General features: G+C 74.0%; 50 protein-coding genes and 1 pseudogene (2 of these 51 only partly in view). 22 read left to right on the top strand and 29 right to left on the bottom strand.

Annotation, left to right across the window (positions count from 1 at the left end; genetic code table 11):
• Nucleotides 1-2,122: the 3' portion of an MMPL family transporter gene (locus AQJ30_RS01550; protein WP_067227844.1), read on the top strand. Its footprint begins 50 nt before the window's first position; 2,122 of the gene's 2,172 nt are visible here — the last part of the coding sequence; the start codon falls outside the window, past its left edge; it ends in the stop codon at nucleotides 2,120-2,122.
• Nucleotides 2,123-2,291: 169 nt separating this feature from the next.
• Here AQJ30_RS01550 and AQJ30_RS01545 read toward each other — a convergent pair whose 3' ends face one another.
• Together AQJ30_RS01545 and dhaK are read right to left on the bottom strand one after the other, a co-directional pair.
• The gene (locus tag AQJ30_RS01545; RefSeq protein ID WP_079083830.1) at nucleotides 2,292-3,878 is read right to left on the bottom strand and encodes an MFS transporter; all 1,587 of its coding nucleotides are present in this window, start codon (nucleotides 3,876-3,878) and stop codon (nucleotides 2,292-2,294) included.
• 159 nt (nucleotides 3,879-4,037) lie between these two features.
• Complete coding sequence (dhaK, locus tag AQJ30_RS01540) at nucleotides 4,038-5,042, bottom strand: dihydroxyacetone kinase subunit DhaK (protein ID WP_067227841.1); 1,005 nt, start codon at nucleotides 5,040-5,042, stop codon at nucleotides 4,038-4,040.
• A gap of 295 nt (nucleotides 5,043-5,337) precedes the next feature.
• On the opposite strand from dhaK, the gene AQJ30_RS01535 reads away from it, so the two are divergent.
• From AQJ30_RS01535 to AQJ30_RS01520, 4 genes are all read left to right on the top strand, one after another.
• A complete protein-coding gene (locus tag AQJ30_RS01535) occupies nucleotides 5,338-6,186 on the top strand; it encodes an MIP/aquaporin family protein (protein WP_067227839.1) in 849 nt (282 codons plus the stop codon).
• Nucleotides 6,187-6,248: 62 nt separating this feature from the next.
• Nucleotides 6,249-7,766 (top strand): glycerol kinase GlpK, encoded by a 1,518-nt coding sequence (gene glpK, locus AQJ30_RS01530; protein WP_067227838.1) that lies wholly within the window; start codon nucleotides 6,249-6,251, stop codon nucleotides 7,764-7,766.
• A 69-nt stretch (nucleotides 7,767-7,835) separates the two neighbouring features.
• Nucleotides 7,836-9,548, top strand: a complete 1,713-nt coding sequence (locus AQJ30_RS01525) for a glycerol-3-phosphate dehydrogenase/oxidase (RefSeq protein WP_067227836.1) — start codon at nucleotides 7,836-7,838, stop codon at nucleotides 9,546-9,548.
• Nucleotides 9,549-9,731: 183 nt separating this feature from the next.
• Complete coding sequence (locus tag AQJ30_RS01520) at nucleotides 9,732-11,147, top strand: MFS transporter (protein ID WP_067227834.1); 1,416 nt, start codon at nucleotides 9,732-9,734, stop codon at nucleotides 11,145-11,147.
• 100 nt (nucleotides 11,148-11,247) lie between these two features.
• On the opposite strand, the gene AQJ30_RS01515 is transcribed toward AQJ30_RS01520, so the two are convergent.
• The 6 genes from AQJ30_RS01515 to AQJ30_RS01490 all read right to left on the bottom strand — a co-directional run bounded on the left by AQJ30_RS01515 (nucleotide 11,248) and on the right by AQJ30_RS01490 (nucleotide 17,736).
• Nucleotides 11,248-13,194: a helix-turn-helix domain-containing protein gene (locus AQJ30_RS01515; protein WP_067228855.1), complete on the bottom strand. Its 1,947-nt coding sequence runs from the start codon at nucleotides 13,192-13,194 to the stop codon at nucleotides 11,248-11,250.
• A gap of 91 nt (nucleotides 13,195-13,285) precedes the next feature.
• Nucleotides 13,286-14,086: a 3-hydroxybutyrate dehydrogenase gene (locus AQJ30_RS01510; protein WP_067227832.1), complete on the bottom strand. Its 801-nt coding sequence runs from the start codon at nucleotides 14,084-14,086 to the stop codon at nucleotides 13,286-13,288.
• A gap of 54 nt (nucleotides 14,087-14,140) precedes the next feature.
• Nucleotides 14,141-14,620: an NUDIX hydrolase gene (locus AQJ30_RS01505; RefSeq protein WP_067227831.1), complete on the bottom strand. Its 480-nt coding sequence runs from the start codon at nucleotides 14,618-14,620 to the stop codon at nucleotides 14,141-14,143.
• A gap of 10 nt (nucleotides 14,621-14,630) precedes the next feature.
• Complete coding sequence (gene lnt, locus AQJ30_RS01500; protein WP_067227829.1) at nucleotides 14,631-16,235, bottom strand: apolipoprotein N-acyltransferase; 1,605 nt, start codon at nucleotides 16,233-16,235, stop codon at nucleotides 14,631-14,633.
• A 73-nt stretch (nucleotides 16,236-16,308) separates the two neighbouring features.
• Nucleotides 16,309-16,857, bottom strand: coding sequence for a hypothetical protein (locus tag AQJ30_RS01495; RefSeq protein WP_067227827.1), 549 nt, complete (start codon nucleotides 16,855-16,857; stop codon nucleotides 16,309-16,311).
• 93 nt (nucleotides 16,858-16,950) lie between these two features.
• Nucleotides 16,951-17,736, bottom strand: a complete 786-nt coding sequence (locus AQJ30_RS01490; protein WP_067227826.1) for a glutamate racemase — start codon at nucleotides 17,734-17,736, stop codon at nucleotides 16,951-16,953.
• 57 nt (nucleotides 17,737-17,793) lie between these two features.
• Between AQJ30_RS01490 and AQJ30_RS01485 the strand changes: the two genes are divergently transcribed.
• A complete protein-coding gene (locus tag AQJ30_RS01485) occupies nucleotides 17,794-18,969 on the top strand; it encodes a glycosyltransferase (protein ID WP_067227824.1) in 1,176 nt (391 codons plus the stop codon).
• 3 nt (nucleotides 18,970-18,972) lie between these two features.
• On the opposite strand, the gene AQJ30_RS01480 is transcribed toward AQJ30_RS01485, so the two are convergent.
• Complete coding sequence (locus tag AQJ30_RS01480; RefSeq protein WP_067228854.1) at nucleotides 18,973-20,265, bottom strand: TerD family protein; 1,293 nt, start codon at nucleotides 20,263-20,265, stop codon at nucleotides 18,973-18,975.
• 325 nt (nucleotides 20,266-20,590) lie between these two features.
• Between AQJ30_RS01480 and AQJ30_RS01475 the strand changes: the two genes are divergently transcribed.
• From AQJ30_RS01475 to AQJ30_RS01460, 4 genes are all read left to right on the top strand, one after another.
• Nucleotides 20,591-21,052 (top strand): DUF6643 family protein, encoded by a 462-nt coding sequence (locus AQJ30_RS01475; protein ID WP_067227822.1) that lies wholly within the window; start codon nucleotides 20,591-20,593, stop codon nucleotides 21,050-21,052.
• 42 nt (nucleotides 21,053-21,094) lie between these two features.
• Nucleotides 21,095-21,919, top strand: coding sequence for an MOSC domain-containing protein (locus AQJ30_RS01470; RefSeq protein WP_067227819.1), 825 nt, complete (start codon nucleotides 21,095-21,097; stop codon nucleotides 21,917-21,919).
• A 226-nt stretch (nucleotides 21,920-22,145) separates the two neighbouring features.
• Nucleotides 22,146-22,751 carry an Rv1733c family protein gene (locus AQJ30_RS01465; RefSeq protein WP_067228852.1) on the top strand — a complete coding sequence of 202 codons (606 nt, stop codon included), beginning with the start codon at nucleotides 22,146-22,148 and terminating at the stop codon, nucleotides 22,749-22,751.
• A gap of 150 nt (nucleotides 22,752-22,901) precedes the next feature.
• The gene (locus AQJ30_RS01460) at nucleotides 22,902-25,346 is read left to right on the top strand and encodes a right-handed parallel beta-helix repeat-containing protein (protein ID WP_067227818.1); all 2,445 of its coding nucleotides are present in this window, start codon (nucleotides 22,902-22,904) and stop codon (nucleotides 25,344-25,346) included.
• A 27-nt stretch (nucleotides 25,347-25,373) separates the two neighbouring features.
• Here the strand turns inward: AQJ30_RS01460 and AQJ30_RS01455 are convergent, their stop codons facing one another.
• Complete coding sequence (locus AQJ30_RS01455) at nucleotides 25,374-27,854, bottom strand: lipase family protein (RefSeq protein WP_245726764.1); 2,481 nt, start codon at nucleotides 27,852-27,854, stop codon at nucleotides 25,374-25,376.
• Nucleotides 27,855-28,192: 338 nt separating this feature from the next.
• Between AQJ30_RS01455 and AQJ30_RS01450 the strand changes: the two genes are divergently transcribed.
• Nucleotides 28,193-29,023, top strand: a complete 831-nt coding sequence (locus AQJ30_RS01450) for a DeoR/GlpR family DNA-binding transcription regulator (RefSeq protein WP_067227816.1) — start codon at nucleotides 28,193-28,195, stop codon at nucleotides 29,021-29,023.
• 48 nt (nucleotides 29,024-29,071) lie between these two features.
• Here the strand turns inward: AQJ30_RS01450 and cds1 are convergent, their stop codons facing one another.
• On the bottom strand, nucleotides 29,072-30,205 hold the full coding sequence (gene cds1, locus AQJ30_RS01445) for an L-cysteine desulfhydrase Cds1 (RefSeq protein WP_067227814.1): 1,134 nt from the start codon (nucleotides 30,203-30,205) through the stop codon (nucleotides 29,072-29,074).
• 472 nt (nucleotides 30,206-30,677) lie between these two features.
• Here cds1 and AQJ30_RS01440 point away from each other — a divergent pair, with 472 nt between their 5' ends.
• Nucleotides 30,678-31,001 (top strand): hypothetical protein, encoded by a 324-nt coding sequence (locus tag AQJ30_RS01440; protein WP_067227812.1) that lies wholly within the window; start codon nucleotides 30,678-30,680, stop codon nucleotides 30,999-31,001.
• Between the two features lie 211 nt (nucleotides 31,002-31,212).
• Nucleotides 31,213-31,761, top strand: a complete 549-nt coding sequence (locus AQJ30_RS01435) for an ATP-binding protein (RefSeq protein ID WP_079083708.1) — start codon at nucleotides 31,213-31,215, stop codon at nucleotides 31,759-31,761.
• 238 nt (nucleotides 31,762-31,999) lie between these two features.
• On the opposite strand, the pseudogene AQJ30_RS01430 reads toward AQJ30_RS01435, so the two are convergent.
• Both AQJ30_RS01430 and AQJ30_RS01425 read right to left on the bottom strand, forming a co-directional pair.
• Nucleotides 32,000-32,566 (bottom strand): annotated as a pseudogene (locus AQJ30_RS01430) (ABC transporter permease); the annotation flags it as partial.
• Between the two features lie 80 nt (nucleotides 32,567-32,646).
• Nucleotides 32,647-32,955 carry an SHOCT domain-containing protein gene (locus tag AQJ30_RS01425; RefSeq protein ID WP_067228847.1) on the bottom strand — a complete coding sequence of 103 codons (309 nt, stop codon included), beginning with the start codon at nucleotides 32,953-32,955 and terminating at the stop codon, nucleotides 32,647-32,649.
• Between the two features lie 180 nt (nucleotides 32,956-33,135).
• Between AQJ30_RS01425 and AQJ30_RS01420 the strand changes: the two genes are divergently transcribed.
• Both AQJ30_RS01420 and AQJ30_RS01415 read left to right on the top strand, forming a co-directional pair.
• On the top strand, nucleotides 33,136-33,732 hold the full coding sequence (locus AQJ30_RS01420; protein WP_079083707.1) for a TetR/AcrR family transcriptional regulator: 597 nt from the start codon (nucleotides 33,136-33,138) through the stop codon (nucleotides 33,730-33,732).
• A 14-nt stretch (nucleotides 33,733-33,746) separates the two neighbouring features.
• Nucleotides 33,747-34,340, top strand: coding sequence for a DUF4865 family protein (locus tag AQJ30_RS01415; protein ID WP_067227806.1), 594 nt, complete (start codon nucleotides 33,747-33,749; stop codon nucleotides 34,338-34,340).
• A 29-nt stretch (nucleotides 34,341-34,369) separates the two neighbouring features.
• Here the strand turns inward: AQJ30_RS01415 and AQJ30_RS01410 are convergent, their stop codons facing one another.
• A complete protein-coding gene (locus tag AQJ30_RS01410; RefSeq protein ID WP_067227805.1) occupies nucleotides 34,370-35,614 on the bottom strand; it encodes an ROK family protein in 1,245 nt (414 codons plus the stop codon).
• Nucleotides 35,611-36,306: an alpha-ketoglutarate-dependent dioxygenase AlkB family protein gene (locus tag AQJ30_RS01405; protein ID WP_067227803.1), complete on the bottom strand. Its 696-nt coding sequence runs from the start codon at nucleotides 36,304-36,306 to the stop codon at nucleotides 35,611-35,613. Before AQJ30_RS01405 ends, AQJ30_RS01410 begins: the two co-directional genes overlap by 4 nt.
• Before the next feature lie 66 nt (nucleotides 36,307-36,372).
• Here AQJ30_RS01405 and AQJ30_RS01400 point away from each other — a divergent pair, with 66 nt between their 5' ends.
• On the top strand, nucleotides 36,373-37,527 hold the full coding sequence (locus tag AQJ30_RS01400) for a methyltransferase (protein WP_067227801.1): 1,155 nt from the start codon (nucleotides 36,373-36,375) through the stop codon (nucleotides 37,525-37,527).
• Here the strand turns inward: AQJ30_RS01400 and AQJ30_RS01395 are convergent.
• Nucleotides 37,514-38,368, bottom strand: a complete 855-nt coding sequence (locus AQJ30_RS01395; protein WP_067227799.1) for a class II fructose-bisphosphate aldolase — start codon at nucleotides 38,366-38,368, stop codon at nucleotides 37,514-37,516. The genes AQJ30_RS01400 and AQJ30_RS01395 overlap by 14 nt on opposite strands.
• Before the next feature lie 179 nt (nucleotides 38,369-38,547).
• Nucleotides 38,548-39,429 (bottom strand): SIS domain-containing protein, encoded by an 882-nt coding sequence (locus AQJ30_RS01390; protein ID WP_067227797.1) that lies wholly within the window; start codon nucleotides 39,427-39,429, stop codon nucleotides 38,548-38,550.
• Between the two features lie 124 nt (nucleotides 39,430-39,553).
• Here AQJ30_RS01390 and AQJ30_RS01385 point away from each other — a divergent pair, with 124 nt between their 5' ends.
• Nucleotides 39,554-40,333: a DeoR/GlpR family DNA-binding transcription regulator gene (locus tag AQJ30_RS01385; protein WP_067227795.1), complete on the top strand. Its 780-nt coding sequence runs from the start codon at nucleotides 39,554-39,556 to the stop codon at nucleotides 40,331-40,333.
• Between the two features lie 232 nt (nucleotides 40,334-40,565).
• Here the strand turns inward: AQJ30_RS01385 and AQJ30_RS39065 are convergent, their stop codons facing one another.
• The 6 genes from AQJ30_RS39065 to AQJ30_RS01355 form a co-directional block, all read right to left on the bottom strand.
• Nucleotides 40,566-41,873, bottom strand: a complete 1,308-nt coding sequence (locus AQJ30_RS39065; protein ID WP_079083706.1) for a carboxypeptidase-like regulatory domain-containing protein — start codon at nucleotides 41,871-41,873, stop codon at nucleotides 40,566-40,568.
• A 192-nt stretch (nucleotides 41,874-42,065) separates the two neighbouring features.
• Nucleotides 42,066-43,967, bottom strand: coding sequence for a molecular chaperone HtpG (gene htpG / locus AQJ30_RS01375; RefSeq protein ID WP_067227794.1), 1,902 nt, complete (start codon nucleotides 43,965-43,967; stop codon nucleotides 42,066-42,068).
• Between the two features lie 186 nt (nucleotides 43,968-44,153).
• Nucleotides 44,154-44,855, bottom strand: a complete 702-nt coding sequence (locus AQJ30_RS01370; RefSeq protein ID WP_067227792.1) for an SDR family oxidoreductase — start codon at nucleotides 44,853-44,855, stop codon at nucleotides 44,154-44,156.
• Between the two features lie 134 nt (nucleotides 44,856-44,989).
• Nucleotides 44,990-45,559, bottom strand: a complete 570-nt coding sequence (locus AQJ30_RS01365; protein WP_067227790.1) for a TetR/AcrR family transcriptional regulator — start codon at nucleotides 45,557-45,559, stop codon at nucleotides 44,990-44,992.
• A gap of 83 nt (nucleotides 45,560-45,642) precedes the next feature.
• A complete protein-coding gene (locus tag AQJ30_RS01360; RefSeq protein ID WP_245726804.1) occupies nucleotides 45,643-45,822 on the bottom strand; it encodes a hypothetical protein in 180 nt (59 codons plus the stop codon).
• Between the two features lie 197 nt (nucleotides 45,823-46,019).
• The gene (locus tag AQJ30_RS01355) at nucleotides 46,020-46,646 is read right to left on the bottom strand and encodes a DUF6629 family protein (RefSeq protein ID WP_067227787.1); all 627 of its coding nucleotides are present in this window, start codon (nucleotides 46,644-46,646) and stop codon (nucleotides 46,020-46,022) included.
• Nucleotides 46,647-47,004: 358 nt separating this feature from the next.
• Here AQJ30_RS01355 and AQJ30_RS01350 point away from each other — a divergent pair, with 358 nt between their 5' ends.
• Entirely contained in the window at nucleotides 47,005-48,177 is a 1,173-nt protein-coding gene (locus tag AQJ30_RS01350) for an MFS transporter (protein ID WP_067227786.1), read from the top strand.
• Nucleotides 48,178-48,309: 132 nt separating this feature from the next.
• Nucleotides 48,310-49,047, top strand: coding sequence for a maleylpyruvate isomerase family mycothiol-dependent enzyme (locus tag AQJ30_RS01345; protein ID WP_067227784.1), 738 nt, complete (start codon nucleotides 48,310-48,312; stop codon nucleotides 49,045-49,047).
• Nucleotides 49,048-49,080: 33 nt separating this feature from the next.
• On the opposite strand, the gene AQJ30_RS01340 is transcribed toward AQJ30_RS01345, so the two are convergent.
• Nucleotides 49,081-49,467, bottom strand: coding sequence for a MarR family winged helix-turn-helix transcriptional regulator (locus AQJ30_RS01340; RefSeq protein WP_067227783.1), 387 nt, complete (start codon nucleotides 49,465-49,467; stop codon nucleotides 49,081-49,083).
• Nucleotides 49,468-49,554: 87 nt separating this feature from the next.
• Between AQJ30_RS01340 and AQJ30_RS01335 the strand changes: the two genes are divergently transcribed.
• Nucleotides 49,555-51,054: an MFS transporter gene (locus tag AQJ30_RS01335; RefSeq protein ID WP_067228845.1), complete on the top strand. Its 1,500-nt coding sequence runs from the start codon at nucleotides 49,555-49,557 to the stop codon at nucleotides 51,052-51,054.
• A gap of 94 nt (nucleotides 51,055-51,148) precedes the next feature.
• Nucleotides 51,149-51,433, top strand: coding sequence for a DUF6332 family protein (locus AQJ30_RS01330; RefSeq protein ID WP_107119457.1), 285 nt, complete (start codon nucleotides 51,149-51,151; stop codon nucleotides 51,431-51,433).
• Here the strand turns inward: AQJ30_RS01330 and AQJ30_RS01325 are convergent.
• From AQJ30_RS01325 to AQJ30_RS01315, 3 genes are all read right to left on the bottom strand, one after another.
• Nucleotides 51,394-52,059, bottom strand: coding sequence for a response regulator transcription factor (locus AQJ30_RS01325; RefSeq protein ID WP_067227780.1), 666 nt, complete (start codon nucleotides 52,057-52,059; stop codon nucleotides 51,394-51,396). The genes AQJ30_RS01330 and AQJ30_RS01325 overlap by 40 nt on opposite strands.
• Nucleotides 52,056-53,291 carry a sensor histidine kinase gene (locus AQJ30_RS01320; protein WP_067227778.1) on the bottom strand — a complete coding sequence of 412 codons (1,236 nt, stop codon included), beginning with the start codon at nucleotides 53,289-53,291 and terminating at the stop codon, nucleotides 52,056-52,058. The genes AQJ30_RS01325 and AQJ30_RS01320 overlap by 4 nt, the downstream gene beginning before the upstream one ends.
• 178 nt (nucleotides 53,292-53,469) lie before the next feature.
• Nucleotides 53,470-54,159: a TetR/AcrR family transcriptional regulator gene (locus AQJ30_RS01315; RefSeq protein WP_067227776.1), complete on the bottom strand. Its 690-nt coding sequence runs from the start codon at nucleotides 54,157-54,159 to the stop codon at nucleotides 53,470-53,472.
• 164 nt (nucleotides 54,160-54,323) lie between these two features.
• On the opposite strand from AQJ30_RS01315, the gene AQJ30_RS01310 reads away from it, so the two are divergent.
• The gene (locus AQJ30_RS01310) at nucleotides 54,324-54,776 is read left to right on the top strand and encodes a nitroreductase family deazaflavin-dependent oxidoreductase (RefSeq protein WP_067227775.1); all 453 of its coding nucleotides are present in this window, start codon (nucleotides 54,324-54,326) and stop codon (nucleotides 54,774-54,776) included.
• A gap of 232 nt (nucleotides 54,777-55,008) precedes the next feature.
• Here AQJ30_RS01310 and AQJ30_RS01305 read toward each other — a convergent pair whose 3' ends face one another.
• Nucleotides 55,009-55,713, bottom strand: a complete 705-nt coding sequence (locus AQJ30_RS01305; RefSeq protein WP_067227773.1) for a trypsin-like serine protease — start codon at nucleotides 55,711-55,713, stop codon at nucleotides 55,009-55,011.
• Between the two features lie 142 nt (nucleotides 55,714-55,855).
• A protein-coding gene (locus AQJ30_RS01300; protein WP_079083705.1) for an SRPBCC family protein crosses the window boundary here: on the bottom strand, nucleotides 55,856-55,887 show its 3' portion. It continues 553 nt past the right edge of the window; only the last 32 of its 585 coding nucleotides appear in the window; its start codon lies off the right edge, out of view; the stop codon is at nucleotides 55,856-55,858.

The raw sequence follows: 55,887 nt of genomic DNA, 5'->3' as shown, positions 1-55,887 counted from the left end.
CGTGGCCTGGCTGATCGCCGCGGTGGCGATCGTGGCCACGGCTCCCGGACTGCCGTCGAGCAGTGACGAGAGCAGCTTCCTGCCGAAGAGTTACGAGTCCATCAAGGCGGCGGACGTGCAGCAGGAGGCGTTCCCCAGCGCCTTCACCCCGTCCGCCATCGCCCTCTACCAGCGCACCGACGGCGGCAAGCTCACCGCCGCCGACCAGCAGGACGTGGCCCGCATCACGTCCGAGCTGGGCAAGAAGCACATCGACCAGGTGCAGCGGGTGATCCCCGGCCAGCCGTCCAAGGACGGCAGGTACGCCCTCACCCTGGTGCAGATGGACAGCAAGAACGCCGGCCAGCCCAAGCAGGCGGACGCGGCGAAGGTGGTGCGGGAGGACGTCAAGGCGCTCACCAAGGGCACCCGGCTGGAGGTGAAGCTCGGCGGTTCGGCGGCGCAGGCCCTGGACCAGCAGGACTCCTCCAAGCGGGGCGAGGCGCTGATCGGCATCGGCACGTTCGTGATCATCCTCGTCACGCTGCTGATCATCTTCCGGGCCCCGATCCTCGCCGTCCTGCCGCTGATCCTGATCGGCCTGGTCTCCGCCATCGCCAACGGGCTGATCGCGTACGCCACCAAGCTGTTCGACCTCCAGGCCAACAGCTCCGTCTCGTCGATCCTGATCGTCGTGCTGTTCGGCGTGGGCACGGACTACTTCCTGTTCCTGATGTTCCGTTACCGCGAACGCCTGCGCGCCGGTGACGAACCCAAGCAGGCCATGATCAACGCCGTCGCCCGGGTGGGTGAGGCCATCGCCTCGGCGGCCGGCGCCGTCATCATCGCCTTCCTCGCGCTCGTGCTCTCCACGCTCGGCTTCCTCAAGCAGATGGGCCCGGCCCTGGCCATCGCGGTCACCGTCACCCTGATCGCGGGCCTGACGCTGATCCCGGCCGTGGTCTCGCTCATCGGCCCGAAGGTCTTCTGGCCGTCCAAGTCCTGGCAGAAGGAGCCGGAGAACGCCCGCTTCGCCGCGCTCGGCCGCGGGGTGCAGCGCCGCCCGGCGCTGACCGCCGCGCTCTCCGGCGTCGTGCTGCTGGTGCTGTCGCTGGGCACGCTCGGCTTCAACGCCACCTTCGACCTGGCGTCGGGCTCCATGCCGAAGACCAAGGAGTCCATGGTCGTCCAGGACGAGATGCAGAAGGCGTACTCGGCGGGCGCGGCCGCGCCCACCGACGTCTACCTCAGCAGCACCGACGGCAAGCCGCTGGACAAGGCCGGCTTCGACGCGTACGCCCGCAAGCTGGGCGACGTGGACGGCGTGGCCGACGCCAAGCTGAGCCAGGTCAACGAGGGCGGCACCACGGCGGACTTCACCGTCACCCTCAAGTACGAGGCGTCGACGGACAAGGCGATCGACACGGTGGGCGAGGTGCGCGACGTCGCCCACGCCAACGCGCCCGAGGGCACCGAGGCGCTGGTGGGCGGCATGTCCTCGATCTACAAGGACATCGACGCGGCCGTCAACCACGACTACCGGACGGTCTTCCCCGTCGCCGCCGTGCTGATCATGCTCATCCTGGGCCTGCTGCTGCGCAGTGTCGTCGCCCCCTGGTACCTCATCGCCTCGGTGGGCCTGGGCTTCGGCGCGACGCTCGGCGCCACCGTGCTGATCTTCCAGAACGGCCAGGGCCACCCGGGGCTGATGTTCATGCTCCCGGTGATCATGTATCTGTTCGTGGTGGCCATCGGCACGGACTACAACATCCTGATGATCGCCCGGCTGCGTGAGGAGGCCCGCGAGGGCCGCGATCCGCGCGAGGCGGCCGGCATGGCCCTGCGGCACGCCGGTCCGACCGTCGCGGCGGCGGGCTTCATCCTGGCGGCGACCTTCGCCACGATGATGCTGGCGGGCAACTCCCTGCTCACCGAGATGGGCTTCGCGGTCTCGTTCGGCATCGCGATCGCCGCCTTCGTCATGGCGATGTTCTTCACCCCGAGCCTGACCGCCCTCATCGGCCACGCCGCCTGGTGGCCGGGCCACGCCGACCGGGCACCGGCGGGGACGCACGGCGCGGACCCGGCCGTGGCGGCCGGCGAGGAGGAGCTGACGCAGGACCCGGCGGGCCGTCGCGGCTAGCCGCGCACCCGCACGCAGAGGTCCGCCGGGCGGTGCGCCCGGCGGACCTTTGCGTGTGCGGCCGGCTTCTCACGGCAGCCCCCGTCGGCGGACGAAGCCCGTCCGGCTGCGGGGACATTGCCCAGGGTCGGGAAAGCGGGCCGGAACGGGGGGCCGCAAGCGCGGCGCCTCATCCGCCGGGACGCGGCTCGCGCTCGCTCCCGGAGGACCCCGGCTCCGCACCTCCCGCGCTGCTCGCCCCGTCGGTCGCGGCGTCTGCGCTCTGCGCCGGGGCGACGCCGCCGGGGTGGCGGAGGGCGACCAGGAAGGCGAGGGCCATGGCGGCGGCCATGCCGTAGAACACCCACTGGTTGGCCTCGGCGAAGTCCATCCGGATCGACGCCATCGCGTCCCGCATGGTCGTGGCCAACGGTCCGTCGCCGCTGGGGCGGTGGGCGCCCGGGTTGCCGGTGACCGCCTCGGCGACGTCCCGGGAGACGGCGTGGGCGGTGCCGGACGACAGGCCGCGCGACTCCAGGGTGTCCACGACGTGGTCGGTCAGGGAGTGGGTGAGCAGGGTGCCGAAGACGGCGAGACCGATGCTCGCGGCGTAGTTGCGCACGGTCTGCGTGATGCCGGTGACCTCGCCGTAGGAGGCGTTGAGGGAGCGGTTCACGGCGTCCGTCGAGGCGGGTGCCAGGACGAAGCCGATGCCGGCGCCGGCCAGCGCGGCGTACGGCCACTGGTCGTGCATGGACAGGTCGGTCAGTTTGCCGGCCCACAGGTAGAAGCCCACGGCGCCGACGACGCAGCCGGTCTTCAGGGCCGGCCGGGCACCCCGCTTGTCGAGGACGCGGCCGCCCCACTGCGAGGCGAGGGCGAAGCCGGCGAAGACGTACAGCAGGTACAGGGCCGCCTGGTTGGGCGAGGCGCTCAGCGACACCTGCGCGTACACCGAGGCGAAGAAGAACAGCGGCACGAACGCCGTCATCACGAAGAACAGCACCAGCGCGTCCACGGTGAACGCCCGGTCGCGGAACACCGCGAGGGTCACCAGCGGGTGCCGGGTGCGCAGTTCGTAGCGGCAGAAGACGACCAGCACGGCGAGGCCGCCGACGATGCAGCCCCAGGTCGCGACGCTGCTCCAGCCCCATGCCGACGCCTGCTGGAAGCCCAGGACGCTCAGGCCCATCCCGACCGCCACCAGCACGGCGCCGACGCCGTCGAGCCGCTCGTCGCGGCGGCGGTCTGAGATGCGGGCGAGGACGGTGAGGACCAGGGCGACGACGGCGACCGGGACGTTGACCCAGAAGATCGCCCGCCAGGTCCAGGCGGTGAGCCAGCCGCCGAGCAGCGGCCCGATCGCGGTCAGCGCACCGGTCAGCCCGAAGAACAGGGCGAGTGCCCGGCCCCGGCGCTCGACGGGGAACACCGCCACGACCACGGCCAGCGCGGCCGGGAAGAGCAGCGCGGCACCCAGGCCCTGCGTGGCGCGGAAGACGATCAGCCAGGCCAGCGCGTAGTCACCGTCCGGCACGCACCCGCACAGGGCCGAGGACACGACGAACACGAGCGTGCCGAGGACCACGACCCGGCGGGGGCCCCACAGGTCGGCGAGCCGGCCGCCGAGGGCGAAGAAGGCGGCCAGCGCGAGGAGGTAGGCGTTGACCACCCACTGCATCCCCGAGCCGGACAGGCCCAGTTCGGAGACGATGCTGGGGGCCGCGATGGAGACGATGGTCTGGTCGATGAACGTCATCGACACCGCGCACATCATGGCGGCGAGCGCCAGCGGCTGTGAAGCGGCCCGGCCGGCGGTGGTGACGTTCCGACCCCGTGTCAGGTGCGTTCCGGTCACCTGGCCAGTCTGCGCCGACGGCCGGGCTCTCGCACGTCTGCGGCCACGGGTCGTCTCCGTGACCAGCTGCACCTGCGGTCAGCGGCCCCAGCGCAGCGCGGCCGTCTGCACGGGTGCGTCCCAGAGCCGCAGCGTCTCCGCGTCGGCCCGGCAGAGGGTCACCGAACAGCCCGCCATGTCCAGCGACGTGACGTAGTTTCCGACGAGCGCCCGCGCCACCGCCACGCCCCGGGCCTCCAGCAGCCGGACCACCTCGGCGTGGAACCCGTACAGCTCCAGCAGCGGCGTCGCGCCCATCCCGTTGACCAGGGCCAGCACCGGCGCGTCGGCCGGAGCCACCTCCACCAGCTCCTCGAGTACGGCGCCCACCGCGACCTCGGCGATCTCCCGGGCCGGCATCATCGCGCGCCGCTCGCGGCCCGGTTCGCCGTGGATGCCGACCCCGAGCTCCATCTCCCCGTCCGGCAGGTCGAAGGTCGGGCCGCCCTTGGCGGGGGTGCTGCAGGCGCTGAGCGCCACGCCGAAGGTGCGCGAGGACTCGTTGACGCGCCGGGCGAGCGCGGCCACCTGCTCCAGCGGGGCGCCCTCCTCGGCGGCCGCCCCGGCGATCTTCTCCACGAACAACGTCGCCCCGGTGCCCCGCCGCCCGGCCGTGTACAGGCTGTCGGTCACGGCGACGTCGTCGTTGACGAGGACCTGCTCGACCCGGACGCCGTCGTCCTCGGCGAGTTCGGCGGCCATCTGGAAGTTCAGCACGTCACCGGTGTAGTTCTTGACGACGAACAGCACGCCCTGCCCGGCCTCGACGGCCTGCGCCGCGCGCAGCATCTGGTCCGGGACGGGCGAGGTGAACACCTCGCCGGGACACGCGGCCGACAGCATCCCGTACCCGACGAACCCGGCGTGCAGCGGCTCGTGGCCGGAACCTCCGCCGGACACCAGCCCGACGCGCCCGCCGTCCCGGGCGTCCCGGCGTACGACGACCCCCCGGTCCACGTCCACGTCCAGCTCCGGGTGGGCTGCGGCCAGTCCCCGCAGGGCGTCGGCGACCACGGTCTCCGGACTGTTGATCAACATCTTCATGGGGACCTCCCGGGTGGAACCGGCGGCCGGGCCCGCGCCCGGTGTCCTCATGGAGCCCGGGCACGACCGGTGGCGGACGGACGCATGGCCGGTCGCACGCCACACGACCAGTGTGCCGCCACGGCCCGGCCCCCCGCGAGGCGTGCAGTGGTGCCGCCACGCCGTGGTCCTGCGCGAGGCGTGCCCGGTGCCGCATCGCTCAGCGCGCCTGTGGCCCCGACCGGTCCTAAGATGATGTCCCGAGGACTCGGGGCAGTCGACGGCCGACCCTTGGGCCGGCGGGAAGCGGGCTTCCATGGCTGAGCGACTCAAGCGATCAGGACTCGTCGGCGAGCTTTCAGCGGAATTCGCCGGCACGATGATCCTCATCCTCTTCGGTTGTGGCGTGGTGGCCCAGGTGGTCGCCGGCGGGGCCCTCACCACTCCGCCGGGCGGCCTGGGCAACCACGACAGCATCGCCTGGGCCTGGGGCCTCGGCGTCACCCTGGGCGTGTACGTCGCGGCCCGGCTGAGCGGTGCTCACCTCAATCCCGCGGTGACGGTCGCGCTGGCGACGTTCAAGGGCTTCCCGTGGAGCAAGGTGGCTCCCTACGCGCTGGCCCAGACGGCCGGCGCCTTCGTGGCGGCCCTGCTCGTCCGGTGGAACTACACCGAGGCGCTGGCCAAGGCGGACCCCACCCACACGATCAAGACGCAGGGCGTCTTCTCCACGCTGCCCGCCAACGGCAACCCGAACCTGCCGGTCAGCGACTGGGGCGCGTTCCGCGACCAGATCATCGGCACCGCGATCCTGCTGCTGCTGATCCTGGCGGTCACGGACCTGCTCAACACGCCCCCCGGCGCGAACCTGGCGCCGTTCATCGTCGGCCTGATCGTGGTGGCCATCGGTATGGCGTGGGGGACCAACGCGGGGTACGCGATCAACCCGGCACGCGACTTCGGTCCCCGGCTGGCCAGCTTCTTCACCGGGTACGGCGGAGCGTGGCGAGATCAGTACGGGCACCTCTACTTCTGGGTGCCGATCGTCGGTCCGCTGATCGGCGGTCTGCTGGGAGCGGGCCTGTACAAGTTCTTCATCGGCCGGTTCCTGCCGACCGCTGAGCCGGAGCCCCCCGGACGGGTCCCGGCCCCGGACGAGAGCTGACCGGCTCCCGGGGCGGCCGTGGTGCGGCCGCCCCGGGAGAGCCCTAGGAGAGGCGGCATTCCATGGCGGACTTCGTCGGCGCGGTGGACCAAGGGACCACCAGCACCCGTTTCATGATCTTCGACCATGCCGGCAACGAGGTGGCACGGCACCAGCTGGAGCACTCACAGATCCTCCCGCGCTCGGGGTGGGTCGAGCACGACCCGGTGGAGATCTGGGAGCGCACCAACTCGGTGATGCAGACCGCGCTGCGCAACGGCAACCTCTCGGCGGAGGACCTGGCGGCCATCGGCATCACCAACCAGCGGGAGACGACTGTCGTCTGGGACCCGCGCAACGGCCGTCCGTACTACAACGCGATCGTCTGGCAGGACACCCGTACCGACTCCATCGCGGCGGCGCTGGACCGCTCGGGCCAGGGCGACGTCATCCGCCGCAAGGCGGGACTGCCGCCGGCCACGTACTTCTCCGGCGGCAAGATCCAGTGGATCCTGGAGAACGTCGACGGGGTCCGCGAGGCGGCCGAGCAGGGCCACGCCCTCTTCGGCAACACCGACGCCTGGGTGCTGTGGAACCTCACCGGCGGTCCCGACGGCGGCGTCCACGCCACCGACGTGACCAATGCCAGCCGCACCATGCTGATGGACCTGGAGACCCTCGACTGGGACGACGAGCTGCTGGGCTTCTTCGGCATCCCCCGGGCGATGCTGCCGACCATCAACCCGTCCTCCCACCGGGAGGCGTTCGGACAGACCCGTACGTCCCGGCCGCTGCGGGCGGCCATCCCCATCACCGGTGTGCTCGGCGACCAGCAGGCGGCCACCGTCGGCCAGGTCTGCTACGCGCCCGGCGAAGCCAAGAACACGTACGGCACGGGCAACTTCCTGGTGCTCAACACCGGCACGGAACTGGTCCGGTCCCAGCACGGCCTGCTGACCACCGTGGCGTACCAGTTCGGCGACAGCCCGGCGATCTACGCGCTCGAGGGTTCCATCGCCGTCACGGGCTCCGCGGTGCAGTGGCTGCGCGACCAGATGAAGGTCATCAGCGACGCCGCCGAGAGCGAGCGCCTGGCGCGTACGGTCGAGGACAACGGCGGGATCTACTTCGTGCCCGCCTTCTCCGGCCTGTTCGCCCCGTACTGGCGTTCCGACGCCCGCGGCGCGATCGTCGGCCTCGCCCGGTACAACGACAACGGCCACCTGGCGCGGGCCACCCTGGAGGCCATCTGCTACCAGAGCCGCGACGTGGTGGAGGCCATGGAGCAGGACTCCGGCGTCCACCTCGACGTGCTCAAGGTCGACGGCGGCGTGACGGCCAACGACCTGTGCATGCAGATCCAGGCCGACGTCCTCGGCGTCCCGGTCAGCCGCCCGGTCGTCGCCGAGACCACCGCGCTCGGCGCCGCCTACGCCGCTGGTCTGGCCACCGGTTTCTGGCAGGACACGGATGAACTGCGCACCCACTGGCAGGAGTCCAAGCGCTGGGAGCCCCAGTGGTCCGAGGAGCAGCGCGAGGAGCAGTACGCGGGCTGGAAGAAGGCGGTGGAGCGCACGCTCGACTGGGCCAAGGTCGAATAGGCCCGGCCGGGAGCGACCGAAGGGGGCGGCCCGCGCTGGCCGCCCCGCACGCTGCACGAGGAGGAGACCATGGCGAACCCGGTGGCTCTCTCGCCCGGCTCACGCGCGGAGGCCCTCGTCCGCCTGGGAGAAGGTGAGTTGGACGTCCTCGTCGTCGGGGGCGGCGTGGTCGGGGCCGGCGCGGCCCTGGACGCCGCCACCCGGGGCCTGAGGGTCGGCCTCGTCGAGGCCCGGGACTGGGCGTCGGGCACGTCCAGCCGCTCCAGCAAGCTCATCCACGGCGGCCTGCGCTACCTGGAGATGCTGGACTTCCGGCTCGTCGCCGAAGCCCTGAAGGAACGCGGGCTCCTGCTCCAGGTCCTGGCCCCGCACCTGGTGCGTCCGGTGCCGTTCCTCTACCCCCTGCAACACCGGGTCCGGGAACGGCCGTACGTCGGCGCCGGCGTGCTGCTGTACGACACCATGGCCACGGCCTCCGGTACGTCCCGGGGTCTGCCCCACCACCGCCACCTGTTCAAGCGCCGGGCCCTGCGCGAGGCGCCCGCGCTGCGCGCCGACGCCCTGGTCGGCGCGATCCAGTACTGGGACGCCCAGGTCGACGACGCCCGGCACACCCTGTTCCTCGTCCGCACGGCCGCCGCCTACGGGGCGCTGGCCGCCAACCGCACCCGGGTCAGCCGCTTCCTGCGGCAGGGCGAGCGGGTGGTGGGAGCCGTGGTCACGGACCTGGACACCGGGGAGGAGACGGAGGTGCGGGCCAAGCAGGTGATCAACGCGACCGGCGTGTGGACCGACGACACCCAGTCCCTCGCCGGTACCCGCGGCCAGTTCCACGTCCGCGCCTCCAAGGGCGTGCACCTGCTGGTCCCCCGCGACCGGATCAACTCCCGCACCGGGCTGATCCTGCGCACCGAGAAGAGCGTGCTGTTCGTCATCCCCTGGGGGCGGCACTGGATCATCGGGACCACCGACACCGACTGGACGCTCGACAAGGCCCATCCCGCCCTGAGTTCCAAGGACGTCACTTACCTGCTGGAGCACGTCAACAGCGTCCTGGCCACGCCCCTGGCCCCGGAGGACGTCGAAGGCGTCTACGCGGGTCTGCGTCCCCTGCTGTCGGGCGAGGCCGCGGAGACCAGCAAGCTGTCCCGGGAGCACCTGGTCGCCCACCCGGTGCCCGGGCTCGTCGTGGTGGCCGGCGGCAAGTACACGACCTACCGGGTGATGGCCAAGGACGCGGTCGACGAGGCGGTCCGGGGCCTGGACGAGAAGGTGCCCGACTGCGTCACGCACCGCGTTCCGCTGCTCGGCGCGGACGGCTACCCGGCCCTGTGGAACTCCCGCCACAACCTCGCCGCGTCCTCCGGGCTGCACGTCGCCCGCATCGAGCACCTGCTGAACCGCTACGGCTCCCTGGTGCACGAGCTGCTCGCCCTGGTCGTGGCCGACCCCTCACTCGGTGAGCCGCTGCCGAGCTCCGACGACTACCTGCGGGTCGAGGCCGTGTACGCGGTGACCCACGAGGGTGCCCGTCACGTCGAGGACGTGCTCGCCCGGCGTACGCGGATCTCCATCGAGTCCTGGGACCGCGGGGTGGACGCGGCGCGGACCGTCGCGGAACTGATGGCGCCCCACCTCGGATGGGACCAGGCCGATCGGGACCGCGAGGTCGACCACTACCTGAAGCGGGTGGCCGCCGAACGCGAGGCCCAGCAGCAGCCGGACGACCGGACCGCCGACGCGGTACGGCTCGGCGCCCCCGACATCAGCCCGGTGCTCTGACGACGGCAGCGCTCCTTCCGGGCACGATCCCTCTCCTGAACCACCTTTCCCTGAGCCGGCATGGTGGCCGCGCGCATAGCTGACCCTCGAACTATGTTGCCCCGCCACATGTGCGCCTGACCTGCGGATTCCTACGGTGTGGCGATACGTACCGTCCCCACCGCACACGAGGAAGTGGCGCACATGGCCTCCGCAGCATCATCCGCTCCCCCGACGCCCGCGAACCTCAAGCGCATCGTCGCCGCCAGCCTCATCGGGACCACGATCGAGTGGTACGACTTCTTCCTCTACGGCTCCGCGGCCGCCCTGGTGTTCAACAAGCTGTTCTTCCCCGGCTCCGACCCGCTGGTCGGGACCCTGCTGTCGTTCCTGACCTATGCCGTGGGCTTCGCGGCCCGGCCGCTCGGGGCACTGGTCTTCGGGCACTACGGGGACCGGCTCGGCCGCAAGAAGCTGCTGGTGCTGAGCCTGCTGCTGATGGGCGGGGCGACCTTCGCGATCGGGCTGCTGCCGACCCACGCCAGTGTGGGCACCGCGGCCCCGGTGCTGCTGACCCTGCTGCGGCTGGTGCAGGGCTTCGCGCTCGGCGGCGAGTGGGGCGGCGCCGTGCTGCTGGTGTCCGAGCACGGGGACGCCCGGCGGCGCGGCTTCTGGGCCTCCTGGCCGCAGACCGGCGCGCCCGCGGGGCAGTTGCTCGCGACCGGTGTGCTGTCCCTGCTGACCGCGGTGCTCTCGGACGACGCGTTCACCAGCTGGGGCTGGCGCGTGCCGTTCCTGCTGTCCGGGGTGCTGGTCCTGGTCGGGCTGTGGATCCGCCTCTCGGTGGACGAGTCGCCCGTATTCCGGCAGGCCCTCGCCGCCGCCGAGGCCCGCAGGGCCGCCCGCGGCGCGGACGCCGCCGAGAAGCTGCCGCTAGTGGCCGTGCTGCGCCACCACTGGCGGGACGTGCTCGTCGCGATGGGCGCGCGGATGGCCGAGAACATCTCCTACTACGTCATCACCGCCTTCATCCTGGTCTACGCGACCACCTCCGCCGACATGTCCAAGCAGACCGCCCTGAACGCCGTCCTCATCGCCTCCGCCGTGCACTTCGCCGTCATCCCGGCCTGGGGCGCGCTCTCGGACCGCGTCGGCCGGCGTCCGGTGTACCTGTTCGGCGCGGCCGGCGTCGGGCTGTGGATGTTCCCCTTCTTCCGGCTCGTCGACACCGCGAGCTTCGGCAACCTGGTCCTCGCCGTCACCGTCGGTCTGGTGCTGCACGGCGCGATGTACGCGCCCCAGGCGGCCTTCTTCTCCGAGATGTTCGGCACCCGGATGCGCTACTCCGGCGCCTCCATGGGCGCCCAGTTCGCCTCCGTCGCGGCGGGCGCCCCGGCACCGCTCATCGCCACCGCCCTGCTGTCGGACTACGACTCCTCCACGCCCATCGCCCTGTACGTCATCGCCGCGGCGCTGCTCACGCTGCTCGCCGTCGGGGTCGCCAAGGAGACCCGGCACCGGGACCTGGCCGACGTCGACGCATCGGACGCCGCGGAGGCGGAGGCGGCGACCGGGGAGGCACCCGCCCCGGCGGCCGACGCCCGGACCGCGGGCGCCTGACCCGGACCACCGGCATCGCTCCTCGGCCTCCGTACGCGCCCGGCGTACGGAGGCCGGTGCCGTACGGGCGGGCGGGTCCTCACGGCCCCGGATCGCCGGTTCAGCTCTGGGCCGGGCCCGCCAACCGGTGCAGGCGCAGGGCCAGTTGTATCTCCAGGGCGCGGGCCGGGCTCTGCCAGTCGTCGCCCAGGAGGCGGCCGACGCGCTCCAGGCGCTGGGCGACCGTGTTGACGTGGACGTGCAGGGCGTCCTTGGTGCGGGCCGGGCTCATGCCGCAGGCGAAGTAGGCGTCGAGGGTGCGCACCAGGTCGGTGCCGCGCCGTGCGTCGTAGGCGACGACCTGGCCGACGGTGCGCTCGACGAAGCCCCCGATGTCCCGGTCCCCGGCCAGCAGCAGGCCCAGGAAGCCGAAGTCCTCGGCGGCCGCTCCGTCGCCGGCCCGGCCGAGCAGGCGCAGCGCGTCCAGGCAGCGGCGGCCCTCCTCGTACCCGGCGACCACCGCGTCCGGGTCGGCGGCGGGGTGGGCCACGGGTGCGGAGGCGCCGACCGTGACCGGTTCGTGCACGGCGGTGCCCAGGTGGCGCGCGGTGCGGCGGGCGAGGTCGGTGGCGGTGTCGCCGGGGGCGAGGGGCAGCAGCAGGACGGTGCCCCCGTCGCGGGCGGCGGCCAGGCCCTGCCGGGTCGCGGCGAGGTGGGAGGCGGCGGACCACAGCCGGCGGCGGGCGTCCGCCTCCTGGTCGGCGTCGGGGGCGGCGGTGTCGAGGCGGGCGGCCAGCACCACGTGGGTGGCGTCCAGGTCGGCGCGCAGCCGCGCGGCCCGCTCGCGCAGCAGCCGGGGGTCGCGGTCGCGGGCGTCGAGCAGGTCGTCGAGGAGCTCGCCGCGCACGCGCTGTTCGGCCTCGGCGGCGGAGCGGCGGGCGAGCAGGAGCAGCGACGTGACCATGGCGGCCCGCTCCAGGGTGCGCTGGTCGACCGGGTCGAGCCCGGGGTGGCCGCGCAGCACCAGCGCACCGAGGAGTTCACCGCCCGCGGTGACCGCGGCGATCCAGCCGTCGCGGTGGGGCACGGCGTGGCCCTCGGCCCGGGAGGCCTCCAGCGCGTCGGCGGGCGCGGCGTCCGCCTCGGCGAACTCGACGGTGCCGTCCAGGACTTCGGAGACCGCGGCGGCCACGTCGTGGACCCCGCCGCCGCGCAGGACCAGCTCGGCGAGCCGGTCGTGCACGTCGGAGGCGCGCTCGATGACGCCGCTGCGGTCCTTGATGATCTCGTTGGCGTGCTCCAGGTCGGCGAGGGCGGAGCGGGTCTCGGTGAGCAGGTTGGCGGTGTCGATGGCGGCCGCCGCGAGCGCGGCGAACGAGCCGAGCAGCGCGATCTGCTCGCGCTCGAACACCCGGGCCCGCCGGTCGGCGGCGAACAGCACCCCGATCACGTGCGGCCCCAGCATCAGCGGCACGCCGAGGATCGCGACCAGCCCCTCGTCGCGCACGCCGGCGTCGATGGTGGTCGTGTGCCGGAAGCGCTCGTCGCGGAAGTAGTCGTCGGTGACGTACGGCCGGGCCGTCTGGGCGACCAGCCCGCCCAGCCCCTCCCCCATGCCGAGGCGCAGCTGCTGGAAGCGGGCGGCGACCGAGCCCTCGGTGACGCGCATGTAGGTGTCGCCGCGCGCCGGGTCGTTGAGGCTGAGGTAGGCGACGTCGGTGCCCAGCAGCGAGCGGGCGCGCTGCACGATGGCCTGCAGGACGGCGTCCACGTCGCGCAGCCCGGCGAGGTCGTGGGCGGTCTCGAACAGCGCCGACAGCTCGGCCTCGCGCCGGCGCCGGCCCTCCAGTTCCGCGCGCACGCGTAGCGCGAGCAGCTTGGCGTGCTCCAGGGCGGCGACACGCTCGGCGGGCCGGCCCTCGGCGCGGGCGCGCAGCACCGGCTGCTCGTAGGCGTCGGCGGTGGCGCCCCGGGCCAGCAGGTCGAGGAAGGGCGCCTCGGCGTCGCCCGGCGGCGCCGCACCGTCGTCGGTGGGGCGCTCGGCGGACTGCACGTGATCGCTGGACATGCTCACAGGATCACCCATGGCCGTCCCGCGCCGTCAGCCCTGTGGACGACGTGGAGGCCTTCGAGCACTACGTCTGCCATGGGGCCGGGGGTCAGTGCGCGGTCCAGCCGCCGTCGAGGACGAGCGACGTGCCGGTCATGAAGGACGCCTGCGGGCTGCACAGGTAGGCCACGGCCTCGGCGACCTCCTCGGGTTCGATCAGCCGTTTCACGGCGCTGTCCTGGAGCAGCACCTCGGTCAGGACGCGCTCCTCGGGGATGCCGTGGGCCTGGGCCTGGTCGGCGAGCTGCCGGGCGACCAGCGGGGTGCGGACGTAGCCGGGGTTCACGCAGTTGGAGGTGACGCCGTGCGGGGCCCCTTCCAGGGCGGCGGTCTTGGAGAGCCCCTCCAGGCCGTGCTTGGCGGCGACGTACGCCCCCTTGTAGGGCGAGGCGCGCAGTCCGTGCACGGAGGAGATGTTGACGATGCGGCCCCAGCCCTGTCCGTACATGTGCGGCAGGGCGCCGCGGATGAGCCGGAAGGGGGCCTCCAGCATCACGGTGAGCACGGTGTGGAAGACGTCCGGCGGGAACTCCTGCAGGGGCCGGACCAGTTGCAGCCCGGCGTTGTTGACCAGCACGTCGGTGCCGTGGGCGGCCAGTTCCGCGGCGTCCAGGTCGGTCAGGTCCAGGACGTGCGGCTCGACGGTGCCCGGCAGGTGGGCGGCGTCCTCCGCGAGCTCCTCCACTCCCCGTGCGTCCCGGTCGACGGCGCGTACCTTGGCCCCGGCGGCGGCGAGCCGCAGCGCGCAGGCGCGGCCGATGCCGCCGGCGGCGCCGGTGACGAGCGCGGTGCGGCCGCCGAGGTCGAGCGTGGGGGCGTGGGGGCCGGGGACGGCGTGGGGCGAGGTCATGCTTCGACCCTAGGCACCAGTCCGCCGCCGCCACATGTGGGCGCCGCCCATATCTCAGAAGAGACTAGTGGGGTCGAACCATGTGGGTGCGTCGGACAGGGCCTGCTTGATCCGGGTCAGTCCGAACTCGTTCAGCTCGGGCAGCGCGTCCACCGCGAACCAGCCCACCTCCAGCGACTCGTCGTCGTTGACCCGGGCTTCCCCGCCCACGGCACGGCAGCGCAGGGTGATGTCCATGAACTGACAGACGTCGCCGTTCTCGTACGTCACCGGGGTCAGCGCCTGCACCAGCACCACCCGCTCGACGACGCAGTGCACCGCCGTCTCCTCGAGGACCTCGCGCACGGCGCAGGCGGCGGGCTGCTCGCCGGGCTCCGGGATGCCGCCGATCACCGACCACTTGCGCGTGTCGGTGCGGCGGTTCAGCAGCACGCGGCCCTCGTCGTCGAAGACGAGGGCCGTGACCCCGGGCAGCCACAGCAGCTGCCGTCCGGCCGAGGCCCGCAGGGTACGGATGAAGTCGGGAGTCGCCATGCCCCCGACCCTAACGGGCCCGCCGCCCCCGCAGGCCGGCGCCGACCGCCCAGCCGACGCCGCCCGCGGCGACCAGCACCAGAGCCATTTCCGGAAGGATGCCCAGCCGGGTCGCGGGGGTCTCGGAGGAGCGCAGGGGCACCTTCTGGACCAGGGAGTCGGCGACGAACATGCCGGTCCGCTGCGTGATCCGGCCGTCCGGCATGATGATCGCGCTGACCCCGCTGGTGACCGGCACCGTGACCGTGCGGCTGTGCTCGACGGCGCGCACCCGGGACATGGCGAGCTGCTGGTAGGTCATCTCGCTGCGGTCGAACGTGGCGTTGTTGCTCGGCACGGAGATCATCTGGGCGCCGTGGGTGACGGTGTCGCGCACGGCCCAGTCGAAGGCGGCCTCGTAGCAGGTGGCGAGTCCGACCTTGGTGCCGTCGAGGTCGAACACGCCGGGCCTGCTGCCCCGGCTGAAGTCCTCGCGGACCATCGTGGTCCAGTTCTCGTTGATCGCGCCGAGGAGGGAGCGCAGCGGGAGGTACTCGCCGAACGGCTGCACCTGGCGCTTGTCGTAGGTCTGGGTGGGGCCCTTGACCGGGTCCCACAGGATCTGCTCGTTGTAGAGCTTGCCGTCGCGCTCGACGACGCCGCCGACGGAGATGGGCGCGCCGATCGCCTTGGCCGCCTTGTCGATCACGGCGGCCGCGTCGGCGTAGGCGAAGGGGTCGATGTCGGAGGAGTTCTCCGGCCAGAGCACGAAGTCGGGCTTGGCCACCTCGCCCGCCGCGACCCGGGCGGCCAGGCGCTCCGTCTCGCGCGCGTGGTAGTCCAGCACGGCCCGGCGCTGGGCGTTGAACTCCAGGCCGAGGCGCGGGACGTTGCCCTGGATGACGGCGACCGTCGCGGTGCCGTCCTCCGCCCGGTCGCTGACCAGGGGACGCGCGGCGAGGGCGCCCACCACGGGCACCGCCACGCCGAGCAGGGCGATCGCGGCGGCCGACCGGCTCACCTCGCGCGCGTGGCGCCTGTCCAGGGCGAGGCGGACGACCTCGTACAGGGCGAACCCGCACAGGACGACCGCGAAGCCGAGGACCGGGGTGCCGCCCACCGCGGCGAGCGGCAGGAAGACGCCGTCCGCCTGGCCGAAGGCGATCTTGCCCCAGGGGAAGCCGCCGAACGGCACGCGTGCGCGGACCGCCTCCCCGGCGGTCCACAGCGCCGCGGCCCACAGGGGCCAGGCGGGGAGCCGGGAGACGGCCGCCACGCCCACGCCGACCAGGGCGACGAGGACCGCCTCGACGGCGACCAGGGCGAGCCAGGGCCCGGGGCCGACCTCGACGCCGGTCCACACCAGCAGCGGCAGCAGGAAGCCCAGCCCGAAGAGGTAGCCGAGTCCGAGGGCCGCTTTCCAGCCACGGCCGCGCAGCGCCCAGCCGAACAGGGCGAACGCCGGCAGGGCGAGCCACCACAGGGTGCGGGGCGGGAAGCTGACGTACAGCAGCACTCCGGAGAGCGCCGCGACGGCGGCCGGGACGAGGCGCAGCAGCCGGGCGGCGCCCGCAGGCCGCGTGGCCTGGGGCTCCAGCTGGTCCGACGGGCCGACGGGAGGTGCGGAGACGGTCACTCCGGGAGTGTACGGCGGGGGACGCCGGGGCCGACAACGCAGCCGGGCCGCCCTCCCGGCCGGTGCGGCCGGCTCAGTGCGCCGTCGTGCCCGTCGCCCCGCTGCGCAGGCGGGCGCGGATGGCGCCGACCGCGGCCTCCGCGTCGTCGACGGTGATGGTGAAGGTGTGGCCGTCCCACAGCCGCAGCACCACGCCCTCGCCCCGGCGCACCACGACGGCCGTGCCCTGGTGCGGGCGCCAGCGGTAGCCCCAGCCGCCCCAGTGGCGCGGGGTGACGTGTGGCTCGAACTCGGCGCCGGCGACGTGCGTCAGCGGGATGCGGCGGCGCGGGACGCCGATGTGGCCGCAGCGCACCTCGACGCACTCCTTGTCGAGCGTGAGGTCGACGTGGACGAAGGCGAGGGTGCCGAAGATGACCAGCAGTCCGGCGGCGATGCAGCCCACGACGGACATGACGAGGGGGGCGGTGCCGGACGTCCAGGCGGAGTCCACGGCGAGCTGGATGCCGAGCGCCAGGAAGGCGGCCCCGGCGAGCGCGAGGAGCCACTGGAACCGGTTGGTGGCCCGCCCGGTCCAGACGTCGGGGTGGGAGTGCTGCACGCCGTGGAGGTGGTCCCGCATGGCTATGAGGTTACTCAGGTTTCGCTGCGCCGGTAGGTCGTGGCGGAGCGTGACTGCGCCGACCGGCCGACGGCCCGCGCCGGTGACCGCCGGTCAGGAGGCGGGGCTCACCGTGCGCAGCAGCCGGCCCTCGGCGTAGGCCAGGGCGGGCTCGGGCAGGGCGCCCTCGCGGCCGCTGAGCAGCACCGTCACCGTGCCGGTGACCGGCACGCCCGGGGCGGGGCCGGCGCCGAGGCGGCGCAGGGCCTGCGCGGCGACCGCCCCGGCGGAGCCGTGCAGGACGAGCGGGGGCGTGCCGGGCTGCTGCACGGCGGCGCGGATGCGCTCGGCGACCAGTTCGTAGTGGGTGCAGCCGAGCACGACGGTCGTCACTTCGTCGGGGGTGAGCGCGGCGGCCGCGGCGACGGCGGCGTCGATCGCGGACTCGTCCGCGTGTTCGACGGCCTCGGCCAGTCCCCAGCAGGGGACCTCGGTGACGCTCACGCCGTCGGCGAAGTCGCGGATGAGGTCGCGCTGGTAGGGGCTGCCCGTGGTGGCGGGGGTGGCCCAGATCACGACGGGGCCGCCGCCGGCCGCGGCCGGCTTGATCGCCGGGACGGTGCCGACGACGGGCACCGCGGGCTCGAGGCGGGCGCGCAGCGCGGGCAGGGCGTGCACGGTGGCGGTGTTGCAGCCGACGATCAGGGCGTCGGGCCGGTGGGCGGCGGCCGCCTCGGCGACGGCCAGGGCCCGCGCGGTGAGGTCCTGCGGGGTGCGCGGCCCCCAGGGCATGCCGTCCGGGTCGAGCGAGAGCACGAGATCGGCGTCGGGTCGCAGGCGCCGTACCGCGGCGGTGGCCGCCAGCAGCCCGATTCCGGAGTCCATGAGCGCGATCTTCACCCGGCCACGATAGACGATGGGCGCCGGGCGCCCGGTCCGGTGGGGCAGACTGCGGCCGTGAGCGCCTTCGTGTGGATCGCCGTGGTGTCCCTCGCCGCCTGGGTGTGGCTGCTGCTGTGCCAGGGCTTCTTCTGGCGGACCGACGTCCGGCTGCCGCGTGCCGGGGAGCCGGAGCGCTGGCCGTCGGTGTGCGTGGTCGTCCCGGCGCGCGACGAGGCCGCCGTCCTGCCGGACAGCCTGCCGTCGCTGCTCGCCCAGGACTACCCCGGCCGGGCGGAGGTCTTCCTCGTCGACGACGGCAGTACCGACGGCACCGGGGACCTGGCCCGGGAACTGGCGCGCCGGTGCGGTGGGCTGCCGCTGACCGTGGCCTCACCGGGTGAGCCGCCGGCCGGCTGGACCGGCAAGCTGTGGGCGGTGCGGCACGGCGTCGCTCTGGCACGCGCGCGTGAGCCCGAGTACCTGCTGCTCACGGACGCCGACATCGCGCACGCGCCCGACAGTCTGCGCGCGCTGGTGGCGGCGGCGGGCGCGGGCGGCTTCGACGTGGTGTCGCAGATGGCGCGGCTGCGGGTGGAGAGCGTGTGGGAGCGGCTGGTGGTGCCGGCCTTCGTCTACTTCTTCGCCCAGCTGTACCCGTTCCGGCGGATCGCCCGGCCCGGGGCGCGCACGGCGGCCGCGGCGGGCGGCTGCGTCCTGGTGCGCGCCGGGGCGGCCGAGCGGGCCCGGATCCCGGACGCGATCCGGCACGCCGTGATCGACGACGTGGCGCTGGCCCGCGCGGTGAAGGGCGGCGGCGGGCACATCTGGCTGGGGCTGGCCGACCGGGTGGACAGCGTGCGCCCCTACCCGCGGCTGCACGACCTGTGGCGGATGGTGTCGCGCAGCGCCTACGCGCAGCTGCGGCACAACCCGCTCCTCCTGCTCGGCACCGTCCTCGGCCTGGCGCTGGTGTACCTGGTGCCGCCGCTCGCGCTCCTCGTCGGGCTGGTGGCCGGTGACGCGGTGACGGCGGCGGCGGGCGGCCTGGCGTGGCTGGTGATGGCGGGCACGTACGGGCCGATGCTCCGCTACTACCGGCAGCCGCTGTGGCTCGCTCCGCTGCTGCCGTTCACCGCGTTCCTCTACCTGCTGATGACGGTGGACTCGGCGGTGCAGCACCACCGCGGCCGCGGTGCGGCCTGGAAGGGCCGCACCTACGCCCGTCCGGATGCCGTCACCGAAGAGGGCTGAGCCCTACTTGCGGCCCGGCGTCCAGTTCATGCCCCAGCCGTAGGCGCGGTCGACGGTGCGCTGCGGGCTCACCCCCCGCTCGGGCACCAGGTAGCGGGCCTCGCGCTGGACGACCAGGTCACCGCCCTGGTTGCTGATCAGGGCGAGGGCGCACACGGTCGACGGGACGGTGCACTCGTCGAGGGAGAAGTCGATCGCGGCGCCGAACTGCGGCTGGAGGGTCACCGTGGCGTGCAGGTCGGCGAAGGACCGGGCGCCCTCGTAGATGGTCACGAAGACCAGGATGCGCCGGAAGTCGTTGCGGCGGTCGAGGTTGATGGTGAGGTTCTCGCCGCTCTCCACGGCGCCGGTGCGGTCGTCGCCGTCGAGGTGGATGTACGGCGGCAGGTGCAGGGAGCCGAAGGCGTTGCCGAGGGCCTGCACCACGCCCTTGCTGCCGTCGGCGAGTTCGAACAGGGCGCACAGGTCGAGGTCGAGGTCGTTGTGCAGGGCGACGGCCCGCCCGCGCTTGGCGCCCCAGCCGGAGAACTGCTTGCGCACCTCCCAGTTGAGGTTCACGCGCATGGCGCCGGAGGTGCCGCCCTGCTTGGTGAGCGACACCGAGGGCGCGGCCTTGGTGAGCGTGACCTTGGAGAGGCGCACCGGCGGGGCGGGCGGGGGCGGCGGGGCGTAGTGGGCGGGCGGCGGGACGGTGACCGGTGGGGCGGGCATCGCGGCGGGCGGGGGCGGTGCCACCGGTGGGCGCGGGGCCATGACGGGCGGGGGCGCCGCGTGCTGCGGCTCGTCGACCGTGATGCCGAAGTCGGTGGCCAGCCCCTCCAGTCCGCTGTCGTAGCCCTGGCCGACGGCGCGGAACTTCCAGGCCCCCTGGCGGCGGTAGAACTCGCCCAGCACGAACGCCGTCTCGACGGTGGCGCCGGTGCTGTCGAAGCGGGCGACCACGCCGCCCTGCGCCGCGTCGCGGACCTCGACGGCGAGGTCGGGGACCTGTCCGAAGGTGCCGCCGTCGGAGGAGGCGGCGAGGACGATCCGCTCCACCGCGGGCTCCACGCGCGCGAGGTCGACGAGGAGCGTGTCGGTCGTCCGGCCGCCGGCGGGACGCTTGCCCTCGTGGCGCACGGCGCCGGAGGAGTGGGCGGGCTGGTTGTAGAAGACGAAGTCCCCGTCGGAGCGGACCTTGCCACCGGCCAGCAGCAGCGCCGAGACGTCCGCGTCGGGGACGCCGGCCCCGGACCGCCAGCCCACCTCGACCCGCAGGGCCGCCGTCGGCACCGGCGTGTTCGACCCCTTCGGCATGGACATGTGCGCCCCCTCGTCTGCATCGGCGTGCGCGTCCCCGCACCCCTCGGCTGTGTCTACCGGCCAACCTATGCGCTGCCCGGCCGAACTCCCATGCATGGGACGCGAAGGAGCGGGCACAAGGGAGCAGGGGAGCGAAGGAGACGCGGTCACGACCGCCGGTAACCGGCCGGGAACTCGGCTTTTACCGGATGCGGCCCGCGTTCGCCGCCCTTTTTCGCCGCGTTCGCTCGCATTGGGGACAGCGGGTTGTTACCGACACGGAAAACAACCCTCTTATCGGTCTCCCCAACCAGCACATCGTGGGCTTAACTTATGTGCCATGACCTCCCCCCGCTCCACCTATGGCGGCGGCTATTACTCCACCGCCTCCTTCCCGGACACCCCGATCTACGACTCGCTCGTGGCCGAGCGGGGCACCCCGCAGATCGCCCCGATCCGGGTCCCCGCCGCGTACGACACGGGCAGCAGCCTGCCCGCGCTGCCCTCGGCGCTGCCCGCCCTCCCGGCGGCCCCGTCCTACGGCACTTCGTACGGCAGCTCCTACGGCTCCTACGGTTATCCCCAGGCGCCGCAGCCAGCCCCGCTCCAGCAGGCGCCCGCGGCCTACATCCCGCAGCAGGCCACCGCGCCGCGCGGCTACCCCGGACCCCAGGTCCAGCCGCAGCAGCCGCGGCCGGCCGCGCCGGGCATGGGGTACGACGCGATGCGTCCGGCCGCCCCGCGGCCCGCGCCGACGCCGTACCAGGACCCGTACAACAACCAGCAGTACCGGGGCTACTGAGCCCGCTCCCCACGGGCCGGTGCCGCCTGGCACGATGAGCCCATGGGGAACGCGAAGCTGCAGTCGATCCACGTCCATCCGGTCAAGGCGTTCCGGGGCCTGGCGCCCCGGGAGGCCGACGTGGAGCCCTGGGGACTGGCCGGGGACCGACGCTGGACACTGATCGACGACGGGGGAAAGGTCGTCACCCAGCGTCGGCACCCGCACGTCGCCCTGGCCGCCGCCGAGCTCCTGCCCGGTGGCGGCCTCCGGCTGTCCGCGCCCGGCCGGCCGTCACTGGAGGTCGCGGTGCCCGAGCCGGTCGGCACGGTCACGGTCGAGATCTTCCGCGACAAGGTGGAGGGCGTCCTCGCCGACGCCGCCGCGCACGCGTGGTGCAGCGCCCACCTCGGCGAGAGCGTCCGGCTGGTGCACATGGACGACCCGGCCACGCGCCGGCCCGTCGACCCGGAGTTCGCACTGCCCGGCGAGACCGTCAGCTTCGCCGACGGCTACCCGCTGCTCCTCACCACCACCGCGTCCCTCGACGCCCTCAACACGCTGATCGCGCAGGGCGATCACGCCGAGGAGGGCCCGCTGCCGATGAACCGGTTCCGGCCGAGCGTCGTCGTGACGGGCACCGAACCCTGGGCCGAGGACGGCTGGTCCCGGCTGACCATCGGTGACGTGCCCTTCCGCGTCGCCAAGAGCTGCGGCCGGTGCGTGGTGACGACCACCGACCAGGCCACGGCGGCACGCGGCGCCGAGCCGCTGCGCACGCTGGGCCGCCACCGCCGGATGGACGGCAGGCTGGTGTTCGGGCAGAACCTGGTCCCACTGTCCCGGGGCACCCTCCGGGTCGGCGATCCCGTCGAGGTCCAGGACTGACCCACGGCGCCCCTGCTCACCCTTCGCCGCTCCCCGATCCCCCTCCCCCACCTCACCCGCTCGTGCCCGTTGGCCGGGAACCCTCCTGCGCCCCCGCGTCGTTGGGGATGTCGTGAGACGTTCGTGTGAGGACCGGGCGGCGAGTGATGTCGCTCTCTCTTCGGCCGCCGGGCGGGCGAACGGCTCCCCCGGGGGGTTATCACGGAGCGGGAAGGGGGTGCGGGACGTGCGAGCGATCGGCGGGCTCTGGCGCTGGCGGCACAATCCGCTGCGCCGCACGACGGACCTGGTCGAGGCCTGGGTGGCACTGTCGGCCCTGCTGCTGGTCCTCCTGGCGGCGCCCGTCGTCGGCTGTCTCCTCGGGACCACCGCCCAGGGCGCGTTGCAGGACGCGGTGCGCCGGCAGCAGTCGTCCCGGCACGAGGTGACGGCCACGGTGGTGCGCGAGCTGGACGACGCGACGCTGGGCATCGACCCCGAGGCGGCCTCCGGACGGGACGCCCACAGCCGGGTCCTCGCCGACTGGACCGCCCCCGACGGCACCGCGCGGCACGGCGCGGTGATCGCCGACCTCGGCAAGCCGCACGCCGGGGACCAGTTCCGGCTGTGGACCGACGAGCGGGGCCGCGTCGCGGCCCGTCCCCTGGACCCCGCGACGGCGACCACGCACGCGGTGCTGGCCGGCGTCGGCGGGGCGATACTCACCGCCGGCACCGTGGAGGCGGTCAGACGCCTGATCGTCTGGCACCTGGTCCGGCGCCGGTACGCACGGTGGGACCAGGCGTGGAGCAAGGCCGGACCGGACTGGGGCCGGACCGGTACCGGCAGTTGACGGCCTTGCGCCTCCGGTCATCCCACCGTCCCCGCGCACGCTACGGTGGACCGGCCGAGGCTTTCGGCCTCGACCCGCGCATCAGGGAGCCCCAGGGCGCCCCGGGGGCGACGAGCCATCAGTACGACGAGGTGGGGGCGCAGCAACGCCATGGCACAGGGCACGGTCCAGGTGACGCACACCGGCACATCGCGGTGGCGCCGCCGCACGGGTGAGTACGCATCGCTCGCCGCCGCCCTGGAGGCCGCGGCGGACGGCGACGTCCTCACCATCGCCCCGGGCACCTACCGGGAGAACCTCGTGGTGCAGCGGGCGGTGACCCTGCGCGGGCCGGACGGCGCCCCCGGGTCGGTGCGCCTCGCGCCCGTGGACGGCGTGCCGTTGACGGTGCGGGCCTCGGCCGTGGTGCAGGACCTGCACATCGAGGGGCAGGACGCGGCCGCCCCCGCGCTGCTCATCGAGGAGGGCACGCCCGAGTTGACGGACCTGCGGATCGTCACGCGGTCCGCGGCCGGCATCGAGGTGCGCGGCAGCGCCCGCCCCACCGTCCGCCGCTGCACCGTCGACAACCCGGCGGGCCTGGGGATCGCCGTGCTCGACGGCGGCGGCGGTGTGTTCGAGGAGTGCGAGGTGGTCGCGGCCGGGCAGGCCGGCGTCGCGGTCCGCGGCGGCGGGCACCCGCGCCTGGACCGCTGCCGGGTGCACCACGCGTCCGGCACGGGTCTGAGCGCGACCGGCGACAACTCCGCGCTGGAGGCGGTCGGCTGCGAGGTCTACGAGGTGCGGGGCAGCGGTGTCCAGGTCACCGGCCGGGCCACCGCCCACCTCACCGACTGCGACGTGCACCGCACCGAAGCGGACGGGGTCACCCTGGACACCGACGCGGTGCTCACCCTGGCCGACTGCCGCATCCACGACATCCCCGAGAACGCCATCGACCTGCGCTCGCGGTCGGTGCTGACGCTGACGCGCACGACGGTACGCCAGTTCGGGCGCAACGGGCTGTCGGTGTGGGACCCGGGCACGCGCGTGGACGCCCACCAGTGCGAGATCTTCGACAGCACCGGCGACTACCCGGCCGTGTGGGTCAGCGACGGCGCCACGGCCGTGCTGGACTCCTGCCGGGTGCACGACGTGCCGGACGCGCTGTTCGTGCTGGACCGCGGCTCGCGCGCGGACGTCGTCGACAGCGACCTGTCGCAGGTGCGCAACACGGCGGTGTCGGTCAGTGACGGCGCGACCGCCCAGCTCGACGACTGCCGGATCCGGGACGCGGCCACGGGCGCGTGGTTCCGCGACCACGGCAGCGGCGGCACGCTGAACAACTGCACGGTGGACGGCACGCAGACCGGCGTGATCGTCACCAAGGGCGCCGACCCCACCGTCGAGCGGTGCACGGTCGACTCCCCCGCCGAGGCCGGCTTCTACGTGTCGGCCGGCGGCCGCGGCAGCTTCCTCAACTGCCGGGTGACCAACAGCGGCGGCTACGGCTTCCACGTCATAGACGGCTCCCGTACGACGCTCCGGCGGTGCCGCACGGAGCGCTGCGCGCGCGGGGGCTACGAGTTCGCGGACGCGGGGGCGGACGCGGCGCCCGGTTCGGGACCGGTGGTCGAGGACTGCAGCAGCGACGAGAGCGCGGGCCTGCGCCCGACGCCGCCGCCGGTCGCGGAGACCGCGGTGCAGACGGCGGCCGGGTCGCCGGGGCTGCTCGGCGCCGTCCCGGAGCAGCGCGCGACCGTCGCCGAGCCCCTGGCGGCCGTGCCGGAGCCGGAGGAGCCGGTCCGCACCTCGCAGGACGTGCTGGGTGAACTCGACGCGCTGGTGGGCCTGGAGAGCGTCAAGCGCGAGGTGCGGGCGCTGACCGACATGATCGAGGTGGGCCGGCGCCGGCAGCAGGCGGGCCTGAAGGCCGCCTCGGTCAAGCGGCACCTGGTCTTCACCGGCTCCCCCGGCACCGGCAAGACGACGGTGGCCCGGCTGTACGGCGAGATCCTCGCCTCCCTCGGGGTGCTGGAGAAGGGGCACCTCGTGGAGGTGTCACGGGTGGACCTGGTCGGCGAGCACATCGGCTCCACGGCGATCCGCACCCAGGAGGCGTTCGAACGGGCGCGCGGCGGCGTGCTGTTCATCGACGAGGCGTACGCCCTCTCCCCCGAGGACGCCGGGCGTGACTTCGGCAAGGAGGCCATCGACACGCTGGTGAAGCTGATGGAGGACCACCGGGAGTCGGTCGTGGTGATCGTCGCCGGCTACACCGCCGAGATGGAGCGCTTCCTTTCGGTCAACCCCGGTGTGGCGTCACGGTTCTCGCGCACCATCACCTTCGGCGACTACGGCCCCGAGGAGCTGCTGCGGATCGTGGAGCAGCAGGCGGAGGAGCACGAGTACCGGCTGGCGCCGGGCACCCCGGAGGCGCTGCTGAAGTACTTCACCGCGCTCCCGAAGGGCCCGGCGTTCGGCAACGGCCGTACCGCACGCCAGACGTTCGAGGCGATGGTGGAGCGCCACGCCAGCCGGGTCGCCCAGGTGACCGAGCCCAGCACGGACGACCTGACCCTGCTGTTCCCGGAGGACCTGCCCGAACTCCCGTAGTGCGCGGGCGGGTCGGGCGCGGCGTCCTCAGCTCGCGCCCGGCTGGCGGGGTTCCGGCAGCGGCAGCAGGCGGCCCAGCAGCAGGGCGCGTTCCTCCGCGAAGGCCGGGTCCGCCTGGTAGTCGGAGTGGCCCAGCAGGGGCGCGGGCAGCGGGTGGCGGGCGGTGCGGCCGTACTCCAGCGGGTCCTTCAACGGCGCGCGGTCCACGGCGGGGCCGCAGCTGCCGGGCAGCCGGACGGGGCCGCCGATGGGGTCGGTGAGCCGGTAGAGGTTGCGCCAGCAGTCGACGTCCTGGTGCAGGGCGCTGAGCGCGTCCGGCCCGAAGTGGGCGGGGAACCAACGGCCGTAGAGGCGCTCGATGGGCGAGCCGTAGGTCAGCAGCCCGACGCGCGCCCGGTCCCGCGGCTCCAGCTGCCAGGCCGCGGCCGCCGCCAGCACGCTGCCCTGGGAGTGCCCCGAGATGACCAAGCGGCCGCCGGTCTCGCGGGTCCAGGTGGCCATCCGCCACGTCAGGTCGGGCACCGCGCGCTCGGCGTAGCAGGGCGGTGCGAAGGGGTGGGCGGCGCGCGGCCAGAAGGTGCCGACGTCCCAGAGGATGCCGATGGTGCGCCGTGCGGAGGGGTCCTTGTAGGCGCGGCGCCCCCAGGTGACGAAGAGCAGGAAGCCGAGCCCTATCAGCCAGGAGCCGAGGGCCTGCGCGGTCTGGGCGGCGCCGTGGACGAAGGGGTACGTCCCCTCGGTGGCCCGGCCCGGGGTCCGCCCGGTGGCCAGCGCCCCGGCGATCGCCCCGGCGCCCAGCAGCAGCGTGCTGATCGCGGTGACGCCCACGAGGAGCGGCGCGCGGTCGGTGAGGGGGGCCATGGCCCGGGCGCGGGCGATGGTGCCGGTACGGCCGGGGTCGCCGCCGTCGGCGACGCCGTAGGCGCGGCGCACCTCGGCGCGTTCGGCGCGGGCGCGGTGCCAGGTCGCGCGGCCGAGCAGCGCGACCAGGACGAGGAGCACCAGCAGGACCAGCGGGATCACGGACGCCTGCCAGGTCAGCAGGGCGGGCGGGCCGTCGAGGGAGCTCTGCGTGCCGTCCAGCCAGTCGGCGACGCGCTGTGCCACCCCGCCGGACATCACGGCCCCGAGGGCGCAGGCCAGCGTGGCGACGGCGGGGCCGCCGAGCCCGTACAGGGCGACGCGGCTGCGGGTGGTGCCGGGTTCGTCGTCAGAGGCGGTCGGGCCGTCCTCCGGCATCGTCCCCGCGCGCTCCGGTGTCCCTGCCCGGGCACCGGCCTCCGCCTCGGGGCGGCCCGTGCCGCCCTCGCAGCAGTCGCGCCCGCTCCCCTGCTGCGGGGCCGCCCCTCTCCCCGCCGCGGCCCGGTGCAGCAAGGCCGCGACCACGGCCAGGGCCAGCACGGTCAGGCCCTGGCCGAGGGCGAGGGTGCCGAAGGTGGTGTCACCGGGGAGGCGGTCGGCGGCGTGCCAGCCGGGGCGGGACCAGCCGGCGTACACGGTGGTGAGGCCGAGCAGGACGAGCGTGGTGAGCGGCAGGCGGCGTACCAGGTGGGCGTCCAGGGCGCGGTCGAGGCGGTGTTCGCTGCGGCCCCGGCGGCACACCACCCCCACGACGGCCGCCGCGCCGCCGACGAGCGCCGCCACCAGGCACCAGCCCAGCGCGTCGAGCAGGGCCGGACCGCCCGGCCGGCGGTCCTCCCTGGCCGCGGCGGTGCCGACGGCCGCGGCGACGGTCAGCAGGCCGGCCGCGGTGTGGGCGGCCCGCAGCCGGGCCACCAGCCGGCGGCCGTACCAGAAGCCGGGCCGGCTCAGCGTGGTCGGCCCCGGGCGGTGCTCGGCCTCGGGGGCGCGGGTCAGCGGCTCGCGGGACTCGTACGCCCGCCAGGTGCGGTGGGACAGGTACCACAGCAGGACGGTGAGGGCGGTCGGGACGAGCGCGGCGACGGCGAGGCGGCGGCCCGGCCGGCTCCACCAGCCGCCGTGGGACAGCGCCGGGGACAGGAAGCCCAGCCAGGTGTGCCGCTCGGCGCACGCACGCGTGCCCGCGCACTGCCAGGCCGTCAGGTCCAGGGCGACCTCGCAGGCGGCGGCGACGAGCAGCACGGTGAGGGTGAGCCCGGCGAGGCGGACCAGCAGCCCGTACAGCCGTACCAGGCGGGTGTGCTCGCGGGCCGGCGGGCGCATCCAGTGGGCGAGGTTGACGACCATGAAGGGCAGCAGGAGCAGCCACAGGGCGCGGCTGCCGTTGCCGGAGGTCAGGTTGCACCAGACGTACGCCTCGGGGACGGGCCGGTCCGGGGCGCCGCCGGGGCCGGTCTCGGCGTCGACGTCGTCGGCGCGGCGGTGGACGGCGGCCGTGTCGTCGCCGGTGATCCGCACGGTCCGCGGATCGCCGAGCATCTGCTCGGGCGTGGTCCCGCCCACTCCGTGGACGAGGAGTTCCAGGGCCGCGCCCGGTCGGGCGGGCCGGGCGGGGCGGGCGGCCCCGTCGGACAGGACGTCTTCCACTGCTGGCACTCCCCCCGTGACGCGCCGTCGGCACGGCTCCGTGCGGACATCAAGGATGGCGCTTCGTGCCCCGGCGCGCACGCGTCGTCACCGAATCTCCTCCGATCCGCGGCCCCGGTCCGCGGCCCGGTCCGCCGACCGGCCGGTGCGGTCCCGGAACCGTGGGGTGACATGCGCGCGTCGGACGGGTGGTGACGCCGCCCGGGACCTGGCGTGCGAGGATGGGACGCCCGCACGCGTCCGTCCGGGACGGCGGGACCGGCCGGGCACCGGGACACCCGGGCACCGGATGACCGGGACGCAGTCGATCGGCTTGAGGCGAAAGGACCGGAGCGTACGTGAGCGAGAATCAGAACCTCCTCGCGGAGCAGCGCCGCTCCCTGATCCTGGACGAGGTGCGGCGCCGCGGCGGTGTCCGCGTCAACGAGCTGACCCGCAAGCTCGGCGTGTCGGACATGACCGTGCGCCGCGACCTGGACGCGCTCGCCCGGCAGGGCGTGCTGGAGAAGGTGCACGGCGGCGCGGTGCCGGTCGTGGAGGCGAGCACCCACGAGCCCGGGTTCGAGGCGAAGTCGGGCCTCGAGCAGACCGCCAAGGAGGACATCGCGCGGGCGGCGGCCGGCCTGGTGACGCCGGGCAGCGCGATCGCGCTCTCGGGCGGTACGACGACGTTCGCGCTGGCACACCACCTGCTGGACGTGCCCGACCTGACCGTCGTGACCAACTCGGTGCGCGTCGCCGACGTCTTCCACGCGGCCCAGCGCACCTCGGGGCCCCGGCAGGGCGCGGCCACGGTCGTGCTGACCGGCGGGGTGCGCACCCCGTCCGATTCGCTGGTGGGGCCGGTGGCCGACCAGGCGATCGCCACGCTCCACTTCGACCTGCTGTTCCTCGGGGTGCACGGCATATCGCCGCAGGCCGGGCTGTCCACGCCGAACCTCGCCGAGGCCGAGACCAACCGCCGGCTGGTGCACTCGGCGCGCCGCGTGGTGGTGGTCGCCGACCACACCAAGTGGGGTGTGGTGGGCCTGAGTTCCTTCGCGACGCTGGAGCAGGTCGACACGCTGGTGACGGACGCGGGACTGCCGGCCGACGCACGCGTGGAGATCTCCGAGCACCTGCGGGAGCTGGTGCTGGCCGGCGACTCCGGCCAGGTCAGCGAGGACTGACGGTCCGTCAGCGACGGATCCCCTCCTGGGCCCGGCCGGCCGCGCCCGTCAGTCCGGCCACACCCCCGTCGCCAGCAGCGACTCGATCGCCGCGCTGTACGGGGCGATGTCCAGGCCCTGCTCGGCGAGCCAGGCGTCGGAGTAGTACTTGTCGAGGTAGCGGTCGCCCGGGTCGCACAGCAGGGTGACCACGCTGCCGCGCCGTCCGTCGGCGACCATCTCGGCGACGATCTTCAGCGCGCTCCACAGCCCGGTCCCGGTCGAGCCGCCGGCGCGGCGGCCGATGGCGCGGTCCAGGGCGCGGACGGCGGCCACGCTGGCCGCGTCGGGCACCTTCATCATCCGGTCGACGGCGCCGGGCACGAAGCTGGGCTCCATGCGGGGCCGGCCGATCCCCTCGATGCGTGAGCCGCAGTCGCAGGTGACGTCCGGATCGCCGGTGGTCCAGCCCTCGAAGAAGCAGGAGTTCTCGGGGTCGGCGACACAGATGCGGGTGTCGTGCTGCAGGTAGTGGACGTAGCGGGCGATCGTCGCGGAGGTGCCGCCGGTGCCCGCGGTGGCCACGATCCAGGCCGGTTCCGGGAACCGCTCCAACTCCAGCTGGCGGAAGATGGATTCGGCGATGTTGTTGTTGCCGCGCCAGTCCGTGGCCCGTTCCGCGTAGGTGAACTGGTCCATGTAGTGGCCGCCGGTGTCCGCCGCCAGGCGGGCGGACTCCTCGTACATCGTGCGGGGGTCGTCCACGAAGTGGCACTGCCCGCCGTGGAACTCGATCAGGCGGATCTTCTCGGCGCTGGTCGTGCGGGGCATCACGGCGATGAACGGCACGCCGATCAGCTTCGCGAAGTACGCCTCCGAGACCGCCGTGGAGCCGCTGGACGCCTCGATCACCGGACGGCCCGGGCGGATCCAGCCATTGCACAGGCCGTACAGGAAGAGGGACCGGGCGAGGCGGTGCTTGAGGCTGCCGGTGGGGTGGGTCGACTCGTCCTTGAGGTAGAGGTCGATGCCCCACGCCTCGGGCAGCGGGAAGCGCAGCAGGTGCGTGTCGGCTGAGCGGTTGGCGTCCGCCTGGACCTTGCGGACGGCCTCTTTCAGCCAGTCCCGGTAGCCGGCGTCGGTGCGGTCGACGTCGAGGGTGTCGAGGGTCGCGCCGTTCCTGGCTTGCTGGGTGGTGCTCACGTCGGGCTCCTTACGCCGGGCGCCGACCGCGCCCCTGGCGTGGCCGACACACCGATCATAGACACCGTCCGCACGCTTCTCACCTGCATAAACACCACTTTGAGAGCCTCAAAGGAGAGCCTGGGGCGAGCACTCGGACAGGTGTGCGGCGGCCCGGGGGGGCGCATTCGCGCGAGTGCTCCGGGAGGTCGGCGGCTGGGGCCCACGCACCCTGGTGCTCTCCGCGCGGGGCGGGCAGACTGCACACCGCACGGGGGCCTCAGGGGCCACGACAGGAGCCGGTTTCCGACGCACCACGGAACGCACCGCGCCACGCACCACGGCACCACCGCGGGACGCACCATGGCACCACCGCCCGGCACCACCGCGGGGACAGGACCATGGCTCCGCCGCGGAACGCACCGTGGCACCACCGCGGAACGCCCCGCGGGCGCACGGGCCGGCACACCCACGCACGAGGGGGCAGGCAGGCATGGCGGAGCCGGAGTTCACGGCCACCGGGGTGCGGATCGGGCGGGGACTGCGCTCGCTCACCCGGGCCGGGCAGGTCCGGATCAGCGGCGGCAGGCTCGAGTTGCTCACCAGCTACGGCAGTGAGATCGACAGCGCGCCCGTGCAGGCGGTGCGCGCGTCCAGGCCGTGGTGCGCGTCCGCGGGCCGGGCGCTGGCGGACCTCAACGGACACCGGTACCTGCTGACCCTGCGGGCGCACGACCCGGCCCCCGGAGAGCCGGGGCCACCCGCGGCGGGCCGGTTCATCGAGGCCGTACGCCGGGCCGCGGGACGGGGTGGCTGACGAGGACGCACCGGGTGGCCGCGCGGCGACCGTGAGTTGCGCGCTTCCGCCCCTTGCGCCACGCTGTTCTCACGTCACTCTGGGTTTACCGGCGATAACGCTGCGAACCAGCCCGCCGGCCACGACAGCAGGCGGCCGCCCTGTGCAGGCGCACTGCTGGATCGATCCGAACTCCGTGTTCTTCCGGACCTCACGTCGGGGAGTCGCAGCCGTGATCAGCAACCCAAGCAGGCACTGCACGGTGGAGCTCCAAGCCCTGCCGTCGCGGATCGGCCAGGTCCGCAGAATCGTATCCGCGCAGTTGCGCTACTGGCATCTGGACGCCCTGATAGACCGCGCCGCACTCGGTGTGACCGAGCTGCTGACGAACGTCCACCTGCATGCGCAACCCGACAAGACGTGCACCGTGGAGCTGGAGCTGCTGCTCGACCGGCTCACCGTCTCGGTGCGCGACCACGACCCGACGCTCCCGGTCATGGAGGTCGCCGACCGCCTCGCCACCGGCGGGCGCGGCCTGGCGCTGGTGGCCGCCGTCAGCGAGAGCTGGGGCGCGCGCCCGGACGGGGACACCGGCAAGGTCGTCTGGTTCACTCTGCCCGCGCTCGACGTGGCCGGCGCGCTGCCGACGGTGCCGGTCCGCGCCCCGGTGCCCGAGAAGGGCCCGCGGCGTTTCGCGGAGATCGAGGTCGACCCGGTCGCCGACCCGCTCGACGTCCGCACGCCCGCCCATGCTCCCGCCCGGTCCGCCGTTGTCGGCTGACCGGGCGGTGAGACCCTCGCGGGTGCGCCGGGCACGCCCGGGGATCCAGGCACGCTCGGAGCGCTCGCTGCCCTCGGCGGGGCCGCCTCCGGGTGTGCCGCCTCCCGGGGGTGCGCACGCCGGCGTACGCGTGGCTGCCGGCTGACGTACACCTCTTGTGTCCGTACCTCCTCCGGCGTGCGCGCCCCGGCGCGTGGGGGTCACGCCCTCGTGACCGCCCCCAGCCCCGGCACGTACGTCACTCCGTCGCGACCGCCCGCAGGACGTCCAGCCGGGCCGCGCGGCGGGCCGGGCGCAGGCCCGCGAGGGCGCCCGCCGCGAGGCCCACCAGGGCCACCACCGCGAGCTGTACGGGCGGCACGGCGAAGGCGAACGCGGTGTCGCTGGTGCCGTCGGACGCCTCCACCAGGACCCAGCCCAGGAAGGCGCCGAGGGCCAGACCGCCCGCCGTGCCGAACGCGGCGACCAGGACGGACTCCCAGCGGACCATGGCCCGCAGCCGGGCGCGGGTCTGGCCGACCGCCCGCAGCAGCCCGAGTTCCCGGGTGCGCTCGTGGACCGCCAGGGTCAGCGTGTTGGCGATGCCGAGCAGCGCGATGAGCACCGCGAGCGTGAGCAGGGCGTAGACGAGGGTGAGCATCATGTCGATGCCGCCGGCGGAGGACTCGGCGTACTCGTCACGCGTCTGCACCTCGGGGTTGCCGTACCGGTCGGCGACCTTCTGGACGGCCGCCTCGCCGTCGGCCGTGCTCACGCCCGCGCGGAAGCCGGCCGGGAAGTCGAGCGTCACCCCGTCCAGGGCGCGGACGGCGGTGTCGCCGGCGCCGTGGACCTTCACGGCGTCGGCGACCCGGGCGGCCGTGCGGGTGGTGGTCGCGGTGGCGGTCATGCCGCACCGCCCCGGCGGCCGAACTGCTCGTCGAGGACGGACAGTCGGCGCCAGTACTCGTCCTCGTCGATCTCACCGGAGGCGAACCGGCGGCCGAGGACGGCGAGCGGTGAGTCACCGGTCGGGCGCGGCGCGTCGGCCGGGCCCCACGCCCCTGGGCCTCCCGGGCCCCACGGGCCGCGCCGGCCGCGTCCGGCGGTGCGGCGCAGCAGGGTGACGGCGCCGACGACGACGGCCGCCCAGACCAGCGGGAGGAACAGGATCCACGGGCCGGGGCCTCCGTCCCACTGTGCGAGGGTCTGCATCTCGGTCATCTCCTTGGTCGGACGGTTTCTCGGCGATGACTCGAGACTCGCGCGGGGAGGGGGCGCCGGTCGTCGTACGGCCAGCGGCAGTGCGCGTACCTCCCGGGGAGTACGCGGGCGGGCGGCGGCTGCTCCATGGTGAGGGGCACGGTCCCCACCTCGACTTCTGTACCTACTGGTATGTACAGTGCGCGCATGAGCACCGCCGAGCGACTGATCGAGTCCACCCGGGACCTGCTGTGGGAACGCGGATACGTGGGCACCAGCCCCAAGGCGATCCTGGAGCGGGCGGGCGCCGGGCAGGGCAGCATGTACCACCACTTCACGGGCAAGCCAGACCTGGCGCTGGCCGCGATCCGGCGCACCGCCGAGGAGTTGCGGGCCGCCGCGGACGCCGTGCTCGACGGGCCGGGCACGCCGTACGACCGCATCGCGGCGTACCTGCGGCGGGAGCGCGACGTGTTGCGCGGCTGTCCGGTCGGACGGCTGACCATGGACCCGGACGTGATCGCGAGCGACACGCTGCGCGCGCCCGTCGAGGAGACCATCACCTGGCTGCGCGGACGGATCGCCGCCGTCGTCGACGAGGGCCGCCGACTGGGCCAGTTCCCGGCCGAGTCGGACCCCGACGAGCTCGCCGCGACGGTCGTCGCCACGGTGCAGGGCGGCTACGTCCTGGCCCGCGCCTCGGGCTCCCCGGACGCCTTCGACGCCGGGGTGCGCGGTCTGCTCGCCCTGTTGGCCCCCCGTACGCCCGCCGCACCCGCCACCGACTGAGGAGAGGGAACCGCATGCACGCGATGCAGTACGAGATCACGCTGCCCGCCGACTACGACATGGACGTCATCCGCGACCGGGTGGCCCGCCGCGGGCACCTCCTCGACGCCTGGGACGGCCTCGGGCTCAAGGCGTACCTCGTCCGTGAACGCGGCACGCACGGCTCGCCCGTCCACCAGTACGCGCCGTTCTACCTGTGGAACACCACGCAGGGCATGAACGCGTTCCTGTGGGGCCCCGGCTTCCGGGGGCTGAGCGACGACTTCGGGCGTCCCGTGGTGCGGCAGTGGTCGGGGCTGGCGTACGAGCCGGGGGCGGCGGGCGGGTCGGCCGGTGCGGGCGCGCGGTTCGCGCTGCGGCGGCGGCAACCGGTGCCGGACGGGGCGGCCCTGGGCGACCTCATGGGCGAGGTGGTCGCCGGGACCGGGCGGCTGGCGCGGGAGGACGGCGCGGTGCTCGCGGCGGCGGCCGTCGACACCGCCCGCTGGGAGGTCGTGCACTTCTCGCTGTGGGAGCACGACGCGCCGAAGGCGGAGGGCGACCTGTTCCAGGTGCTGCACCTGTCCGCGCCCGGCCTGGCCGCGCTCCCCCGCGGCCGTCAGTGGTGAGGGCCCGCGGCGGGCCCGCGTCCTGACGCTCAGGCGGCGGCCAGCGCGCCCAGCGGGTCGTCCAGGACCGGCTGCCACGCCAACTCGGCCGCTCCGACGAGGCTGTTGTGGTCCAGGGAGCAGGCGAGGATCGGCACCCCGCCGCTGCGGCCCCACAGGCTGCGGTCGGCGACGACGGCGCGCAGCCGGTCCGGGTCGGCGTCCAGGAGGGTGCGGTGCAGTCCGCCGAGGATGATCCGGTCCGGGTTGAGGATGTTCACCAGCCCGGCGAGGCCGAGGCCGAGCCGGTCGATGAGGATCTCGGCGGCGGTGCGCACGACCGGGTCGGCGTACTCCTCACGGAGCAGCTGCTCGGCCTGCTTCAGCAGCGAGCCCTCGGGGCCGGGCTCGCGCCCGGCGGTGGTGAGCAGGGCCAGCGGGTCGGCCTCGACGTCGAGGCAGCCGCGGCTGCCGCAGTGGCAGGGGCGGCCCTCGGGGTTGACGGTGAGGTGGCCGACCTCCAGGGCGAGGCCCGAACTGCCCGTGTGCAGACGGCCGTCGAGTACCAGGGCGCCGCCGACGCCCCGGTGGCCGGTGGCCACGCACAGCAGGTCGCGGGCGCCGCGTCCGGCGCCGTGCCGGTGCTCGGCGAGGGCGGCGAGGTTGACGTCGTTGCCGGCGAAGGCGGGCCCGGTGACGCCCGCCGCGCGCACCCGCTCGGTGAAGATCTCCCGGACCGGTGCGCCCACCGGCCAGGCCAGGTGCAGCGGGTTGAGGGCGAGTCCCTCGGGTTCGGCGACCGCGGACGGCACGGCGAGCCCCGCGCCCACGCACCGGCGGCCGGTGGTGCGCAGCAGCTCGGCACCGGCCTCCACGACCGTGCCGATGATCTTGCCGGGGTCGGCGTCGACGGTCTCGCAGCTGGGCGTGGTGGCGACGATCCGGCCGCCGAGGCCGACCAGCGCGGCCCGGAACCCGTCCGCGTGGACCTGCGCGGCCAGCACCACCGGTCCGTCCTCGGCGACGCCGAGCCGGTGCGAGGGGCGGCCCTGGGAGCCCGCGGCGGCGCCGGGCCGGGCGTCGACCCGGATGAGGCCGAGCGCCTCCAGCTCGGCGGCGACCGCGCCGGCCGTGGCACGCGTGACGCCCAGTTCGGCGGTGAGGACGGCGCGGGTGGGCGCGCGACCGGTGTGCACGAGCTCCAACGCGGGTCCGAGCGCACCGCGCCCGCGGTCAAGCCGCGCCCTGGAGGTGGTTCCTTCCCCCGCCGGCCGGGGGTCCGCCTTGCCGCTCATGAAGGCGAGTCTCCCATGATCCGTTCCTCGCCGTCGCCGCCGGTGAGCCCGCTCACGCGCAGCGTGACGTTGAGCCGCCCGGTCAGCCCGAGCCACGGCGGGGCCGACCCCGGCCGCACCCTGGGCACGCCGTGGTACGCGAGCCGCGCGGGCCCGCCGAACACGAACAGGTCGCCGCTGCGCAGCTCGACGTCGGTGTACGGCCGGGTCCGGGTGGCGGTGTTGCCGAAGCGGAAGACGCAGGTGTCGCCGAGGCTCAGCGAGACCACGGGCGCCGGGGACCGCTCGTCGGCGTCCCGGTGCATGCCCATGCGCGCGTCGCCGTCGTAGAAGTTGATCAGCGCGATGTCGTACGGCGCCGGGTCGGTGGCCCGCGGTCCGAGCGCGTCGGCGACGGCGCGGCGGCCCAGCTCACCGAGCCAGTCGGGGAAGGGCTTGACCGGGGAGCCGTCGCCGTCGACGACCGTGCGGGCGTAGGCGTACGGGTACCAGTGCCAGCCCAGGCAGACCTGGCGGGCCGTCATGGTGCCGCCGCCGGGGGTGCGCACGGTGCGCAGGCCGGCCGGTGGGCGGGCCCAGTCGCGGCAGGCCGCCAGCAGCGCGCGCTGCCGGTCCTCGTCCAGCCAGCCCGGTACGTGCACGGCGCCCGGGGCGATCTCGGCCCGCTCCCGGGGGAACAGCTCGGCGTCCATGCACCCCATCCTGCCCCACGCCGCCTGAGCTGCGGTTCCGCTAGCCTGGGCCCGGTGAACGACCGTATGACGACGCCCTGGGGCGAGCTCGAGCTGGCCCGCTTCCCCGAGGACCCGCGGGACCGGCTGCGCGCCTGGGACGCCTCCGACGCGTACCTGCTGCGGCACCTCGCCGAGCGGGAGGCGCGCGGGCTGCCGACGGCCGGCACGGTCGTGGTGCTCGGCGACCGCTGGGGTGCCCTGGTCACGGCGCTCGCGACGCGGACCGGCGGCTCGTGCGTCCAGATCACCGACTCCTTCCTGGGGCAGGAGGCGACCCGCGCCAACCTCGCCCGCAACGGCGTGGCGCCCGGTGCCGTGCGGCTGCTCACCACCCAGGACCCCCCGCCGGAGCGGATCGACGTCCTGCTGGTGCGGGTGCCCAAGAGCCTCGCGCTGCTCGAGGACCAGCTACTGCGGCTCGCGCCGTCGCTGCACGCGGACACGGTGGTCGTCGGCACCGGCATGGTGAAGGAGATCCACACCTCCACCCTGGACCTGTTCGAGGGCGTCGTCGGTCCGACCCACACCTCGCTCGCCGAGCAGAAGGCGCGGCTGGTGTTCAGCGCCCCGGACCCGGAGCGGCGACGGCCGGCCAACCCGTGGCCGCACACCTACGCCCTCCCGGACGGCCTCGGCGCGCTGTCCGGGCAGCCGGTGGTCAACCACGCCGGGGTGTTCTGCGCCGACCGCCTCGACATCGGCACCCGCTTCTTCCTCGGGCACCTGCCCGACACCCGGGGCGGGCGGCGCGTGGTCGACCTGGGCTGCGGCAACGGCGTGGTCGGTACGGCGGTGGCGCTGGCCGACCCGGGGGCCGAGGTGCTGTTCACCGACGAGTCGTTCCAGGCGGTGGCGTCGGCGGAGGCCACGTACAAGGCGAACGGGGTGCCCGGGCACGCCGAGTTCCGGGTCGGGGACGGGCTCGCGGGGGTGCCCGCCGGCAGTGTGGACGTCGTGCTGAACAACCCGCCCTTCCACTCCCACCAGGCGACGACGGACGCGACGGCGTGGCGGATGTTCACCGGGGCGCGGCGCGCGCTGCGGCCGGGCGGGGAGCTGTGGGTGGTCGGGAACCGGCACCTGGGCTACCACGTGAAGCTGCGCCGGCTGTTCGGGAACAGCGAAGTGGTCGCGGGCAACCCGAAGTTCGTGGTGCTCAGGGCGGTCAAGCGCGGCTGAACCCCGCCAGGATCGAGGTCACTTCGCGGGTCATCGCCTCACGTCCGGCCGTGAGGTAGGTGCGGCAGTCGACCGCCTCGGGGTGGGCGGCCAGGTGCCGGCGCACCGCCCCGGTCATGGCCTGGTTGAGGGCGGTGCCGACGTTCACCTTGGCGACGCCCCGGGCGACGGCCGCGGCCAGCTCGTCCTCCCGCACGCCGGAGGAGCCGTGCAGGACGAGGGGCACGTCCAGGGCCGCGTCCAGGCGGGCGATCAGGTCGTGGTCGAGGGTGGCGGTCCGGGCCGTCATGGCGTGGGCGCTGCCGACCGCGACGGCCAGGGCGTCCACCCCGGAGTCCGCGACGAACGCCCGGGCCTCGGCCGGGTCGGTGCGGGCGCCGGGGGCGTGGGGGTCGCGCGGGGGTTCGCCGTCCTTGCCGCCGATCTCGCCCAACTCCGCCTCGATCCAGAGCCCGTGGGAGTGGGCCCAGTCGGCGGCGGCGCGGGTGGCGGCGAGGTTGTCCGCGTAGGGCAGGCGCGAGGCGTCGTACATCACGGAGCTGAATCCGGCGTCGGGCGCCTGCCGCAGCAGGTGGTCGCTGCGGACGTGGTCGAGGTGCAGGGCGACGGGGACGGTGGCGCATTCGGCGGCGGCGGCCGCGGCGCGGGCGAGCGGCAGGACGTGGCCCCGGCGGAACCGGACGGCGTTCTCGCTGACCTGGAGGACGACGGGGGTCCCGGCGGCCTCGGCGCCGGCGAGCACGGCCTCCACGTGTTCCAGGGTGACGACGTTGAAGGCGACGACGGCCGAGCGGTGCCGGTCGGCGCGGGTGACCAGGTCACCGGTGGGGGTGAGGGGCACGGGGTCTCCTCGCGGGGGTGGGGCGGCGTTTCGGGGGGCGGTCAGGGGTCTTGGGAGGACGTCCGGGGTGCCCGGGAGGCCTCCAGCTGGGTGTCCGAGTGCGCCGGGGGTCTCGAGGGGAGCGTCCGGCGGCGCCGGAAGGGGCGGCTGAGCCGGGCGTCCGGATGCCGCGAGGCGTGTCAGGGGGCGAGGATCACCGAGCGGGTGAGGTGGCGGGGGCGGTCCGGGTCCAGCCCGCGTGCGGCGGCGACCGCGACGGCGAGCCGCTGGGCGAGGACGAGTTCGGCGAGCGGGTCGAGCCGGCCGGGCACCCACAACGCGCCGGTGGCGCCGACCTGTTCGGCCAGCCCTTCGGGTGCCTCGCCGAACATCCAGGTCGCCGTGCCGGTGGTGCTGACGCTGATGGGGCCGTGCCGGTACTCCATCGCCGGGTAGGCCTCCGCCCAGGCCAGCGACGCCTCGCGCATCTTCAGCGCGGCCTCGCGGGCCAGGCCCACGGTCCAGCCGCGCCCGAGGAAGGTGAACTGCCCGCAGCCCGGGAGCCCTTCGGGGAGCTCGGTCTCCAACGCGGTGCGGGCATCGGCGACCACGGCGTCGGTGTGCAGGCCGAGGTGGGCGCGCAGCAGGGTGAGGGCGGTGGTCGCGAACCGGGTCTGCACCACGGAGCGTTCGTCGGCGTGGTCGAGCACCACGAGGTCGTCGGCGGCCGCCATGACCGGGGTGTCCGGGTCCGCGGTGATCGCGGTCGTCCGGGTGTGTCCGCGCAGGCGGGCCAGCAGGTCCAGCACCTCGGTGGTGGTGCCGGAGCGGGTGAGGGCGACGACCCGGTCGTAGCGGCGGCCGTGCGGGAACTCCGAGGCGGGGAACGCGTCGGTCTCCCCGGCTCCGCTCGTCTCGCGCAGGGCGGCCACGGCCTGGCCCATGAAGTACGAGGTGCCGCAGCCGACCAACGCGACCCGCTCCCCCGGCGCGGGCAACACCCCAGCGTGATCGGCGACTTGGGCAGCGGCCCGGGTCCAGCAGGCGGGCTGGTCGCGCAGTTCGTCCTCGACGTGGGTCATGCGGTACCCCTCCCGAGTGATGATTGTTCCTGCACGGTAGTGGCTTCTTTCGCGCAACTTCAAGCATTCGGACGGGACGGGGATGCGTTAGGGTCACCCGAGGTGACCGGGGATCGGAGGCCGGATGTCACGCGACGCCCGCTGGAAGGCGCTGCTGGAACTGCTCGTGGAGCGCGGCCGGTTGGACGTCGAGGAGGCGGCCGCCGAGCTGGAGGTGTCGGCGGCGACCATCCGGCGCGACCTCGACGGGCTCGCCGAGCAGCAGATGCTGGTGCGCACCCGGGGCGGCGCGGTCGTGCACGGGGTGTCGTACGAACTGCCGTTGCGCTACAAGACGGCCCGGCACGCGTCGGAGAAGCAGCGCATCGCCCGTGCGGTCGCCGACCTGATCGCGCCGGGTGAGGCGGTCGGGCTGACCGGCGGCACGACCACCACGGAGGTGGCGCGCGCCCTGGCCGCGCGCGGGGACCTCGCCACCGGCGCCCCGGCCCTGACGGTCGTGACCAACGCGCTCAACATCGCCAACGAGCTGGCGGTACGACCCCAGTTCAAGATCGTGGTGACGGGCGGGGTGGCCCGGGCCCAGTCCTACGAGCTCGTCGGGCCGCTGGCCGACGGGGTGTTGGGGCGGATCACGCTGGACGTGGCGGTGCTCGGGGTGGGGGCCTTCGACGTCGCGCACGGCGCCGCGGCGCACGACGAGGCGGAGGCGGCGGTCAACCGGATGCTGTGCGAACGGGCCGAACGCGTGGTGGTCGCCGCCGACTCCAGCAAGCTCGGCCGCCGCGCCTTCGCCGGCATCTGCGCCACGGCGGCGGTGGGAACACTGGTCACGGACACGACCGCCGACCCGGGGACGGTACGCCGGTTCGAAGAGGCGGGACTACGGGTGATCGTGGCATGAGACTGCGGGTGGTCGTGGCCTGAGCGGACCGGCCGGCCGCCGAACCAGGGCCTGCTCCCTCACCCCCCACGGGCCGGCGCCCGAGTGGGGCGGGCGCCGGCCCTGCGGCGGAAAGTTCTCGGCCGCGCCCAAGATGTGCCCGACGCGGCACTGGGGTTAACCGCGGCCGTCACGGGGCAGCGCCCGGCGACGCGAGAACCTCCGTTAGGGGGAAGGTGCGGGCCGACGCCCCTCAGCCGCCCTCGTGGGCCAGTGCGATGTCGTGGCCGTCCACGTCGCCCCCGACGTCGACCCCCGTAGCGCGGGGCGGGTAGCCGGTGGCGATCACCGTGTACGCGCCCGTGTCGAGGTCGGAGAAGGCGTACGCCCCGTCCGGGCCGGTCGTCGTCGTCGCGACCACGTTGCCGGCGGCGTCGACCAGGGTGACCCGGGCGTCGCCGACCGGGCCGCCCGCCGCGCTGACCGTGCCCCGCACCTGCGCACCGGGCCGCAGTTCCACGTCGGCGCGGGTGGTCCCGGTGCCCGCCATCTCCACGGACAGCGCCAGCGGGCGGTGCTTGGGCGAGCTGACCGCCAGGGTGACCGGTCCGGGGACCAGGTCGGTGAAGGCGTACCCGCCGAGCCCGTCGGTGCGGGTCGTGGCCAGGACGTCGCCGCGCACGTCCGTCACGATGACGACCGCCCCGGCGACCGGCGCCCCGCCGTCCGCGGAGCGCACGGTGCCGACCAGCGCGCCGGTGCTGCCGAGCAGCACGTCGTGCGTCACCGGGTCCGCGCCCACCACGATCGTGGTCGCCTGCGGCCGGTGGCCGTCGGCGGCGGCGATGAGGACGTAGGTCCCCTCCCCCGGCGCCTGGACGGCGTACGCGCCCCGGAGGTCGGCGACCGCCCGGTCCAGCTGGCGTCCGGCGAGCGAGATCAGGGTGACGGCGGCCCCGGCGACCGGGGCGTTCTCCCCACCGCGCACCTGACCCCGTACCGGGCGCCCGCCCGCCGGGCCGCCCTCGGTCAGGCCCGGCACGGTGGCGACCAGCTCCGCGACCGCGCGGGCGAGCGGCACGGCGACCGCGGACCCGACCGTCTGCTCCGGCGATGCGGCGCCCACCGCCGTCTCGGCCCTCGTCCCGTCGGTCTGCACTGCCGTGTCGGCCCTCGTCCCGCCGGTCCTCACCGCACCCCTCCCCGCCTCGTCCACCGGTGTCGCGTCGGGCGAGGTCGACGCGGCGACCGGTGCCCCGGCGGCCGCGGACACCGCACGGCCCGTCGCTCCTCCCGCCGTCGCCCTCCCCCGCCCCGGGCTGAACGCGGCGGCCACCAGGGCCAGGACCGCCGCTCCGGCACCGATCCCGGTGACGGCCCAGGCGGCGTCCGGGGCCGAGGCGTTCAGGAGCCGCGGCAGGTCGGGGACGATGGGGATGACCAGGGTCTGCGTCAACGAGACCACGATCCCGCCGAAGGCCAGCACCGCGACGACGAGCGGGACGCGGCCACCGCCGACGGGCTCCCCCGCCTCCGCGGACCGGGGTTGCGCTGGGGACATGGCCGGGCCTCCGGGGGCGGTCACTGGGCCTGCACGACGTCCCCAGAATCTAGGGCCTTTGATTGACTCGAGCAACCAGAGTTTCGGTGCGCACGACGTGAACGTTCCGTGCGCACAGGGGAGTTGGAGCGGGGCCCGGCGAGAACGGAAGGGGTGCCCCCGGTCCGGCGGCACCCCTTCGCATCCGGAGGTCTAGAGCGCGCGCTCCAGTCGCTCCGCGACCAGCCTCACGAACTTGCCCGGTTCCTTAGGGCGGCCGCCCTCGGCCAACACCGCGAGGCCGTGGAGCAGTTCGGCGGTGTCGACCAGGCCGGAGCGGTCCTCGCGGTCCTTGTACGCCTGGTTCAGCCCCTTCACCAGCAGGTGGTCGGGGTTGAGTTCGAGGATGCGCTTGGTCTGCGGCACCTCCTGCCCCATCGCGCGGTACATGCTCTCCAGGGCCGGGGTGAGGTCGTGGGCGTCGGAGACCACGCACGCCGGGGAGACGGTGAGCCGCGAGGACAGGCGCACGTCCTTCACCTCGTCGCCCAGCTGCTCCTTCATCCAGCCGAGCAGCCCGGCGAACTCCTCGCCCTGCTTCTCGCGTTCCTCGCCGGACGCGACGTCGCCCTGCGCGTCCAGGTCGACCTCACCCTTGGCGACCGAGCGCAGCCGCTTGCCCTCGAACTCGCCGACCGCGTCGACCCACACCTCGTCGACCGGGTCGGTCAGCAGCAGCACCTCGACGCCCTTGGCCCGGAACGCCTCCATGTGCGGGGAGTTCTCGATGCTCTCCCGGGACTCACCGGTCATGTAGTAGATGTCGTCCTGGCCGTCGCCCATCCGCTCCACGTACTGCTGGAGCGTGGTCGGCTCGTCCTCGGCGTGCGTGCTGGCGAAGCTGGCCACCGCGAGGATCGCGTCGCGGTTCTCGGTGTCGCTGAGCAGGCCCTCCTTGACCACCGCGCCGAACTCCCGCCAGAACGTGGCGTAGCGCTCGGCGTCCTTCGCCTTGAGGTCCTTCACGGTGGACAGGACCTTCTTGGTGAGCCGGCGCTGGATCATCCGGATGTGCCGGTCCTGCTGGAGGATCTCGCGGGAGACGTTCAGCGAGAGGTCCTGCGCGTCGACGACCCCCTTCACGAAGCGCAGGTACGGCGGCAGCAGCGCCTCGCAGTCGTCCATGATCAGGACGCGCTTGACGTAGAGCTGGAGCCCGCGCCGGTAGCCCTGGGTGAACAGGTCGTGCGGGGCGTGCTCGGGCAGGAACAGCAGGGCCTGGTACTCGAAGGTGCCCTCGGCCTGGAGCCGTACGGTCTCCAGCGGCGGGCGCCAGTCGTGGCCCACGTGCTTGTACAGCTCGTGGTACTCCTCGTCCGACACCTCGTCCCGGGAGCGCGCCCACAGCGCCTTCATCGAGTTGAGCGTCTCGGGCCCGGGGGTCTCCTCGCCCTCGCCCTTGCTGTCCGGGGCCATCCGGACGGGCCAGGTGATGAAGTCGGAGTACCGCTTGACGATCTCGCGGATCTTCCAGGGCGAGGTGTAGTCGTGCAGCTGGTTCTCGGGGTCGGCCGGCTTGAGGTGCAGGGTGACGGACGTGCCCTGCGGCGCGTCGTCGACGGTCTCCAGGGTGTACGTGCCCTCGCCGCGCGACGACCAGCGGGTGCCCCGGTCCTCCCCGGCCCGCCGGGTCACCAGGGTCATCTCGTCGGCCACCATGAACCCCGAGTAGAACCCGACGCCGAACTGCCCGATCAGCCCCTCGGCGCCGGCCGCGTCCTTGGCCTCCTGCAGCTCCTTGAGGAACTGGGCGGTGCCGGAGTGCGCGATCGTGCCGATGAGCTGCCCCACCTCCTCGTACGACATCCCGATGCCGTTGTCGCGCACGGTGAGGGTACGGGCCTCGGGGTCGGTCTCGATCTCGATGTGCAGGTCGGAGGTGTCGACGTCTAGGCCGTCGTCGCGCAGGGCGGCCAGGCGCAGCTTGTCCAGCGCGTCGGAGGCGTTGGAGACGAGTTCGCGCAGGAACACATCCTTGTTCGAGTAGACCGAGTGGATCATCAGCTGGAGCAGCTGACGTGCCTCTACCTGGAACTCAAACGTTTCGGTCGGCATGGTTGGCTTCTACCTCGCAGGTCCCACGGTCGCCGGATCTGGTGGGAATCACTGTAAAACACCAAGTCAGCCAGGGGCGCGGGTTGTTGCAACGCGCCGGTCCGCACCCCGGGTCCCGCGGTCCTGCGGGTGGCTCGCGAAAGGGCCCGCCACAGCATCCGCCGGGCGGCTCGCTAGAGACACCCCCTAGGCGGCCAGCTGCGGGTACAGCAGGGCGAGGTCTCCGGCGAGGCCCGCCTTGACCTGGCGGCTGATGTCGTCGGCCAGCACCTCGTGCACCCCGGACTCCACCCCGTCCAGCGCGCGGGCGGCGACGTCGCGCGGGTCGGACTTCGGCGCGTCGACGTCCGCCGCCATGTCCGTGTCGACGTAGCCGACGTGCAGGCCGGTGACCGCGATGCCCCGCGGCCGCAGTTCCAGGCGCAGGGAGTTGCTCAACGACCACAGGGCCGCCTTGGAGGCGCTGTAGGGGCCGGCGACGCCCAGCCAGGAGAGCACCGAGTGGACGTTCAGGACGTGGCCGCCGCCGTTGCGCTCGAGCACGGGGACGAAGGCCCGGGTGACCAGCAGCGGGCCGTAGAAGTTGGTCTCGAACGCGCGGCGCACGTCCTCCACCGGGGAGTCGAGGAAGGAGCCGCCGAGCGAGACGCCGGCGTTGTTGACCAGGACGGTGACGTCCTGGGCCCGGGCGGCGGCCGCGGCCACCGAGTCGGGGTCGGTGACCTCCAGCGCCAGCGGCACGGCGTCGGGGTGGGAGACGGTCCGCGGGTCCCGCGCGGTGGCGTACACCTTGGCCGCCCCGCGGGCGAACAGCTCGTCCACGAAGGCCCGGCCGAGGCCGCGACTGCCGCCGGTGACGAGGACGACGGCGCCCTTGATCGAGGTCATGTCAGCTCCAGACGTAGGGGATCCGGTGCCCGGAGACATCGGAAACCGATCGGTTTCCCCAAGGTAAACCGATCGGTTTCCGTACGCAAGGTTGGACTTTCAAATCGTCCCGGGAATCCCCTCGGGGGTCGCGCTCAGCGCACCCCCGCCGCGTCGAGCACGTCGGCCGCCATGGGGACCACCAGGTCCTCCAGGGTGTCCACGTGGATGCCCGCGCGGGCGGCGGCACCGTCGAACAGCAGCATCAGCCGGCGGGCCACCAGTTCGGGATCGGCGGCCCCGCCTCGCGCGGCCTCGGCACGGAAGAAGGCCGCCAGCTCCTCCTTGACGCGACGCGCCACACGGCTGGCGGGATGGTTTTCGTCCTTGAGCTCGATCTGGACGGCCAGGTAGGGGCAGCCCCGGTACTCGGGCACCGTGGCCTGGGCGGCCGCGCGCTCGAAGACCGACAGCACGCGCGCGCGGGGCGGACGGCCGTCGTCGGGGTCGGGCAGCAGCCGTGCGGAGTAGTCCGCCGCGCGCTGTTCCAGGCTGGCGGCCAGCAGCTCGTCCTTGCCGGCGAACAACTGGTACAGAGAACGCTTGGACACCCCGGCGGCCTTGCACAGGGCTTCGACACCGACGGCGACGCCCTCGCGGTAGGCGAGGGCGGCCGTCGCGTCGAGCAGGCGGTCCCGGGAGGTCGGCTTCACCGGTGCGGTCATGCCGCGAGGGTAACGCCGTCCACCCCGGAACGAAACCGATCGGTTTCCCGGGGGCCGGGCCGGTCGGGCGGCCCGCCCACCGGTCAGCTCGTTTTCTGCATGGTCCGTTGGAAGGCCCGCATGCAGGGGAAGCAGTGCCGGTCCGTCGGCTCACTCCCCGGTGGCCATTCCTGTTTCTTGTCGACGCCGCACAGGGTCGAGGTCTTGTCGGTCGCGAGGACGTGCCAGACCGGCTCGCCCGCATCGTCGGAGCCACACCACATCTCGTGCACTCTCAGCTCCCTCCGGGAGACATCGAGGTCGACTCCCATCCCAGCACGGCCCCCTGGGGGACGGCCCCTCGGATGGGGCATGTGGGTGACACGCACGGTCCCCGGCCCACCCCTCCCCGTACAGACGGACACCGGCACAGGAACAGGAACAGGCACAGGGTCCGGCACCGAGTCGTGCGCCTGAGGTTCTACACGCCCACGCGGACCGGCGATCGCCGCCCCACCCACGCCCACACCACCACCGAGCACACCGCCGCGACCGCGCACCACGTCGAGACGAACTCCAGCCGCCACAGCGCCCCGCACATCAGCGCGCCCACCGCGACCAGGACCCCGAGCGTCACGAGCACCCGGTCGCCGGACAGCAGGAACGCGCCGATGGTGGCCACGAGGTAGCCGGCGACGAGGAGTTCGGGGTGGGGCAGCCCTAGCACGTAGCCGACGGTGTGGCCGCGGATCTCGGCGCGCACGGTCCGGGTGGCGAGGGCGTGGGCGAGGAGGGCGGCGGTCACGGCGCCCGACGCCAGGGGGAGCAGCAGCCGGCGCCGGGCCGGGCCCGGCACGGCGCACCACACGGCCACCGGCACCCACGCCGCGAGCAGCGGCAGGGCGATGACGGCCCAGGCGAGGGTCGCGGGACCCGTGCCCCCGCCGAGGTGCCAGACCCGGGCCTCGACCAGCTGGTGGGCACCGAGGAGCAGGGGCAGCGCGGCGAGCGGCAGGTCACGGGCGCGCCGGGTGCGCGCCACGCAGGCGACGCCCACAGCGGCGACGGCGGTGCCCGCCACGAGATCGGCCGTCGCACTCCAGCACATCGCCCCACCCTCGGTCGCGCCGTCGGATCACGGAAGGGGCCGCCGTGGCCGGCCGCTCACACCGGACGCCCACCCGCCGTGCGGGCCGCTCACACCGGACGCCCACCCGCCGTGCGGGCCGCTCACGCCGGACGCCCACCCTGCTTCCCTCCCCCGCCGACGCACCCCTCACGCCCCGCCCGCCCCTCCGTCATCCCGGACCGCGCCCCGCCTCGGCGCCCGAGCGCCCGACGCACCACGCAGAACAAGCCGCACCCCACCGACGAAAGGGGAGGGACCGGGCACCTTGCCCCCGGTCACGCCGCTCGCCTAGCCTGACTTTGTGCCGCAAATAAACAAAACCCGATCGCACAGTGCCGTGCCGGGCAACGGCAGCCTCCTGTCCCGACTCCGCCTCGTCCTCACCGTCTTCTTCGCCCTCGACGGCTTCGTGTTCGCCGGCTGGGTGGTCCGCATCCCCGACATCAAGGAACAGACGCACGCCTCGGCGGGCGCCCTCGGCCTCGCCCTGCTCGGCGTCTCCGCCGGCGCCGTCGTGACCATGACGCTCACCGGTCGCCTGTGCCGCCGCTACGGCAGCCACCGGGTGACCGTCGTCTGCGCGGTCCTGCTGTCCCTGAGCGTCGCCCTGCCCCCGCTGACCCACTCGGCGCTCGCGCTGGGCCTGGTCCTGCTGGCCTTCGGGGCGGCCTACGGCAGCATCAACGTGGCGTTCAACAGCGCCGCCGTCGACCTCGTGGCCGCGCTGCGACGGCCGATCATGCCGAGCTTCCACGCCGCCTTCAGCCTGGGCGGCATGGTGGGCGCCGGGCTCGGCGGGCTGGTCGCGGGGATGCTCACCCCGACCGCGCACCTGTTCTGCCTCACGCTGATCGGCCTGCTGGTGACCGCGCTCGCCGCGCCGACACTGCTGCGCCACGAACCGCCCCGCCGACCGGACCCCGGGCCCGCCCCCGGACCGGGCACGCCGTCCCGTGCGGCCGGTGGCCACCGGCGGCTCGTGGTCGTCTTCGGGCTGATCGCCCTGTGCACCGCCTACGGTGAGGGCGCGATGGCGGACTGGGGCGCGCTGCACCTGAAGCAGGACCTCGGGACGTCGGCCGGGGTCGCGGCCGCCGGGTACGCGTGCTTCGCGCTGGCGATGACGCTCGGGCGGCTGACCGGGACGACGCTGCTGGAGCGGCTGGGCCGTACCCGTACCGTCGTCGTGGGCGGGAGCACCGCGGCCGTCGGCATGCTCGCCGGTTCCCTGGCCCCGAGCCCGTGGGCCGCCCTGGCCGGGTACGCCGTCACCGGGCTCGGGCTGGCCAACCTGTTCCCGGTGGCCGTCGAGCGGGCCGGTGCCCTCGCCGGACCCGACGGCGTCGCCACCGCCTCCACGCTCGGCTACGGCGGCATGCTGCTGGGTCCGCCCGCCATCGGGTTCATGGCGGAGTGGCTGTCCCTGTCGGCGGCCCTGACGAGCGTGGCGGTCCTCGCGGGGATCGCGGCGCTGATCGGGTTCGCGGTGCGCGACGCCGCGCCGGGCTGACCGGGCCGACTCGGCCCGGCCCCTGGGGCGCCGGGCCGAGCGGCCACCCGCCCCCCTCCCCCTCCCGGACGGGGCGCCGGACCGACCGGCCGCCCCTCCCCCGCGAGGCCCTTGATCGTGCACACTCACCTCATGGAGACTGCGCAGTTCATCGACGTCCTGGACCGGGAGGGCCGGTCGCTCGGCGAGGCCGCCGCCGCGGCCGGGGTCGACGCGAAGGTGCCGACGTGCCCGCAGTGGCAGGTGCGGGACCTGGTGCGGCACACCGGCATGGTGCACCGCTGGGCGACCGCGTTCGTCGTCGAGGGGCACACCGACCACCACCCCGACGGGGGCCTGCCCGACCTCGACGGCGACGCGCTGCTGGAGTGGTTCCAGGAGGGCCACCGGGCCCTGGTCGACGCCCTGTCGGCGGCCCCGCCCGACCTCGCGTGCTGGCACTTCATGCCCGCCCCCTCGCCGCTGCGGTTCTGGGCGCGGCGGCAGACCCACGAGACGACCGTACACCGGGTCGACGCCGAGTCGGCGCGCGGCACGATCGGCCCGGTCGAGCCCGCGGTCGCGGTGGACGGCATCGACGAACTCCTGCGGTCCTTCCACGCCCGCGCCAAGAGCCGGGTGCGCACCGACCGGCCCCGGGTGCTGCGCGTGCGGGCGACGGACACGGACGACGCGGTGTGGACCGTACGGCTGTCGCCCGAGCCGCCCGTGGCGGAGCGCGGCGAGTCCGGAGCGGCGGACTGCGAACTCAGCGGCAGCGCGGCGCAGTTGTACCTGTCCCTGTGGAACCGGCAGCCGTTCCCCGCGGTCACCGGGGACGCCTCGCTGGCCGAGCTGTGGCGGGAGAGGTCGGCGATCACCTGGAGCTGACGGAACCTCAGTAACCTCCTACCGCTGGGCCGTTCAGCTCGCGAGCATGCGTCCCAGCACCGCGCGCTGCACCGGCAGCACCCGGCCGTGCAGCGCGCGCCCCGTCGCCGTGAGGACGACGCGGACGCCGCGCCGGTCCTCCGAGCACAGACAGCGCTCGACCAGGCCGTCCTTCTCCAGGCGCGCGATCAGCCGGGACAGGGCGCTCTGGCTGAGGTGGACGCGCTCGGCGATCTCCTGCACCCGGTAGCCGGTGCGGTCGGCGCCCTCCGCGAGCACGTCCAGCACCTCGAAGTCGCTGGCGCACAGGCCGTGGTGGTGCAGGACGCGGTCCAGTTCGCACTGGGTGCGGGCGTGCAGGGCGAGGATGTCCCGCCACTGCCGCACGAGTTCCTGCTGCTCACCCCGCGTCTCCGTCATGCGCGGCACCGTAGCAGAGATCGCTTTTCGTTGCACGCGAATTAAATGCACTTGCATTCGATGCACACGCATGGAATGGTCGTCGCCATGACCACTCCGCTCCCCTCCCCCGCGTCCCCGGCGCCCTCCGCGTCGACGGTGCGCTGGACTCCCCGGCTGTGGGGCACCCTCCTGGTGCTGTGCGCCGCGATGTTCCTCGACGCGCTGGACGTGTCGATGGTCGGCGTCGCCCTGCCGTCGATCGCGACCGACCTCGACCTGTCCACCTCGACCCTGCAATGGGTCGTCAGCGGCTACATCCTGGGCTACGGCGGCCTGTTGCTCCTCGGCGGCCGGACCGCCGACCTGCTGGGCCGGCGCCAGGTCTTCCTCGTCGCGCTCGGCGTCTTCGCGCTCGCCTCGCTGCTCGGCGGCCTCGTCGACTCCGGCCCGCTGCTCATCGCCAGCCGCTTCGTCAAGGGCCTGAGCGCGGCGTTCACCGCGCCCGCCGGGCTGTCGATCATCACGACGACGTTCCCCGAGGGCCCGCTGCGCAACCGCGCCCTGTCGATCTACACCACCTGCGCCGCCACCGGCTTCTCCATGGGCCTGGTCCTGTCCGGCCTGCTCACCGAGGCCAGTTGGCGGCTGACGATGCTGCTGCCCGCGCCCATCGCCCTGCTCGCCCTCGCGGCCGGCCTGAAGCTGCTGCCGCGCAGCGCCCGCGAACGCGACCACAACGGCTACGACGTCCCCGGCGCCATCCTCGGCACGGCGTCCATGCTGCTGCTGGTGTACACGGTCGTCCAGGCGCCCGAGGCCGGCTGGACCTCGGCCCGCACCCTGCTGTCCTTCCTCGCGGTGGCGGTCCTGCTGACCGTGTTCGTCCTGGTCGAACGACGCTCGCCGGGGCCGCTGATCCGCCTGGGCGTGCTGCGCTCCGGCAGCCAGATCCGCGCCCAGCTCGGCGCGATGGCCTTCTTCGGCTCGTACGTCGGCTTCCAGTTCCTGGCCACGCTGTACATGCAGTCGCTGCTGGGCTGGTCCGCGCTGCACACCGCCCTCGCCTTCCTGCCGGCGGGCGCGCTGGTCGCGGTGTCGTCGACGAAGGTGGGCGCGATCGTCGACCGGTTCGGCACCCCGCGGCTCATCGCGGTCGGCTTCGCGCTGATGGTCGTCGGGTACGTGCTGTTCCTGCGCGTCGACCTGGACCCGGTGTACGCGGCGGTGATCCTGCCGTCGATGCTGCTGATCGGCGCGGCCTGCGCGCTGGTGTTCCCCTCGCTCAACATCCAGGCCACCAACGGCGTCGACGACCACGAGCAGGGCATGGTCTCCGGGCTGCTCAACACCTCCGTGCAGGTGGGCGGCGCGATCTTCCTCGCCGTGGTGACCGCGGTGGTCACGGCGGGCGCCCCGGCCGACCCGACCCCGCAGGCCGTCCTGGACAGCTACCGTCCGGGCCTGACCGTGGTGGCGTGCGTCGCCGCCGCCGGCTTCCTGATCACCCTGACCGGTCTGCGCACCCGGCGCACCCGGCCGTCGGTGGTGGTCGCCCAGTCCACCCTCCGGGAGGCGGAAGCGGACCGCGTGCCGGTCCGTGACTGACGGGGACGCCTCCACCGGTGCCCCGGCGGGCTTCCTTGCCCGCCGGGGCACCGGCCTGTGAAACTCCCGGTATGACGTCATGTGGGGAACGGCTTTGACGGGGCATCAGGGGCGGCGCACCCAGGCCGAGCGGGACGCGATCACCGTCGAGATCGGGTACGCACTGGTCAGCGCGGCCTTCGCGACGGCGGTCGTGGTCGGGGCCGTCGCCGGTCCGGCGCTGCTGTTCGACCTGCCCGCACTCGTGGAGCGCTCGTCGAAGGGGGCGGCCGCGGTGATCGCCCCCGTGCTGTTCCTCACCCGGGTCGTGACGGTGCTGGTCCGTTTCCGGCGGGGCGCTCAGCCCAGCCAGCCCGGACGGACCAACCCCGACTCGTAGGCCAGGACGACCAGTTGGGCCCGGTCGCGGGCGCCGAGCTTCACCATGGTGCGGCTGACGTGGGTCTTGGCGGTGAGGGGGCTGACGACCAGCCGGCGGGCGATCTCCTCGTTGGACAGGCCGATGCCGACCAACGCCATCACCTCCCGCTCCCGCTCGGTGAGCGCGCCCAGCGCGTCGGCCGCGGCGGGCTCCTTGGACCGCGCGGCGAACTCGGCGATGAGCCGGCGCGTCACCCCCGGCGACAGCAGCGCGTCCCCGGCGACCACCGCCCTTACGGCGCGCAGGAGTTCGTCCGGCTCGGTGTCCTTCACCAGGAAGCCGGAGGCACCCGAGCGGATCGCCTCGAAGACGTACTCGTCCAGCTCGAACGTGGTGAGCATGACCACCTTCACCCGGGCGAGGGCCGCGTCGCCGGTGATGCGGCGGGTGGCGGCCAGCCCGTCGAGCACGGGCATGCGGATGTCCATCAGCACGACGTCGGGCCGCAGTTCCCGCACCGCGCGCACGGCCTGCACACCGTCGGCGGCCTCGCCGGCCACCTCGATGTCCGCCTGCGCGTCGAGCAGCGCCCTGAACCCCGCCCGCACCAGGGACTGGTCGTCGGCGAGCAGTACCCGGATCACTGGTCCTCCCCCACCTTCCCGGTCAGCGGCAGCACGGCCAGCACCCGGAAGCCGCCGTCCGGGCGCGGACCCGCCTCGATCGTGCCACCCAGGGCGGCGGCCCGCTCCCGCATCCCGGCGAGCCCGTTGCCGCTGCCGCCGGCCTCGGCGCCGGTCGCCGGACCGTCGTCGTCGATCCGCAGCCGCAGCGACCGCCCGGCGTCCTCCAGGCACACGCGCGCGTGCCGCGACCCCGAGTGCCGTACGACGTTGGTGAGGGCCTCCTGGACGATGCGGAACGCGGCGAGGTCCGCGCCGGGGGCCAGCCGCGGCGGCTCGCCCTCCACCCGGACCGTGAGCCCCGCGCGCCCCGCCTGCTCCACGAGTTCGGGCAGCCGGTCCAGGCCGGGCGCCGGGGTGCGCGGCGCGTCCCCGGGCGTGCGCAGGGTGTCGAGCACCTGCCGTACGTCGCCCAGCGCCTCCTTGCTCGCGGACTTGATGGTGGTGAGCGCGGTGCGGGCCTGCTCGGGGTCGGAGTCGAGGAGGGCGAGGCCGACACCGGCCTGAACGTTGATGACCGACAGGCTGTGGGCGAGGACGTCGTGCAGTTCGCGGGCGATCCGCAGCCGCTCCTCGTCGGCGCGGCGCCGGGCGGCCTGGGCGCGTTCGGCCCGCTCCCGCGCCCACTGCTCGCGCCGGGCCCGCGCCAGCTCGGACACCGCGACGATCACCACGATCCAGGTGGCGAGCACGAACTCCTGGGTGAGGGAGGCCCGGTCGTCCCCGGCGGGCGGCAGCCACCGGTACAGCCACTGTGCCACCAGCACGTGCACCGCCCACAGCGCGCCCACCGCCCACCAGGCGGCCCGGCGGTGCCCGGCGACGACCGCGGCGAAGCAGGCGACGGCGACCGGCACGAAGACCGGCCCGTAGGGGTAGCCGGCGCCCAGGTAGACGGCGACGGCGGCCGTCGTGCCGAACACGACCGCCACCGGCCGGCGCCCGCGCCACAGCAGCAGGCCCGAGGCGACGAGCAGCAGCGCCCGCGCGAACGGGTCCAGCGCGGCCCGCTCCCCCTCCTGGGCGTGGGCCGCGAAGGTCGAGCCGAGCAGCACGAAGGCGGTGACCAGCAGGGTGGACGGCCACGGCAGCCGCCGGACGCGGGGCTCGTCGTCCTCGCCGCGCCGCGCCCAGGGCGGCCCGTACCGCCACCACCGCCGGGGCCCGCCCGCGCCCGTCCGCCGTCCGTCCATGCGGCCACGCTAGACGCCCCGGACGGCCCGGCACGTCCGCCGGGCGGGGTGATCGTTCGTACTCCTGGGGAAGTACGGGCGGGGGGCGGTGACGCGGGTTGCGGGGGCGGGGCCGGGAGGGCCGGCGCGGCCACGATGCGCGCCCCGGTACAGGAACGCGATGGGGGCACCCCACCGGCTACGGCAGGCCCACCTGGTCCGCCAGCCGGGTCGCCGCGTGGCGGAAGAACGGCTCGCGGTCCTCGACGACCCGGTGGAACTGGCCGAACAGCTCGAAGCCCACGAGCCCGTACAGCTGGGCCCAGGCCGCGACCAGGGCCGCGCCGGCCGCGGGCGGCAGGTCGGGGGCGAGGTCGGCGACCAGGCGCTCGGCCTCGGGCCGCAGGTCGGCCGGGAGCGGCAGGTCGGCCAGCCCCGGGCCCCGGTGGGCGTCGCGGACGATGCCGATGAGCAGCAGGCCCACCCGGGCGGCGGCCGGGACGGTGGTCTGGGGGGCGTGGTAGCCGGGGACGGGTGAGCCGTAGATCAGCGCGTACTCGTGCGGGTGGGCCAGCGCCCAGCGGCGCACCGCGGTGCAGACCGCGACCCAGCGCTGTCGCGGGCCCTCCTGGGCCACGGCGGCGTGCGCGGACTCGGCGGCCTCGCCGAGGGAGTCGTAGGCGTCGATGATCAGCGCGGTGAGCAGGTCGTCGCGGCTCGGGAAGTAGCGGTACAGCGCCGAGGAGACCATGCCCAGCTCCCGGGCGACGGCGCGCAGCGACAGCCGGGCGGCGCCCTCCGCGGCGAGCTGTCTGCGCGCCTCCTCCTTGATGGCGGCGGTGACTTCGATCCGGGCGCGGGCGCGGGCCCCTCGGGCGGTGCTGGTCATGGGGACAGTGTTCCACGGAACGAGAGCAGCGCACACAAGCAAGAGCGGCGCACAAAAAAGAGAGCACTGCTCTTGCGGCGGGACGCCGGTCCGTTCACACTGAAGGGGCAGGCGAGAGCACCGCTCTCGCAACGGGCACCGCATCCACCACCGGGGAGTCACCCATGTCGTCGTCGCCGTACTACCTCAAGGGCAGCGCGCTGAACGTCCGGTTCAACAGCGTGATCGGCTGGCTCGCCCGGCACGGGCTGAGCGTCGCGGGCACGGCCGAACTGTCGGTGCCCGGGCGCAAGAGCGGCCGGATGCAGCGCGTCCCGGTCAACCCGCACACCTACGGGGGCGGGCAGTACCTCGTCTCGGCCCGCGGGCACTCGCAGTGGGTGCGCAACATGCGGGCCGCGGGCGCGGGCGAACTGCGCGTCGGGCGCAAGGTGCGGCGCTTCACCGCGGTGGAGGTCCCCGACGCCGAGAAGCTCCCCCTCCTGCGGTCCTACCTGGAGAAGTGGGGCTGGGAGGTCAACCAGTACTTCCAGGGCGTCACCGCCAAGTCCTCCGACGAGGAGATCCTGGCGGCCGCACCCGACCACCCGGTCTTCCGCATCACGGTCGAGGGCTGACACCGCGAGGAAGCGAACAAGCCGAGGAACCCGGGGAGCCCGAGGGCCCGACGCGTTGCGGACCGACCCACCGAGCGGCTTCCGGCAGGGAACGAAGAGCCGGGTGCCGTCCTCGTTCGCGAGCGGGGCGACCGTCGACGTCACCCGCAGCCGCCTCGGGCGCCTCGTACGACAAGGCTTCTCACCCGACCCGGCAGAGGCCGCTACGAGAAAGGGACTCAACGTCCACTCATCAGATTCTGCTCACGATCCAGTTCTGCAGATCTGAGTCAGCCAGGGACACAGCGCGTGCGACCGTACTGTTGTCGCCGCTGATGGTCATTGCGTGGGGGACTCCGGCAGCATCCACGATCGGTCCCCCCGAGTCACCGTTGCTCTGGATGCCGTCTCCCCGGGCGACATCCATGTGCACGATGTGTTCGTTGTTCTCGAGGTACCGGCCGACCCTGACGGTGCACACGGCGAGCTTTGCAGGCCATTGTCCGGCCGCGGTCTGGCCCCAGCCTGATGCGGCGAGATTGGTGCCGGTGTCGACGTAATGGTCGGCCGCGGGGAAAGGGGCCCAGCCGAGTGGTACAGGTGCGTCGAGTTCCATCAGGGCTACGTCCGCCTTGTTCCACCCGGTATAGCCCTTCAGGCCCCTCTGGTAACCGGCGTTCAACTGGAGGGAGCCCACGTGCACGGTGACCTTCGACGGCTCTGTGGCCCACAGGCAGTGCCCGGCGGTGAGCACCCAGCTGTCATCGACCAATATTCCACTGCACCGAGTCGTAGTGCCATTGAGTTTGACAACGTCCACCTGGACGGTGTGGCGGGTTTTGCCGGCCCAGGCTCCGCCGACGATGGCGTGAGCGGGAGCCACCGTTGCCTGGCCGGCAAGAATCCCAGTCGCTGAAGCGATGACAGCCAGGATTCGCCTCGTGATTTTCCTCTGCATACTTTTCCTTTCCGTGTGTCCCTGCTGCAGGGAGGGCGGCGAGGACCTGGATCGTGAGGCGCGTTGTCGAGCGACACGGTGGGCCTCTCCGGCGTGGGTGCCTCCGGAGCCGGTGACTGCTCCGGAGGCTGGGGGCAGGGGATTACTCGGCGGCCTGGGTCTCGGCCTCGTGCT

The sequence above is a fragment of the Streptomyces longwoodensis genome (assembly GCF_001514125.1).
In the GTDB taxonomy this organism is placed as follows: Bacteria; Actinomycetota; Actinomycetes; order Streptomycetales; family Streptomycetaceae; genus Streptomyces; species Streptomyces longwoodensis.
The sequence above is the reverse complement of the archived record's forward strand: the minus strand, read 5'-3'. Positions and strand labels throughout refer to the sequence as shown.

Bases quoted from the DNA above. Each gene is read 5' to 3' on its own strand.
- AQJ30_RS01545 (WP_079083830.1), bottom strand. From the start codon at position 3,878: ATGATGTGCGCGGTGTCGATGACGTTCATCGACCAGACCATCGTCTCC.
- dhaK (WP_067227841.1), bottom strand. From the start codon at position 5,042: ATGAAGATGTTGATCAACAGTCCGGAGACCGTGGTCGCCGACGCCCTG.
- AQJ30_RS01535 (WP_067227839.1), top strand. From the start codon at position 5,338: ATGGCTGAGCGACTCAAGCGATCAGGACTCGTCGGCGAGCTTTCAGCG.
- glpK (WP_067227838.1), top strand. From the start codon at position 6,249: ATGGCGGACTTCGTCGGCGCGGTGGACCAAGGGACCACCAGCACCCGT.
- AQJ30_RS01525 (WP_067227836.1), top strand. From the start codon at position 7,836: ATGGCGAACCCGGTGGCTCTCTCGCCCGGCTCACGCGCGGAGGCCCTC.
- AQJ30_RS01520 (WP_067227834.1), top strand. From the start codon at position 9,732: ATGGCCTCCGCAGCATCATCCGCTCCCCCGACGCCCGCGAACCTCAAG.
- AQJ30_RS01515 (WP_067228855.1), bottom strand. From the start codon at position 13,194: ATGTCCAGCGATCACGTGCAGTCCGCCGAGCGCCCCACCGACGACGGT.
- AQJ30_RS01510 (WP_067227832.1), bottom strand. From the start codon at position 14,086: ATGACCTCGCCCCACGCCGTCCCCGGCCCCCACGCCCCCACGCTCGAC.
- AQJ30_RS01505 (WP_067227831.1), bottom strand. From the start codon at position 14,620: ATGGCGACTCCCGACTTCATCCGTACCCTGCGGGCCTCGGCCGGACGG.
- AQJ30_RS01495 (WP_067227827.1), bottom strand. From the start codon at position 16,857: ATGCGGGACCACCTCCACGGCGTGCAGCACTCCCACCCCGACGTCTGG.
- AQJ30_RS01480 (WP_067228854.1), bottom strand. From the start codon at position 20,265: ATGCCGAAGGGGTCGAACACGCCGGTGCCGACGGCGGCCCTGCGGGTC.
- AQJ30_RS01475 (WP_067227822.1), top strand. From the start codon at position 20,591: ATGACCTCCCCCCGCTCCACCTATGGCGGCGGCTATTACTCCACCGCC.
- AQJ30_RS01470 (WP_067227819.1), top strand. From the start codon at position 21,095: ATGGGGAACGCGAAGCTGCAGTCGATCCACGTCCATCCGGTCAAGGCG.
- AQJ30_RS01460 (WP_067227818.1), top strand. From the start codon at position 22,902: ATGGCACAGGGCACGGTCCAGGTGACGCACACCGGCACATCGCGGTGG.
- AQJ30_RS01440 (WP_067227812.1), top strand. From the start codon at position 30,678: ATGGCGGAGCCGGAGTTCACGGCCACCGGGGTGCGGATCGGGCGGGGA.
- AQJ30_RS01425 (WP_067228847.1), bottom strand. From the start codon at position 32,955: ATGCAGACCCTCGCACAGTGGGACGGAGGCCCCGGCCCGTGGATCCTG.
- AQJ30_RS01420 (WP_079083707.1), top strand. From the start codon at position 33,136: ATGTACAGTGCGCGCATGAGCACCGCCGAGCGACTGATCGAGTCCACC.
- AQJ30_RS01415 (WP_067227806.1), top strand. From the start codon at position 33,747: ATGCACGCGATGCAGTACGAGATCACGCTGCCCGCCGACTACGACATG.
- AQJ30_RS01410 (WP_067227805.1), bottom strand. From the start codon at position 35,614: ATGAGCGGCAAGGCGGACCCCCGGCCGGCGGGGGAAGGAACCACCTCC.
- AQJ30_RS01405 (WP_067227803.1), bottom strand. From the start codon at position 36,306: ATGGACGCCGAGCTGTTCCCCCGGGAGCGGGCCGAGATCGCCCCGGGC.
- AQJ30_RS01400 (WP_067227801.1), top strand. From the start codon at position 36,373: ATGACGACGCCCTGGGGCGAGCTCGAGCTGGCCCGCTTCCCCGAGGAC.
- AQJ30_RS01390 (WP_067227797.1), bottom strand. From the start codon at position 39,429: ATGACCCACGTCGAGGACGAACTGCGCGACCAGCCCGCCTGCTGGACC.
- AQJ30_RS01385 (WP_067227795.1), top strand. From the start codon at position 39,554: ATGTCACGCGACGCCCGCTGGAAGGCGCTGCTGGAACTGCTCGTGGAG.
- AQJ30_RS39065 (WP_079083706.1), bottom strand. From the start codon at position 41,873: ATGTCCCCAGCGCAACCCCGGTCCGCGGAGGCGGGGGAGCCCGTCGGC.
- htpG (WP_067227794.1), bottom strand. From the start codon at position 43,967: ATGCCGACCGAAACGTTTGAGTTCCAGGTAGAGGCACGTCAGCTGCTC.
- AQJ30_RS01370 (WP_067227792.1), bottom strand. From the start codon at position 44,855: ATGACCTCGATCAAGGGCGCCGTCGTCCTCGTCACCGGCGGCAGTCGC.
- AQJ30_RS01365 (WP_067227790.1), bottom strand. From the start codon at position 45,559: ATGACCGCACCGGTGAAGCCGACCTCCCGGGACCGCCTGCTCGACGCG.
- AQJ30_RS01360 (WP_245726804.1), bottom strand. From the start codon at position 45,822: ATGTGGTGTGGCTCCGACGATGCGGGCGAGCCGGTCTGGCACGTCCTC.
- AQJ30_RS01355 (WP_067227787.1), bottom strand. From the start codon at position 46,646: ATGTGCTGGAGTGCGACGGCCGATCTCGTGGCGGGCACCGCCGTCGCC.
- AQJ30_RS01345 (WP_067227784.1), top strand. From the start codon at position 48,310: ATGGAGACTGCGCAGTTCATCGACGTCCTGGACCGGGAGGGCCGGTCG.
- AQJ30_RS01340 (WP_067227783.1), bottom strand. From the start codon at position 49,467: ATGACGGAGACGCGGGGTGAGCAGCAGGAACTCGTGCGGCAGTGGCGG.
- AQJ30_RS01335 (WP_067228845.1), top strand. From the start codon at position 49,555: ATGACCACTCCGCTCCCCTCCCCCGCGTCCCCGGCGCCCTCCGCGTCG.
- AQJ30_RS01320 (WP_067227778.1), bottom strand. From the start codon at position 53,291: ATGGACGGACGGCGGACGGGCGCGGGCGGGCCCCGGCGGTGGTGGCGG.
- AQJ30_RS01315 (WP_067227776.1), bottom strand. From the start codon at position 54,159: ATGACCAGCACCGCCCGAGGGGCCCGCGCCCGCGCCCGGATCGAAGTC.
- AQJ30_RS01310 (WP_067227775.1), top strand. From the start codon at position 54,324: ATGTCGTCGTCGCCGTACTACCTCAAGGGCAGCGCGCTGAACGTCCGG.
- AQJ30_RS01305 (WP_067227773.1), bottom strand. From the start codon at position 55,713: ATGCAGAGGAAAATCACGAGGCGAATCCTGGCTGTCATCGCTTCAGCG.